The sequence below is a fragment of the Klebsiella sp. HMSC16A12 genome, assembly GCF_001808265.1.
GTDB lineage: Bacteria > Pseudomonadota > Gammaproteobacteria > Enterobacterales > Enterobacteriaceae > Klebsiella > Klebsiella pneumoniae.
The window spans coordinates 57,862-101,443 of the sequence record NZ_KV792576.1; the positions used below are offsets into that span (position 1 = coordinate 57,862).

Sequence of the window (43,582 nt, forward strand, 5' to 3'; positions counted from 1 at the left end):
GAACTGGCGGCGGAAGCGCCGCTGCTGATGATCCTGTTTAACACCCTCTCTCAGCGCATCTATCAGCGCTATCCGCAGGCATTGATTCGTTTGCGCAACTGGGACTACGACTCCCTGGACGCCATCATCCGCGGTGAGGTGGATATCGGCTTCTGCGGACGCGAAAGCCATCCGCAGTCGCGTGAGCTGCTGAGCCTGCTGCCGTGGTATATCGATTTTGATGTGCTGTTCACCGACCTGCCGCAGGTCTGGCTGCGCGCCGATCATCCGGCGCTCAGGGAAGAGTGGGATCTGGCGGCATTCTTACGCTATCCGCATATCACTATCTGCTGGGAACAACGCGATACCTGGGCCCTGGACGACGTGCTGCAGGAGCTGGGGTATAAGCGTAACGTGGCGCTGACCGTGCCGGGGTTTGAGCAATCACTTTTTATGGCCGCTCAGCCGCAGCACACCATGCTGGCCACCGCGCCGCGCTACTGTCAGCACTATAATCAGCAGCACCAGCTGCCGCTCGTCTCCCGGCCGCTCCCCCTGGAGGCGCAGCATCTGGAAAAGCTGCGCGTTCCCTTCACCCTGCTATGGCATAAGCGCAACAGCTACAACCCGAAGCTTGTCTGGCTTAGAGATACGCTGAAAGCGCTCTATTCCGGTACGCTTTAAGCCTTGTTTCGTGCCCATAGCACCTTATTTGCGCAAGAATTTGTAAAATTCAAACAAATTCCCTTTTCAATGGGGGATTTCGGCATTAAAACCTGTTAATACCAGGCGATAATAGCGCCCGCAGTTTTATCCAGACCATTACTCACGGAGCGACGTATGGCAACGCATTTTGCAAGAGGGATACTCAGTACCGGGGAGCCGCTATCGACACGTTTGTCAGCGGCCTGTCATCAATCCGCACGTCTTCTCCCGACATATCGCCAGGCTCGCTTTTGCGCGTCGCGCTCGCTGCTTGCCGAGCTGCTGTTTATGCTTTACGGCATCAGCGAGCTGCCTGAAATCATCAACGAAGCCAATGGCCGACCGGTTTTTAGCGATCGCCAACTGCCCCGCTTTTCGATCGCTTATACTGGCAATATCGTTGGTGTTGCCCTCACCACCGAGGGGGATTGTGGCCTCGACATGGAACTGCAGCGCACTGTCCGCAGCCACGACGCCGACCGGCACAATTTCAGCAACAATGAGAATCTGTGGATTAACATACAGCATGATCCGGACGAAGCGCGCAGCCAGCTGGTAGCGCTGCGCCGCAGCGTGCTAAAGCTGACCGGCGAAGCATCAACGCAGCTGCAGCTGCTGCCCGGCTCTGGCCGCCTGCGCACCGCCGGCAGTCAGCCAATCGAAGCGGTATGTGACGCCGAATCGCTGCTGGTATGGTCCATTGCCGCTACCCCGAACATCGGCTCGCTGAAGGTCTGGGAATATGATGCTAAGGGAGGTGACTGGCGCAGCCTGGCTGATGCGCAGCAGCGCGCACGCGAACCGTCAGCCCGCCTGATGCGCTTTACCAGCTTACCCATGGAAAAAACCTTATCCCTCAATTGACCGGTCTTGCCGGCATCATGATCCAAAGGAGCAATCATGTCAGATACCTTGAAAGTGGTTACGTTACTCGGCAGCCTGCGTAAAGGGTCGTTTAATGGAATGGTCGCGCGCACCCTGCCCGGCATCGCGCCAGCGGGCATGGATATCTCCGCGCTGCCGTCGATCGGTGATATCCCGCTGTACGATGCTGATATGCAGGAGGAAGAAGGTTTTCCGCAGCGCGTGCAGGAGATTGCGCAACAGATCCGCGAGGCGGATGGGGTAGTGATAGTCACTCCAGAATATAACTATTCCGTGCCTGGCGGCCTGAAAAACGCCATCGACTGGCTCTCACGTCTGCCGGAACAGCCGCTGGCCGGCAAACCGGTACTGATCCAGACCAGCTCCATGGGCGCTATCGGCGGGGCTCGCTGCCAGTATCATCTGCGGCAGATTCTGGTCTTCCTCGATGCGATGGTCATGAACAAGCCGGAGTTTATGGGCGGCGTCATCCAGAACAAAGTCGATCCACAGGCGGGTGAAGTGGTCGATCAGAGCACGCTGGACCATCTGCGCGGCCAGCTGACCGCCTTTGGCGACTATATTCGGCGGGTTAAAGCATAAAAAAAGCCCGGCAGCGATGCCGGGCTTTTTCATCATGCGTGCGGATTAATGTGCATCGATAAAGACAATTTTCAGCACGAACAGCAGCGAAACGATAATCACACACGGGCTGAGCTCGCGCAGCCGGCCGGTACCGATCTTCATCACGCAGTAAGAGATAAAGCCCAGGGCGATACCTTCGGTGATCGAGAAGCTAAACGGCATCATCACTGCGGTGATGAACGCAGGCACCGCCTCGGTCAGGTCGCTCCACTTCACGCGCGCGAGGCTGGAGGTCATCAGCACGCCAACGTATATCAGCGCGCCCGCGGCGGCATAGCCAGGAACCATCCCCGCCAGCGGAGAGAGGAAAATAACCAGCAGGAACAGGATACCAACGACAACGGCGGTCAGGCCGGTACGCCCGCCCACGGAAACGCCGGAAGAAGATTCGATATAGGCCGTCACCGACGAGGTACCGATGAAGGAGCCCGCCACCGACGAGACGCTATCGACAAACAGCGCTTGCTTCATGCGCGGGAATTTACCGTTGGCATCCGCGAGACCCGCTTTATCCGTCACGCCAATCAGCGTCCCGGAGGAGTCAAACAGGTTGACCAGCATAAAGGAGAAGATCACGCCGGCCAGGCCCAGGTTCAGGGAGCCCGCCAGATCGACCTGACCAATCACCGAAGCCACGCTCGGCGGCGCCGAGACGATCCCGGTGTAATGCACGTCGCCCAGCATCCAGCCCAGCAGGGTGGTCACAACGATAGAGACCAGTACCGCGGCGTGAATGTTGCGCGACGCCAGAATCGCGATGATAAAGAAGCCCAGCACGCCCAGCAGTACGCTGTGGGAAGTCAAATGACCAATGCTGACCAGCGTTTCCGGATTGGCGACAATCACCCCGGCGTTTTTCAGGCCCATCATGCCGATAAACAGGCCGATACCGCTGGTGATACCTACACGCAGGCTAAGCGGAATATTGGCGATCATCCAGTAACGTACGCGGAAGATGGTCAGCAGCAGCAGGCCCACGGCGCCCCAGAAGATGGCGCCCATGCCCACCTGCCACGGCAGCCCCATCGCCTGCACCACCACAAAGGCGAAAAAGGCGTTCAGGCCCATCGCCGGCGCCAGGGCGACCGGCAGGTTCGCGAACAGACCCATTAGGATACTGCCGAAAGCGGCAATCAGACAGGTGGTCACAAACACGGCGCTGGTATCCATGCCCGCTACGCCAAGAATTTGTGGGTTAACAAAAACGATATACACCATCGTCAGGAACGTGGTGAAACCGGCGATGGCTTCGGTGCGCACCGTGGTGCCGTGCTCGCGCAGCTTAAATACGCGCTCCAGCAGACCCTGGCCAGAAGACTGGCTGGTTTGTTGTTGACTCATTATCGGTTTCCGAACGTAAGGAGGGAAAATTCGAGGCTATCCTATACCAAATTACGGCACCAGGCGCGGTTGTATGGTAATTTTTTTTCATTTATTTTGCTTATACGGCAACGATTGCGTCGCGGCATTGAGCATTACGAAAACGTTAAACTTGTTAATATGGAAAGGCTATGACTCAACCAGAAGCAGTATTTTTTGACTGTGACGGCACGCTGGTCGACAGCGAGGTGATTTGCTCCCGCGCCTACGTTCACATGTTTCAGGAATTCGGCATTACGCTGGACCTCGCCGAGATTTTTAAGCGCTTCAAAGGTGTGAAGCTGTACGAAATTATCGACACCATCAACGCTGAGTATGGCGTTAATCTGCAAAAGGCCACCCTGGAGCCGATTTACCGGGCGGAGGTCGCTCGCCTGTTCGATAGCGAGCTGGAGGTGATTCCCGGAGCCCAGGCGCTGCTGGATGCGGTAAGCGTCCCGATGTGCGTGGTTTCCAATGGCCCGGTCAGTAAGATGCAGCACTCGCTCGGACGCACCGGCCTGCTGCGCCATTTCACTGACCGCTTGTACAGCGGCTACGATATTCAGCGCTGGAAGCCCGACCCGGCGCTGATGTTTCATGCGGCAGAGGCCATGCAGGTAAAAGCCGAAAACTGTATTCTGGTGGATGACTCCAGCGCCGGCGCTCAGTCGGGGATTGCCGCCGGCATGGAAGTGTTTTATTTCTGCGCCGATCCGCACAACCAGCCGATCGATCATCCCAAAGTGACGACCTTTACCGATCTGGCAGAGCTGCCGGCATTGTGGCAGGCGCGCGGCTGGGATATCACGCGTTAAGGGCCTGGTGAGCGGCACGTTGGCATCGATGCCCCCCCGCTATGCATCTGCGTAAGCGGGGAATAGAACTAGCGGCTTTTTATTGCTGCAATTCTGCCGCCGCCGCTTTATCGGCAATAATCACCAGTGAAGGGTGCAATTTGAGCACTGAAGCCGGCACCTGCACGCTGACCGGACCTTCCACCACTTGCTTTAACGCGTGCGCTTTTGCCGCACCGCTGACAATTAGCAATAAATTTTTCGCCGCCATCACGCTTCTCGGCCCCATGGTGACATAGCTGTTTGGTACTGCCGAGATATCCCCGCCCATCTCGCTGTTAGCGATAAGAGCAATCATTTCCCCATGAATCGGCACTTCGACCGTCTGATCATGAAAGCGGGTGGTATTCGGCAGGTTGCCGCAAAAATGGCCGTCGGCCCCCAGCCCCAGCACCATCAGATCCAGACCGCCAGCCTCTTCCAGCTGGCGATCGTGCTGAGCGGCGTTGTCCAGCGTCAGCTTGTGAATGTTCTCTTCTTTGATCTGCGCCGGGGTAAAAAACAGCTGGCGCAAATTAGATATCGTGACGCCTTCTCGCGACTGGTCGCGAAAAGGGATCTCATCGAAGTTGTAATAGTGCACCCGATCATAGAATGCTTTGCCTTTCACGGCGGCGGTCAAATGCTCATACATCCGCTTTGGCGTGCTCCCCGCCGTCACCGCCAGATTCACCCGCCGCGGCACCGTGATATAGCCCAGAACATGATGGCTGGCGACCAGGCTCATCTCTTCATAATCTTCGGTCACAATCATTTTCATCTTGTCGTCCTTCACAAGCACAAAACGGGGGCTGAAGGCCCCCTAAAGGTTATTTAAACAGTTTTTGCACAAACTCGGCGTAGGCCGGGCGCCAGACGTCCATTTCATGGTTCAGGCCGGGATACTGGTGGTAATCAAATTTAATCTGCTGTTTTTCCAGCTCGCTTTTCAGACCAGCAATGTCTTTACCGGTCACAGAATCTTTTTCCCCGACGACCACGGTAAAGTTACGCAGCTGCTTATTGATCGCGTCAGGCTGCTTCAGCTGCGCTTCCACGCCGGCATTCGGCACCGTGGTAGTCGTAACGCCGCTAAAGGTGGCGAGCCAGCCAAAGCTCTCCAGATGATTCATTCCGGAAACCAGCGCCTGATAACCGCCCTGCGAGAGGCCCGCCAGCGCCCGACCGTCGGCATCTTTACGCACGTTAAATCGGGCATCTATCAGCGGAATAATATCCTGCATGAGCTCTTTATCCGCCGCCTGCGCATTAAGTGGATAGAAGGTTTTGCGCCGCTCCTGCGGAGGGAAGTTTTCCGCGACCGCTTCCGGGATATCGGTTTCGGTATCCGGGACCACCACCAGCATCGGCTTAATCTTGCCCTCCGCCAGCAGGTTATCCATGATTTGCGGGATCCGCCCCTGATCGATGGCCGACAGGCCGCTGTCGCCAAAGCCATGATAGAAATAGAGCACCGGCAGCGGATCGCCGGTTCCGCTATAGCCCGGCGGCGTCCAGACATAGAGACGACGTTCGGCGTTCAGAGCCTTCGAGTGATAGGTGAGGGTGCGCAGATCGCCATGCGCAACCTCCCGATCGTCAAGAATACTGCCCGGCACCAGAATCAGACTGGTGTTCACCTGGCGCTGCGGCTTCTGATAGCGGCTGCCGGTATCTACCGAGCGGAAGCCATCCACATCGAAATAGTATTCATAGAGATTGGGCTTCATCGGCTCGCTTTTCCATGTCCAGACTCCGTCCGCTGCCTTGGTCATGTCGTGCGAGACAAAGGAGTCCGGCGTGGCGCCAGTCACTATCGAGACCCGCCGGGCATCAGGGGCAAACAAGCGGTAGGTGAGACTCTTATCCGCGTTAACCTGGGTGATAAAGTGGCTCACCGGCAGGCTTGGGTCCGGCATCGCGGGTAATGGCGCCGCCTGGAGGGTAAACGCCGCGCCCGCCAGCGCCAGGGCGAAATAAATTGCATGTCGTTTCATCGTTGTTCCTCTTTCGTTGTGTCCGTTCAGTTATCGTCTCACCACCAGATTTCCGCCTGCGCCCCCACGGCAAACTGATCGTTCTTCCCGTCTTCAAAAATGCTGGTGGTATTATTCGCGGCCTTATCCAGGTCAATATCCTTCGCTTTAATATAGGTGGCATAGAAACGAATTTCCGGGCGCGAGGTCAGCATACTGGTATTGACTTTGAAGGTATGGAACAGCGTGGTCTTGTAGCCGGACTCGTTATATTTCTTGCCGGTAACATCTTTGTTTTGCTGTTTGAAGTACCCCAGCTCGACGCCGGTCTGGTTATATTTATCCCAGATATAAGCCGGTCGCAGAACCGTACGGATAGATTCAAAATCGGAGTGGGCTCCGGTTTCGTAGCTATAGACGTCGTTACCAAAAGAGTAGACGATGGCATTCGCCATAATAACGTCATCGCGTAAATAGGTTTCCCCCTGCGAGGTTAAGCGCACGGCGGTGCCATTGGTATGATCGCCATAATAGCGGCCATTAAAGGTGGTATAGGGGCTGGATCCGGCATAGCGTGAGAAGCTGCTGGCAATAGAGTTATTGGCCAGTAAGAAAGAGAATTCGTTAAAGCCGCCGTTAGCAAATTTCTGCGTTAACGAGGTACCAGCCATCCAGGTATCTTTCCACGGATAATAACCTTCATTGCCCTCTTTATATTTCTCAGAGGAACTTTGGTTGGCGGCGACATAGCGTCCGCTAACCATCAGGCTGGCTTTATCCCACAGCGGAATCTCTTTGTAACGAACGTCCAGGGTGTTGGTGTTAATTTGCTGCTTATTGCTTAAAGAACGGTCATAATCATCGACATCTTCGCGAATCAACGCGATATCGAATTTCCCGGCGCCCACCTGCCAGTTTTCCAGCCCTACGCCGGCCGCCGCATCGGTTCTCTGCGTTTTCCAGTCCAGCATCTGGATTTCAATTTTTGGCGCCCCGTGTTTGCCGACCCAGAAATCGGCTTCCGGCGCAAACGGCAGGAACCCTTTGGTGTTAACATACATATCCGAGAATTGAATGTAGTTTTCGCCGCCGGCATTGTCACCAAACCAGCCAGTGGAATACTGCTGGCCGACGTTCCCGTCGAGCATCACGATGGCGTCGACGCGTTTATCGCCTTCCTGAAACACCCGCTGCTTCAGCTGCAGATCGAACCAGCCGGAATATTCATTGCCCAGGCGGCCAAGCGAACCGATCGCCCATGATTTTGGCGAGCCGTGCGAGGCGGTCCCCCAGCCGGAACGGAAGTAGCCGTTATAGCTAAAGCCAATTTCATCTTTCACGAACTTGCTAAAGTCTTTCAGCGTCATCGCGCTGTAGGCTGGCGCGCCATCGGTGACAGGTTGTTGATTTTTAACCAGCACCGCATCCGGTTTAACCGCCGTTTTCGGCCCGGCGGTCGCCCCCCCGGTCTTGCGCTTCTGACCTTCCGCAGGAGGAGACCATGAGGCCCAAATCTGGTCTCTTTTTCTTTCCTGGTCCTGATATTTTTTGAGCTCTTTTTGCGTGTCTTTGAGCGCTTTTTCCAGCAGCTCAAGCCGTTGTTCCACCGTCAACTGGCTCGCTAGCAGATTAGTTGAATAACAAAGTGGCGCCAGCAAGACTATCGCCGAAGCGATCCTGTTTTTTCTCATCATAATATTCCCTTATATAATCATTGGCGTAAATAAAACACGACAACAACCCTATTCCGTGCCGGTGCTAATAGCCGTATCCATACCGTTTGACGTCGCGGCGGCTGTTATTTTTGCGGTTAGACAAAAACAAAAAAACCTGAAGAAGACCATCTGCCTTGGCAGATAATCCTCTTCAGGTTTTGCCCGCGCATCGCGGTAGCAACCCTCATTCAGCCATTATTGGCCCGCATAAAACAAAAAACCTGATATCGCCCCCAGGAGCAATATCAGGTTTTGCCTGCTGTCGCAGTCACAATCCGTTTAAACCATCCTGAGCGTTAAAACTCAGTGAGTGGCAGCTGATTGTTACGCGATAAAATGAATAACTCAAACGGGCAGATTGTTAATTGTGACGATAATCTCAGCAATCTCGCTGCCGCGGGGTAAAACATATCTAATTCTGATAAATCCATTTACCAGAATTAGACAGAATGATTATTACTCTTTCGGATCTTTGCCAGCGAGCAGTTTATCCAGTTCATCGCCGCCAACGTGACGGAAATCCTGACCTTTGACGAAGTAGAAAATATATTCGCAGATATTCTGGCAGCGGTCGCCGATACGCTCGATGGAGCGCGCGCAGAACAGCGCGGTCAGGACGCTGGGGATAGTGCGCGAGTCTTCCATCATGTAGGTCATCAGCTGACGCACGATGCCTTCATACTCCTGGTCGACTTTCTTATCTTCGCGATAGATACGTACCGCTTCGTCGAGATCCATACGCGCAAACGCATCCAGTACGTCATGCAGCATCTGCACCGTGTGGCGGCCCAGCGATTCGAGGCTCACCAGCAGCGGCTGGTGCTGCTGGGAAAACTTCTCCAGCGCGGTGCGGCAGATTTTATCCGCCACGTCGCCAATGCGTTCCAGCTCAGCGATAGTCTTGATGATCGCCATCACCAGGCGCAGGTCGCTGGCGGTCGGCTGGCGCTTGGCGATGATGCGCACGCACGCTTCATCGATAGCCACTTCCATCATGTTGACCTGCTTGTCGCCGTCGATGACGCGTTTCGCCAGATCGCTGTCCTGGTTATGCATGGCGGTGATGGCATCAGAGAGCTGCTGTTCCACCAGCCCACCCATGGTCATCACCTGGGTGCGGATATACTCCAGTTCAGCGTTGAACTGGCCGGAAATATGTTTGTTAAGATTTAGGTTGTCCATGGTGTCTCCTGATTGCCCAACTGGTGAGAGCCTGAAAGCACAAGGGCAAATCAACCGTAGCGGCCAGTAATATAATCTTCAGTTTGTTTCTTCGCGGGCTTAGTGAACAGGTCATCCGTGTTGCTGAACTCAATCAGCTCGCCAAGATACATAAATGCCGTATGGTCGGAGCAACGCGCAGCCTGCTGCATGTTGTGAGTCACGATAACGACGGTGTAGTCCTGTTTCAGCTCGGTGATCAGCTCTTCGATACGCCCGGTGGAGATCGGGTCCAGCGCGGAGCACGGCTCATCAAGCAGCAGCACTTCCGGGCGGATCGCGATACCGCGGGCAATGCACAGACGCTGCTGCTGACCACCGGAGAGAGAATACCCGCTCTGGTGCAGTTTATCTTTGGTTTCGTTCCATAATGCGGCTTTGGTCAGCGCCCACTGCACGCGCTCGTCCATATCGGCACGGGACAGCTTTTCAAACAGGCGCACGCCGAAGGCGATATTGTCGTATATGGACATCGGGAACGGCGTTGGTTTCTGGAACACCATGCCAACCTTAGCGCGCAGCAGGGCGATATCCTGGGTGTTAGTCAGAATGTTGTCGCCATCCAGCAGGATCTCACCTTCCGCGCGCTGCTCCGGATACAGTTCAAACATCTTGTTGAACGTGCGCAGCAGGGTGGATTTACCACAGCCTGACGGACCGATAAACGCCGTCACCTGGTTTTTGGTGATATCCAGGTTGATGTTCTTCAGGGCATGGAATTTGCCGTAGTAGAAGTTCAGGTTACGAACTGAAATCTTACCCGGAGCTGTATTCACCATACTCATCTCAATCTCTTCCTCATTCAGCGCAGCAGTTGCTGCGCTGCAAAAAATTAACCGTGTTTCTTCTTGGCGAAGATAACGCGCGCCAGGATGTTCAGCAGCAAGACGCACAGGGTGATAATCAACACCCCGGCCCATGCCAGTTGCTGCCACTCCGCAAACGGACTCATGGCAAATTTGAAAATGGTCACCGGCAGGTTAGCAATCGGCTGCATCATGTCGGTGCTCCAGAACTGGTTGGACAGCGCGGTGAACAGCAGCGGCGCCGTTTCCCCGGCGATACGGGCGATAGCCAGCAGGATCCCGGTCATAATCCCTGAGACGGAGGCTTTCAGGGTGATCGCCGAGATCATCTTCCACTTCGGCGTCCCCAGCGCATAGGCCGCTTCACGCAGGCTATCCGGCACCAGCTTCAGCATGTTTTCGGTGGTACGAATAACGATAGGCACCTGCAGCAGCGCCAGCGCGATAACGCCCGCCCAGCCCGAGAAGTGCTGCATCTGCGCCACCACAATGGTGTAGACGAACAGACCCACCACGATAGACGGCGCGGAAAGCAGAATGTCGTTGATAAAGCGGATGATTTCCGCCAGCACCGACTTGCGGCCATACTCCGCCAGATAAATTCCGGCGAGGATACCCAGCGGCGTACCAAATACGGTTGCCCACAGGATCAGCAGGCCGCTGCCGGCGAGGGCGTTAGCCAGTCCACCGCCCGCCGTATTCGGCGGCGGCGTCATTTCGGTGAACAGCGCCAGACTCATGCCGTCGAAACCGCGGGTTATCGTCGCCATCAGGATCCAGATAAGCCAGAACAAACCAAACGCCATGGTCGCCATCGACAGCGCCAGAGCGATACGGTTCTTCATGCGGCGTTTGGCCTGCATCTTGCGACGGGACTCCGCCAGTTCGGCGGTAGTTTGCAATTCAATGGTCGCCATTAGCGTGCCCCCTCATTCTTCGCGAGGCGCATAATCATAAACTTCGACGCGGCCAGAACGATAAAGGTGATAACGAACAGGATCAGGCCCAGCTCCATCAGCGCCGCCACGTGCAGGCCGGTTTCCGCTTCGGCGAACTCATTAGCCAGCGCGGAGGTAATACTGTTCCCCGGCATATACAACGAGATGCTGTCGAGCTGGTAGGTGTTGCCGATGATAAAGGTGACCGCCATGGTTTCACCCAGCGCGCGGCCCAGACCGAGCATCACCCCGCCGATCACCCCATTCTTGGTGAACGGTAAGACAATGCGCCAGATCACCTCCCAGGTGGTGCAGCCGATGCCATAGGCCGACTCTTTCATCATCACCGGGGTCTGTTCGAAAACATCGCGCATGACCGCGGCGATGTAAGGGATGATCATGATGGCCAGAATGACGCCAGCGGCGAGAATACCGATACCAAACGCCGGGCCGGCAAACAGCGCACCGACGAACGGGATGGTCGACAGAACGTTGCCGACCGGCTCCTGGAAGTAAGTCGCAAACAGCGGGGCGAAAATAAACAGGCCCCACATGCCGTACACGATGCTCGGGATTGCCGCCAGCAGCTCAATCGCAATGCCCAGCGGACGCTTGAGCCAGGCGGGGGACAATTCTGTCAGAAACAGCGCGATGCCGAAGCTCACCGGAACGGCGATCAGCAGCGCGATAAAAGAGGTGACCAGGGTTCCGTAAATCGGGACCAGCGCGCCGAAGATCTCGTTAGGCGCATCCCACTCTTTGGTCCACAAAAAGGCAAAGCCAAACTTTTGAATGCTCGGCCAGGAAGAGATGATCAGGGAAACGATGATGCCGCCCAGCATCAATAGCACAATCAGCGCAGCCAGTTTTACCAGCGCACTGAAAATCATGTCACCCTTTTTCCCCGGAGGGGTAAATGCAGGCTTGGTTGCAGCCATAGATTACTCTTTACGTATTAAAACTTGTTCGAATAAATGCCCGGTGGCGTTGGCTCCCGGGCCTACAGTCTGAACCGTAGGGCGGGCAGCGCCTGAACGCCCCCGCCATCTTCGTCAAAAATCTACTGTTAGTACAGCGCTTTACCGCTGCTGTCTTTGACGTTGGTTTTCCATGCCGCGCGAACCTGCTCTACCACGCTTTCCGGCAGCGTCGCGTAATCCAGCGCATTCGCTTCTTTCCCGCCGTTTTTATACGCCCAGTCGAAGAACTTCAGCACTTCAGCGGTCTGTTCCGGCTTGTTGGTCGCCTTATGCACCAGGATGAAGGTGGTTGAGGTGATCGGCCATGCATTTTCGCCTTTCTGGTTGGTCAGGTCCTGAGCGAAAGACTTGCTCCAGTCAACGCCTTTTGCGGCGTTAGCGAAGTTGTCTTCAGTCGGGCTAACCGGCTTGCCGTCGGCAGAGACCAGTTTGGTGTAGGCCAGGTTGTTTTGCTTAGCGTAAGCGTATTCGACGTAACCAATCGAGCCCGGCAGACGCTGAACAAAGGCGGCGATACCATCGTTGCCTTTACCGCCCAGACCGGTTGGCCAGTTTACGGTAGAGCCGGCGCCGATTTTCGATTTCCACTCTTCATTCACTTTGGACAGGTAGCTGGTGAAAACGAATGAGGTGCCTGAACCATCGGCGCGGCGGACCACGGCGATGTTCTGCGACGGCAGCTTCAGGCCCGGGTTGAGCTTAGCGATCGCTTCGTCATCCCATTTTTTAATTTTACCCAGGTAGATATCACCGAGGGTTTTGCCATCCAGCACCAGCTCGCCGGATTTCACGCCAGGCAGGTTAACCGCCAGTACCACGCCGCCAATCACAGTGGGGAACTGGAACAGACCTTCCTGGGTCAGTTTGTCATCAGCCAGCGGAGCATCAGAAGCACCGAAATCAACGGTGTTGGCAATAATCTGCTTAACGCCACCAGAGGAACCAATACCCTGGTAGTTCACTTTATTGCCGGTTTCTTTCTGATAGGTATCAGCCCATTTGGCATACACCGGCGCAGGGAAAGTTGCGCCTGCGCCAGTCAGGCTTGCTGCTGCAAAGGCAGAGAAAGCGCTCATCGATAAGGTCGCGGCGACAACTGTTGCGACGGTGGTACGCATAACGTTCATAATGTCTCCTGCTGGGATTCGTAAATCATTGTTTCGAGGCTATGGTGAGCAAAATAGGTCAAAGAGGTGACAGTAAAATGTACGAATTATGACAGTTTTATGACAGGTCGGGAGAGTGGATTTTACGCCAAATAATACGCTTATAACTCAGATGGTTATCTTTAATCATGACCGTGCAATGTCAAAATAATTTTCTTTTTATGACGGCGAAATCGGACCGTAAAACGATCGTTTGTCATCTACCGCCAGCCAAAATATTGCGCACGTAATCGATGGAAAACAGCAGGTGCAAATAAAAAGGGCCGCCGTCGGCAGCCCTTTGCAGGATAGGATGCTTTACTCAACCGTTACCGATTTCGCCAGGTTACGCGGCTGGTCAACGTCAGTGCCTTTGATCAGCGCGACGTGATAAGCCAACAGCTGCAGCGGAACCGTATAGAAGATAGGGGCGATGGTCTCTTCCACATGCGGCATCTCAATGATGTGCATGTTATCGCTACCGTTGAAGCCGGCTTCACCGTCGGCGAAGACGTATAGTTCACCGCCGCGGGCACGAACCTCTTCGATGTTGGATTTCAGTTTTTCCAGCAGTTCGTTGTTCGGCGCCACCACAATCACCGGCATTTCCGCATCAATCAGCGCCAGTGGGCCGTGCTTAAGCTCGCCCGCCGCATAGGCTTCCGCGTGAATGTAGGAGATCTCTTTCAGCTTCAGCGCCCCTTCCATAGCGATCGGATACTGATCGCCACGGCCAAGGAACAGCGCATGGTGCTTATCAGAGAAGCGCTCTGCCAGCTGCTCAATACGCTTGTCCTGGGAGAGCATCTGCTCGATACGGTTCGGCAGAGCCTGAAGGCCGTGCACGATATCATGCTCGATAGACGCATCCTGACCTTTCAGTCGCGCCAGTTTCGCCACCAGCATCAACAGCACGGTTAGCTGAGTGGTAAAGGCTTTGGTCGAGGCCACGCCGATTTCCGTTCCGGCTTTGGTCATCAGCGCCAGATCGGACTCGCGCACCAGCGACGAGCCCGGCACGTTGCAGATGGCCAGCGAGCCGAGATAGCCCAGCTCTTTCGACAGACGCAGCGCCGCCAGGGTATCGGCGGTTTCACCGGACTGGGAGAGGGTGATCATCAGGCTATTGCGACGCACTGCGGACTTGCGATAGCGGAATTCGGAGGCGATTTCCACATCGCACGGGACGCCGGCTAACGCTTCGAACCAGTAGCGGGAGACCATCCCGGAGTTATAGGAAGTCCCGCAGGCAACTATCTGAATATGTTCAACCTGAGCCAGCATTTCATTGGCGTTCGGCCCCAGTTCGCTGAGATCCACTTCGCCATGGCTGATGCGCCCGGTCAGGGTGTTCTTAATCGCGTTCGGCTGCTCGAAAATCTCTTTCTGCATATAGTGGCGGTAGATACCTTTATCGCCAGCGTCATACTGCAGATTGGATTCGATCTCCTGGCGCTTCACTTGCGCAGCGGACTTATCAAAAATCACCACCGAGCGGCGAGTCACTTCCGCAATATCGCCCTCTTCGAGGAAGATAAAGCGGCGGGTAACCGGCAGCAATGCCAGCTGGTCGGAGGCGATAAAGTTTTCACCCATCCCCAGGCCAATCACCAGCGGGCTACCGGAGCGGGCCGCCAGCAGAGTTCCCGGGTCACGGGTATCCATGATCACCGTACCGTAAGCGCCGCGCAGCTGCGGGATAGCGCGCAGGACGGCTTCACGCAAGGTACCGCCTTGTTCCAGCTCCCAGTGCACCAGATGGGCAATAACTTCGGTATCGGTCTCGGTGACGAAGACATAGCCGCGAGACTGCAGCAGGGCGCGCAGCGGCTCATGGTTTTCGATGATCCCGTTATGGACCACCACAATGTGTTCAGAAACATGCGGATGCGCATTGCTCTCAGACGGTTCGCCGTGCGTCGCCCAACGAGTATGGGCGATCCCGGTACCACCGTGTAACGGTTGCTCTTCTACCGCCTGAGCCAGCATCTGAACTTTACCCAGGCGACGCACGCGGGTCATATGACCTTCGCTGTCGACCACTGCCAGACCGGCAGAGTCATAGCCACGGTATTCCAGACGACGTAAACCTTCGAGAAGGATTTCAGCAATATCACGCTGCGCGACTGCGCCAACAATTCCACACATAGTTAAATTTCCTGATAATGGCGATATGCCATGCGTTGTCGCTGACCTGTATTTGCCCGTTTTCCGGGCGCCCCGAGCCTTGTAGAGAGTGGGGTTATTGTTATGGTACTGCCTGCGGACGGGGATCTATGTTGACCCTCTCATCCTGGTTCGCCGGGAAAATTTCCCCGGCGATAATCCAAATTATTTCTTCTTCACCGGACGCTGCCAGCCCTGTTTGTGGACCTGCGGTACGCGGCTCAACACCAGCTCATTATCGGCGATATTGCGTGTGACGGTGGTGCCGGCGGCGATCGTGACGCCGTTGCCTACCGTGACCGGGGCCACCAGCTGGGTATCCGAGCCGACAAAGACATCATCGCCAATAATCGTTTTATGCTTGTTCGCACCATCGTAGTTGCAGGTGATGGTGCCCGCGCCGATATTGACGTTATCGCCAATCTCCGCATCGCCCAGATAGGTCAGATGACCCGCCTTGGAGCCTTTCCCGAGACGCGCTTTTTTCATTTCCACGAAGTTACCAACGTGGGCGCCTGCCAGCAGTTCGGCGCCCGGGCGCAGACGGGCAAATGGACCGATGGTGCAGGCCGCCTGCAGCTGGGCATCTTCCACCACGCTGTAGGGGCTAATTTCGCAGTCATCGCCGATGGTGCTGTTTTTGATCACGCAGCCGGCGCCGATTTTCACTCGATCGCCCAGCACCACGTTGCCTTCCAGAATAACGTTAGTATCGATCTCTACATCGCGCCCGTGCTGCAGCGTACCGCGCAGATCGAAACGCGCCGGATCGCGCAGCATCACGCCCGCCAGCAGCAGCTTTTCCGCCTGCTCCGCCTGGTAGACGCGCTCCAGGCGCGCAAGCTGCAGGCGGTTGTTGACGCCTTCGACTTCGCTCAGGCGCTGCGGATGCACTGCGACGATCTGGTGTCCTTCCTGGTGCGCCATGGCGATGATATCGGTGATGTAGTATTCGCCCTGAGCGTTGTTATTGGTGAGTTTCGCCAGCCAGCGCTTTAGATCCGCTCCACCGGCGATCAGGATCCCGGTGTTGATTTCCTGGATCTGGCGCTGGGCCTCGCTGGCATCTTTGTGCTCAACGATGCCCGTCACCTGGCCATTTTCACGGGTAATGCGGCCATAGCCGGTTGGGTCATCCAGCTTCACCGTTAACAGACCAATCCCACCCTGTGGTTTCGCGGCGCGCAGGCGCTGTAGCGTCTCAACGGAGATCAGCGGCACGTCGCCATAGAGCATCAGGATGTCTTCATCATCATTGAAGAATGGCGCCGCCTGCTGCATAGCGTGCCCGGTTCCGAGCTGCTCGGCCTGCAGCACCCAGTTCAGGTTGTCTTCATGCAGAGTCTGACGCAGCAGATCGCCGCCGTGGCCGTATACCAGGTGTACCGCACATGCGCCTAAATCGTTAGCGGCATCAATGACATGCTGCACCATTGGCTTCCCGGCCAGGGTATGCAGCACCTTAGGAAGATCGGAATACATGCGGGTCCCTTTGCCTGCAGCAAGGATAACCACGCTCATCGCACTATTTGACATACTCATCCTGACGGTAGTTAGAACGAAAAGTAAAAGCCTTTCACGTTGAAATTTCTACATATTTTTCATCATAAAACGAGACGTGGAGAAAACGTCCTGGCTCACTGTTTTACCCCATTTTATGACGCTATTTTTAACCACTGCAAATCAGTTTAACGCTGAAAAAGGAGGGCGGGGTGGAGAATCATTAACTATCTCACTGCTTTTGCTGTTTTTTCGCCACCTGAATAAAGCCGCAGCGGCAGGCGTTTATCAGCACCCACAGCGGGAAGAACCAGGATAAATATTCGCCAGTCGCTGGCGGGGGAGGACGGTAAAGTGATGGATGCTATCCATAAAAAACGAAAGGCCACCTATCAGGTGACCTTCTTTTCCCGGTTTCACATCGCCAGTGTTGTCGTTTTGATGGGCGATACGTCGTGTCAGCGGGCGAGATAGCGCGGAGCTTAGAAGCTCAGGACGCTAAATTTAGCGATGATTTTATGGAACAGTTTCATGATGATTTCCTGACGCAGGTGCAGTTTATAACGCTCTTTTTTGTGACATACATCACATAAAAAGAGTTTACGCCTCATCATTTAACTAATCAATAACAATTAAGGGTGAATGCTGTTTTCACTTCATCCGCTCGTCAGCAGCGGGCAATAAAAAAAGCCAGCCTGGAACCCAGACTGGCTTTTTACGTTCAAGCCGGTGTTACATCGCTTTTTTGGTCAACTCGATAACGCGCAGTTTAGCGATCGCTTTGGCCAGTTCCGCAGACGCCTGAGCGTAATCCACATCGCCGTGAGAGCTCTTAATGTGCTCTTCCGCTTTGCGTTTCGCTTCCAGCGCTCGCGCTTCGTCGAGGTCCTGACCGCGAATTGCGGTATCCGCCAGGACGGTCACGCTGCCAGGCTGCACTTCAAGAATGCCGCCGGACAGATAGATAAACTCTTCATGACCGTGCTGTTTAACGATGCGAATCATACCAGGCTTAATGGCGGTGAGCAGCGGCGCGTGGCCCGGGTAAATACCCAGTTCACCTTCGCTACCCGTTACCTGGATTTTTTCGACCAGACCAGAGAACATTTGTTGCTCTGCGCTGACGACGTCCAGGTGGTAAGTCATTGCCATATCACCCTCCGATTAAGGCGTTAAAGTTTTTTGGCTTTTTCCACGGCTTCGTCGATGGAACCGACCATGTAGAACGCCTGCTCTGGCAGGTGATCGTATTCGCCTTCCATGATGCCTTTAAAGCCACGGATGGTGTCTTTCAGCGCCACGTATTTGCCCGGAGAACCGGTAAAGACTTCTGCCACGAAGAACGGCTGGGACAGGAAGCGCTGGATCTTACGCGCGCGAGCTACCACCAGTTTGTCTTCTTCAGACAGTTCGTCCATACCGAGGATGGCGATAATGTCTTTCAGTTCCTGATAACGCTGCAGGATGGACTGAACGCCACGCGCGGTGTCGTAGTGTTCCTGACCAACAACCAGCGGATCCAGCTGACGGCTGGTGGAATCCAGCGGGTCAACGGCCGGGTAGATACCCAGGGATGCGATCTGACGGCTCAGTACTACGGTTGCATCTAAGTGAGCAAAGGTAGTGGCTGGGGATGGGTCAGTTAAGTCATCCGCCGGTACGTATACCGCCTGTACGGAGGTGATAGAACCGGTTTTGGTGGAGGTGATACGTTCCTGCAGAACGCCCATCTCTTCCGCCAGGGTCGGCTGATAACCTACCGCTGAAGGCATACGACCCAGCAGCGCGGATACTTCAGTACCGGCCAGGGTGTAACGATAGATGTTATCGACGAACAGCAGTACGTCACGACCTTCGTCACGGAATTTCTCAGCCATGGTCAGGCCGGTCAGCGCAACGCGCAGACGGTTTCCCGGCGGCTCGTTCATCTGGCCGTACACCAGGGATACTTTATCGATAACGTTGGAGTCGGTCATTTCGTGGTAGAAGTCGTTACCCTCACGAGTACGCTCACCTACGCCCGCAAACACAGAGTAACCGGAGTGCTCGATCGCGATGTTACGGATCAGCTCCATCATGTTTACAGTTTTACCTACACCCGCACCGCCGAACAGACCAACTTTACCGCCCTTGGCGAACGGACACATCAGGTCGATAACTTTGATGCCGGTTTCCAGCAGTTCCTGAGAGCTGGACAGCTCTTCATAGGACGGTGCCGCGCGGTGGATAGCCCAACGCTCTTCTTCGCCGATGTCGCCTTTCATATCAACCGGTTGACCCAGTACGTTCATGATACGACCCAGCGTTGCTTTACCTACCGGGACTTCGATCGGGTGCTCGAGGTCTTTTACATCCAGACCGCGGCGCAGACCATCAGAAGAACCCATGGCGATGGTACGTACGATACCGCCGCCCAGCTGCTGCTGAACTTCCAGCACCAGAACTTCATTACCATTCTGTACCTCAAGGGCTTCGTACACGCGTGGTACGGCATCCTGAGGGAACTCGACGTCGACCACGGCGCCGATTACCTGGACAATCTTTCCAGTAGCCATCTTAAATCCTCTACGAAATAACCTGGTTAAACCGCGGCGGCCCCCGAGACGATCTCGGTGAGTTCCTGAGTAATGCTGGCCTGACGAGCTTTGTTGTATACCAACTGCAGCTCTTTAATCAGGCTGCCGCCATTATCGGTCGCGGCTTTCATCGCCACCATACGGGCGGCCTGCTCGCTGGCCAGGTTTTCAACCACGCCCTGATAAACCTGAGATTCGACGTAGCGGCGCAGGAGGGTATCCAGCAGCGCTTTCGGATCGGGCTCATACAGGTAATCCCAGGATTTACGTTTCAGATCAGCATCTTCTGATGCCGGTAACGGCAGCAGCTGAGTGATCGTCGGAACCTGAGACATGGTGTTAATAAATTTGTTGCTGACAACGTACAGCTTGTCCAGACGGCCTTCATCATAGGCCTGCAACATCACTTTTACCGGGCCGATCAGTTCGGACAGGGATGGGTTATCCCCCATACCGGTCACCTGTGCAACCACGTTGCCGCCCACGGAGTTAAAGAAAGAAACGCCCTTAGAGCCGATCATTGCGAGGTCGCACTGAACGCCTTTATCGGACCATGCTTTCATTTCCGCCAGCAGTTTCTTGAACAGGTTAATGTTCAAGCCGCCGCACAGACCACGGTCGGTCGACACCACCAGGTAGCCCACGCGCTTAACGTCGCGTTCTTCCAGGTAAGGGTGCTTATATTCCAGATTACCGTTCGCAAGGTGACCAATCACTTTGCGCATAGTATCTGCGTAAGGACGGCTGGCCGCCATGCGCTCCTGCGATTTACGCATTTTGGAAGCGGCGACCATCTCCATCGCTTTAGTGATCTTTTGCGTGTTCTGGACGCTTGCGATCTTACTACGTATCTCTTTTGCGCCGGCCATGAGCTTCTCCTCAATGCCTTGCGGCCTGCCCTAAGACAGACCGCCAGACGTTACCAGGACTGGGTTGCTTTGAAGGAATCGAGGATGCCTTTCAGCTTGCCTTCGATTTCGTCGTTATAGCCACCGGACTGGTTAATCTCTTGCATCAGCGGAGCGTGATCACGGTCGACGTAAGCCAGCAGAGCGGCTTCGAAGCTACCGATTTTCGCCAGTTCTACATCAGCCAGGTAACCACGTTCTGCTGCGAACAGAACCAGAGACTGCTGCGCGACGGACATAGGCGCATACTGTTTCTGTTTCAGCAGCTCGGTCACTTTCTGACCGTGGTCCAGCTGTTTGCGGGTTGCATCGTCAAGGTCGGATGCAAACTGGGAGAACGCCGCCAGTTCACGATACTGCGCCAGCGCGGTACGGATACCACCGGACAGTTTCTTCATGATCTTGGTCTGCGCTGCACCACCAACACGGGATACGGAGATACCCGGGTTAACCGCAGGACGAATACCGGCGTTAAACAGGTTGGTTTCCAGGAAGATCTGACCATCGGTAATAGAGATTACGTTGGTCGGAACGAATGCGGAAACGTCACCCGCCTGCGTTTCGATAATCGGCAGCGCGGTCAGAGAACCGGTTTTCCCTTTCACTTCACCTTTGGTGAAGGCTTCAACGTATTCGGCGTTAACACGCGCAGCACGCTCCAGCAGACGAGAGTGGAGGTAGAATACGTCGCCCGGGAACGCTTCACGTCCAGGCGGACGACGGAGCAGCAGGGAGATCTGGCGATAAGCAACAGCCTGTTTAGACAGATCATCGTAAACGATCAGCGCATCTTCACCGCGGTCGCGGAAGTATTCGCCCATTGCGCAACCAGCGTATGGCGCCAGGTATTGCAGTGCAGCAGATTCAGATGCAGTCGCTACCACTACGATGGTGTTAGCCAGCGCGCCGTGCTCTTCCAGTTTACGCACCACGTTAGAGATGGTGGACGCTTTCTGACCGATAGCGACATAGACGCACTTGATGCCGGAATCACGCTGGTTGATGATGGCATCGATAGCCAGCGCAGTTTTACCGGTCTGACGGTCGCCGATGATCAGTTCACGCTGACCACGACCGATTGGGATCATGGCGTCAACGGATTTGTAACCGGTCTGTACCGGCTGATCGACGGACTGACGTTCGATTACGCCCGGCGCGATCGCTTCAACGGCGGAGAAACCGTCGTTTTCCAGCGGACCTTTACCATCAATTGGCGCGCCCAGGGTGTTAACCACGCGGCCCAGCAGGCCACGGCCTACCGGAACTTCCAGGATACGGCCAGTACATTTCACCTTCATGCCTTCGGCGAGGTCAGCGTACGGACCCATTACCACCGCACCTACGGAGTCGCGCTCCAGGTTCAGTGCGATAGCGTAACGGTTACCCGGCAGGGAGATCATCTCGCCCTGCATACATTCGGCAAGGCCGTGGATGCGGATAACACCGTCACTTACAGAAACAATAGTACCTTCGTTATGAGCTTCGCTCACAACATTGAACTGAGCAATGCGCTGCTTGATCAGTTCGCTGATTTCGGTGGAATTCAGTTGCATGCTCCAGTCCCCTTAAGACTGCAAGACGTCTGCAAGGCGCTCAAGACGGCCGCGTACGCTGCCATCAATGACCATATCACCCGCACGGATGATAATACCTGCCATAACAGACTTATCGATTTTGCAATTCAGCTTAACTTTGCGTGACAGACGTTTTTCCATCGCGCTGACGATCCTGGCAAGCTGTTCATCACTCAGTTGGTTGGCAGATATTACTTCTACCTCTGCGATGGCCTCACTGGCCGCGCGCAGGTGAATGAATTGCTCAAGAACGTCCGGGAGCACCTTCAGACGATTATTTTCCGCCATCACCTTAATCAGGTTCTGGCCATTTTCGTCGAGTTGCTCGCCGCAGATAGCGATAAACGCTTCTGAGAGCGTTTCCGGCGCCAAAGCACCGGAGAGAAGCTCTGCCATTTGGTCGTTTTTGGTCACTTCGGCGGCAAACGCCAGCATATCCTGCCAGCGTTCAACACTGTTGTGTTCGACGGCAAAGTCAAAAGCTGCTTTGGCGTAGGGGCGAGCTACCGTTACAAATTCAGACATCAGCCCCTCCCTCCTTACAGTTCAGCGACAAGTTTATCCACGATGTCGCTGTTAGCAGCTTCATCCACGGAACGTTCGATGATCTTCTCGGCGCCAGCAACAGCCAGGATAGCGACCTGCTTACGCAGCTCCTCGCGTGCACGTTTACGCTCAGCATCAATTTCAGCCTGCGCTTGTGCAACGATTTTGGTGCGTTCCTGTTCTGCTTCAGCTTTAGCTTCGTCCAGAATCTGAGAGCGGCGCTTGTTCGCCTGCTCAATGATTACCTGGGCTTCCGCTTTCGCTTTTTTCAGCTGGTCGGTCGCGTTGGCCTGTGCAAGGTCCAAATCTTTCTTAGCGCGTTCTGCAGAAGCTAAACCGTCAGAAATCTCTTTCTGGCGTTTTTCGATGGCAGCCATTAAAGGCGGCCATACGTATTTCATGCAGAACCATACGAAGATAACAAACGCGATGGCCTGGCCGAGGATTGTTGCGTTCATGTTCACAGCACAATACCTCTTTAATTAACTCTGTGGCTTAGGTTTCTAACAACTTACTACGCGACGGCGAACATCACGTACAGACCCAGACCTACAGCGATCATCGGGATAGCATCCACCAGACCCATAACGATAAAGAACTGAGTACGCAGCAGAGGGATCAGATCCGGCTGACGCGCTGCGCCTTCCAGGAATTTACCTCCGAGGATGCCGATACCGATCGCAGCACCGATTGCCGCCAGACCCATCATCACAGCGGCAGCCATGTACAGCAGATCCATATTCAGGTTTTCCATGACAGTCTCCAGTTTGTTTCAGTTAAAACGTAGTAGTGTTGGTAAAAAATCAATGCTCTTCAGATGCCATCGACAGATAGACAATCGTCAGAACCATGAAGATGAAGGCTTGCAGCGTAATAATCAGGATGTGGAAAATGGCCCAAGGCACATTCAGAACCCACTGTGACCACCACGGCAACAGACCAGCAATCAGAATGAAAATCAGCTCACCGGCATACATGTTGCCGAACAGTCGCAGACCGAGAGAGACCGGTTTGGACAGCAGGCTTACCCCTTCAAGGATTAAGTTGACAGGAATGAACGCCCAGTGATTGAACGGCTGCATGGTCAGTTCTTTAACGAACCCACCAACGCCTTTCATTTTGATGCTGTAGAAAATAATCAGGATGAACACGCCAAGCGCCATCGACAGGGTGATGTTCACGTCGGCAGACGGAACCACGCGCAGTGCAGGCAGGCCGAGTATGTGCTCACCGATCCAAGGTAAGAAATCGATAGGCAAGAGGTCCATCAGGTTCATCAGGAAGACCCAGACGAACACGGTCAGCGCCAGCGGCGCGATAACCTTGCTCTTGCCATGGTACATGTCTTTGACGCTGCCATGGACGAAGCCGATGATCATTTCGATGAAGGTTTGGAATTTCCCTGGTACGCCGCTGGTCGCTTTCTTAGCAACGCTACGGAACATGGCAAGGAACAGCAGACCGAGAACCACCGAGAAGAACATGGAGTCAATGTTGAGCGTCCAGAAGGTGGCTGTGTGGTTGTGCGGATCCACCAGCGAGAATGTACGCAGGTCCAACTGAAGGTTGTTCAGATGGTGTCCTATGTAATCCTGCGGCGTCATATTTTCTGAAGCCATGATGCCTTTACCCTTTGTTGTTAATTACAGCTGGCGCCAGAACTTGTACCACCAGCACCAAAACCCACGTCACGATCAGTGGCAAAAATACCACTTTTAAAACGGCCAGCGCCACCGCCAGAAGGGCGAAGGTCAGCAACACCTTGAAGGCTTCACCGAAGGCGAAGGTCCAGGCCACACGGCCTTTTGCTGGTGTATGCGCCTGATGACGCCAGGCAAAAATTATAAACATCAGATTTGGCAAGACCACTGCCAAACCGCCGCATACAGCGGAAATGCCCCAGAAGGGGTCTTTGAGGCTGAACAGCAGTCCACTTGCCATTACTGCCAGTAACTGAATAAACAGAAGCTTGCGAGCAACGTTTCGACTCAAGAGCGACACTGACATCACGTTTTTACTCCTGCTCCCTTTGAGGTATGTCGCGTGTCGTATAAAACGTCCTTTAAGACGAAGAGTCAAGCATCAAAAAGCGGACAAATTATACGGTGACGCCCCGTGATTTCAAACAATAAGTAGCAAAATAGTGAATAAATGTTTAATTATTTTCCAACGGACAACTTTCCGTGCATTTCAGCGTTCTGTGAGCGGTCATACAAAACTGCAAATAACGAGGAAACACGGCAATTAAAGCGTGCATCAGATCACATAATAAACATTTCAAGCGCCCTTTAATGAATCAAGGACATAAAACACTATTTTTCATGCTTTTGATATTCAAGATAAAAAGTGAGGACATTATCTAAAACAACCTCACATACAATAAAAACCTTTTATTGACATTTATAATAAAAATTTAACATCACTATGCTGTTCATCATTGTCGATTTTTAGCACCCTGATATTTTCAAAGTTGACTATTTTGTCAGTGAATCACTTACACTAAGTTAACTGCAAGAAAAGCCTTAGTAAAAACAAGGTTAAATGCAGCCCGTTAATATCGGGGGACGTCCTTTATTTTTGTAACATGCGCGGGCCACATTTTTTCCACATTTTTTGATAAAAATTAACTCGATTTTGGCTTAATCACCACCAGGTGCCGCTCCCCTTCCAACCGAGGAACATGCAGCTCAATCACCTCGACAATGTCATACCCTTCCGGCAGACTTTCCATTTCTTCTTTTTGCGCTAACCCTTTGAGCGCATAGAAGTGACCATTCGCTGCCGGCAGATGATGGCACCAGCTCACCATATCATTAAGCGATGCGAAAGCGCGGCTTATCACGCCATCAAACGGCGGCTCGGCCGGGAAGGCTTCCACGCGGCTCTGCACCGGGGTGACGTTATCCAGCTTCAGCTCGTGCTGCACCTGACGCAGGAAGCGCACGCGCTTGCCAAGGCTGTCCAGCAGGGTGAAATGTGACTCCGGACATACGATGGCCAACGGGATCCCCGGCAACCCCGGGCCCGTACCAACATCGATAAAGCGCGAGCCCTGCAGATAAGGCGCCACGATGATGCTGTCGAGAATATGACGCACCAGCATCTCATTCGGATCGCGAACGGAGGTCAGGTTATAGGCTTTGTTCCACTTATCGAGCAGTCCGACGTAAGCCACCAGCTGATTTTTCTGGTGATCGGTGAGCGAAATACCCGCTTCATCCAGCAGACGAGAAAGTTTGTTGAGCACGGTAAGTACCTTCAAAAAATAATGAGCCCGGAGGCGCTAACGCTTACCGGGCTATGAATGATAAAGGCGAACGCTGATTATGCAACTGGGAAATCAGCGCGGCAGGCAGCCGCAATCAGGCGCTGCGGCGCAGCATCCCCTGCTTTTTCAGCCAAACCAGCAAAATAGAGATCGCCGCCGGGGTGATCCCGGAGATACGTGACGCCTGCCCTATCGACGACGGTTTATGGTCGTTCAGTTTGGCAATCACCTCGTTAGACAGCCCAGTGACCTGGCGGTAGTCGAGGGTCGCTGGCAGCAAGGTATTCTCATTGCGCTGTTGTTTCTCAATCTCATCCTGCTGGCGCGCGATATAGCCCTCATACTTCACCTGGATCTCTACCTGTTCAGCCGCCTGACGATCTTCCAGTCCCGGGGTGAATGGCGAGAGTTGAACCAGCTGTTCGTAGGTCATTTCCGGACGACGCAGCAGATCTTCGCCGCTGGCTTCACGCGACAACGGCGCGGTCAGGTGAGCGTTCACTTCGTTGGCGCTCTCTGCCTGCGGATTCACCCAGGTGGATTTCAGACGCTGGCGTTCACGTTCGATGCTTTCCAGCTTCTCGTTGTAACGTGCCCAGCGTTCGTCATCCACCAGACCCAGCTCGCGCCCCTGTTCGGTCAAACGCAAATCGGCGTTGTCTTCGCGCAGCATCAGACGATATTCAGCGCGGGAAGTAAACATGCGGTACGGTTCTTTGGTACCCAGGGTGCAGAGGTCATCTACCAGCACGCCGAGGTAAGCCTGATCGCGACGCGGCGCCCAGCCCTCTTTTTCCGCAGAGAAGCGGGCGGCGTTAAGTCCGGCCAGCAGCCCCTGAGCCGCCGCCTCTTCATAACCGGTGGTACCATTGATTTGGCCGGCGAAGAACAGACCCTGAATAAATTTGCTCTCAAGCGTTGGCTTCAGATCGCGCGGGTCGAAGAAATCGTACTCAATAGCGTAGCCTGGACGGACGATCCGCGCATTCTCCATCCCCTGCATCGAGCGGACGATTTGCATTTGCACATCAAACGGTAGGCTGGTGGATATACCGTTCGGATAAATTTCGTTTGAGGTCAGTCCTTCCGGCTCGAGGAAGATCTGATGCTGGTTGCGATCGGCAAAGCGCATGACTTTGTCTTCGATCGACGGGCAATAGCGAGGTCCGATCCCTTCGATCACTCCGGCGTACATAGGACTGCGATCGAGGTTATTGCGGATCACATCGTGGGTTTTCTCGTTAGTGTGGGTGATATAGCACGGTACCTGGCGCGGATGCTGATCCGCGGATCCCATGAACGAGAAGACCGGCATCGGGTTATCGCCATGCTGCTGCGCCAGCACGCTGAAATCGATGGTGCGCGCGTCAATACGCGGCGGAGTACCGGTTTTCAGACGACTTACGCGCAGAGGCAATTCACGCAGACGACGAGACAGCGGGATAGACGGCGGATCGCCGGCGCGGCCGCCGCTGTAGTTGTCCAGACCAATATGGATTTTGCCGTCAAGGAAGGTCCCGACGGTCAGCACTACCGCTTTAGCGCGGAATTTGAGGCCCATCTGGGTGACGGCGCCCACGACGCGATCGTTTTCGACAATCAGATCTTCAACCGCCTGCTGGAAGATCATCAGGTTCGGCTGGTTCTCCAGTGCGGTACGTACTGCCTGACGATAAAGCACGCGGTCAGCCTGGGCGCGGGTGGCGCGTACTGCCGGTCCTTTGCTGGCGTTTAGTATCCTAAACTGAATACCCGCCTGATCGATCGCTTTGGCCATCAAACCGCCGAGCGCATCCACTTCTTTTACCAGGTGTCCTTTCCCAATGCCGCCAATCGCCGGGTTGCAACTCATTTGCCCCAGCGTGTCGATATTGTGTGTCAAAAGCAGGGTTTGTTGACCCATACGCGCTGCGGCCATTGCGGCCTCAGTGCCTGCATGACCCCCGCCAATGATAATGACGTCAAAAGGATCCTGATAAAACATGGTGGTCTGCCTCGCATAAAGCGGTATGAAAATGGATTGAAGCCCGGGCCGTGGATTCTACTCAACTTTCGTCTTTCGAGAAAGACTCCGGGATCCTGAGTATTAAAAAGAAGATCTTTATATAGAGATCTGTTCTATTGTGATCTCTTATTAGGATCGACTTTCTTTGTGGATAAGTCGGATCCGCGAAGTAAGATCAAAAGCTTAAGAAGGATCACTATCTGTGAATGATCGGTGATCCTGGTCCGTATAAGCTGGGATCAGAATGAAGGGTTATGCACAGCTCAAAAACCATACTACGGTTATTCTTTGGATAACTACCGGTTGATCCAAGCTTTTAAGCATGGTTATCCACAGAAGATCGGACGATCTTTACAATTCTCAGAGCAAATTTTTCCAGGATCCCAGCCAGATTTCCGCTGGATCCTCCGGAATTTCGTGTTCAAGGACGTTGATCTTCAGCGTCTCACCGATCTGTTTTGCCCCGCAGGCCTTCAGCGCCGCTTCTAATTTATCGATCGCGCCGCAAAAGGTGTCGTATTCGCGGCTGCCGATCCCTATAGCGCCAAAGCGCACGGCGGAAAGATCGGCCTGCTTCTCCTGCAGCGCGTCATAGAAGGGAACCAGGTTGTCGGGAATGTCGCCGGCGCCATGGGTGGAAGAGATAATTAACCAGATCCCTTGCGCCTGCAGATCGTCCACCAGCGGACCGTGCTGGATTTCAGTGCTATAGCCGGCTTCTTCCAGCTTTTCCGCCAGATGCTCTGCTACATATTCCGCACTGCCCAGGGTGCTGCCGCTGATAAGTGTAATGTCTGCCATAGATCGCCGATCGCCCGCTCAACTGTTCAAAGTGGCGTATTGTACGCTGTGAGCGAGCTGGGATCTACCTGTGGAAAAATGTGGGATTAAAAAAAGCGATCAGGGCTTGATGGTGCGCATGATCGGGTTCTGCAGCACGATCAGAGTTTCAGTGGACTGAATTTCATCGATTGTTTGGATCTTGTTGATAAGTACCTGCTGCAGAGCATCGATGGATTTACACATCACCTTAATAAAGATGCTGTAGTGGCCGGTGGTGTAGTAAGCCTCGGTGACCTCCTCCAGACTTTCCAGGCGGGCGAGGGCGGAGGGATAGTCTTTGGCGCTTTTTAAAATAATGCCGATGAAGCAACCGACGTCGTAGCCCAGCTGCTTGGGGCTGACGTCAATGCGCGCGCCGGTAATGATACCCGCCTGCTTCATCTTTTCGACGCGCACGTGAATGGTGCCCGGGCTGACGCTGAACTGTTTGGCCAGTTCGGCATAGGCGGTACGGGCGTTGGCCATCAGCGCATCAAGAATGCCGCGGTCCAGATTGTCGATCTGATAATTTTCCATATCTTTTTCTTATGAAGTTTGAGGGTTCTTACTATTTTAGCGCTATATTTTAATGAATTAAAAGTTGATGCGCCTTTTTATTGATTGATTATTGTATTGCCGCCCTGTTTTGTTGCTTAATCAATGGCAACAGGACGCAGGAGTCATAAAAATGAAAACCGCATATATCGCAAAACAACGCCAGATCAGTTTCGTTAAATCTCACTTTTCCCGTCAGCTGGAAGAGAAGCTTGGCCTGATTGAAGTCCAGGCGCCAATCTTAAGCCGCGTGGGCGATGGGACGCAGGATAACTTGTCCGGCTGCGAGAAAGCGGTTCAGGTAAAAGTGAAAACACTGCCCGACGCCCAGTTCGAAGTGGTTCATTCGCTGGCGAAGTGGAAGCGTCAAACCCTGGGACAACACGACTTCAGCGCGGGCGAAGGGCTGTACACGCACATGAAAGCCCTTCGCCCCGATGAAGACCGTCTGACGCCTATCCATTCCGTCTATGTTGACCAGTGGGACTGGGAGCGCGTGATGGGGGATGAAGAGCGTCACGTCGGCACCCTGAAGGCAACCGTCGAGGCGATCTACGCCGGGATCAAAGCCACCGAGCTGGCGGTCAGCCAGGAGTTTGGCCTGACGCCATTCCTGCCGGAACAGATCCATTTTGTTCACAGCCAGGAGCTGCTGAGCCGCTATCCGGAGCTTGATGCCAAAGGTCGTGAGCGGGCTATTGCCAAAGAGCTGGGCGCCGTCTTCTTAATTGGTATCGGCGGCAAACTAGCTGATGGCAAGCGCCACGACGTGCGTGCGCCGGATTATGATGACTGGAGTACTGAGGTTTCTGAAGGTTTTGCCGGCCTGAACGGCGATATCCTGGTGTGGAACCCGGTGCTGGAGGATGCGTTCGAGATCTCCTCGATGGGGATCCGCGTTGACGCCGAGGCGCTAAAGCGCCAGCTGGCGCTGACCGGCGATGAAGATCGCCTGAAACTGGAGTGGCACCAGGCGCTGCTGCGCGGCGAGATGCCGCAGACTATCGGCGGCGGCATTGGCCAGTCTCGTTTGACGATGCTGTTGCTGCAGCTTGACCATATTGGTCAGGTGCAGTGCGGCGTATGGCCAGCGCAGGTTCGCGAAAGCGTTTCCGCGCTGCTGTAACGATTAGCGCCGCCAGCGTCGCAGCAGGCGGCTACGCAGCCCGGTGTCAAAGCGCCAGATATGATCGAAGATGCGCATGATGCCGGGTTTGCCGTGAACCGACATCGCCACCGCGTGAAAACGGTGCTGATGCTTACGCTGTAACTCCCCCACTTGAGCAATCACCTCATCCGGCAACCGTTGGGCAATAAAGTCGGAGATCACCACGGCATCCGCATCCACCCACTGCGGGTTTTGCAAACGTTCAATAATGGCGCGAAAACAGCTGGCCAGATCGGTGCCGCCGCGAAAACGCTGGCTCAGGAAACGGATCGCCTGCTCCAGTCCGCTCTCGCTGGTCAACTCGTAATGCACCACTTCGCTGGAGAACAGCATAATGAAGCAGCGACGGTTATCGGCCAGCGCGATGCGCATCAGGGCCAGACAAAAGGCCTTAGCGCACTGTTCGTTAAAACCGCCCATCGATCCTGACGTATCGACGCAGACAATGAACGGCCCGCGCGGTTGCTCATCAAAATCCTGCCGCGTTACCGGGCGTTCGGTAATTTTCTCGCGCCAGGCATCGCCGTGTAGCCGGTAGGTGAGCAGCTGTTTCTCCACCAGCTTGCGATAAAATTCAAACTCCAGCTCCGTGATGCCAAGCGTCGCCAGCTCCGGCGGCAGCAGGCGTAGAATGTCGTCGCTCTGCTGGAGGCCGTCGACCTGTTCAGGCACCGTTGCCGGCTCGCGTACCAGGCTGCGGAAGGTTTCCATCGGCGCATCTTTCTTCGGCACGGATTTCGCTTCCCTTGAACGCCCCAGCTGTTCCGCCAGTTGCAGTAGCTCCGGTTGCTGGTTAAGAAAATCGCCATAGCGCACGATCAGCTGGTAGTCGCCTCGTTTTAGTTCGCCGGCGCTCATATCCCACAGGCGTCCGGCGGCGGTATCATTTTCCGCCAGCACCGGATCGAGCTGACCGCTGAGCGTCATTCGTTCCTGGACCTCACTGAGCAACTGGTCGCGCTCCTCGTCCAGCAGCTGCTGGTTAAGGCTGGTGGCTTGCACCACCAGGCTCAGGCGCCAGCGCTGTAAAAACAGCGTATGCAGCGCCGGGGTAAAGGTGGCATTGTCATCCACCAGCTTCTGCGCCTGGGCGGAAAAAGGGGACTGGAGCTGGTGCAGTTTGCCGAGAATTTGCGGGAGCTGGACGATAAACTGCGAGGTAGAGAGCAGCTGAGCCTGCTGATAGGTTTGCACTTCGGCGTCCAGATCCGGCGGGATGTTAACTTCTTTTAAGCGGGCGCGAACGGCTTCCCGCCAGCGCGGAATATCCGCCGCGATGATGTTTTTCAGGCGGGGAAATTTTTCAAAGAACACCGCCAGCTGAGGAGAGGCCAACAGCGCCAGCAGCATCTCCTCGATCATTCCCTCTTCGCTGACTGCCAGCATGACATTCAGCATATCGAGCGTCATGGCTGCTTCGCCTGTTTAATCTGCGCGCCGACGTCCTGCAGGCTGGCTTCGATTCTTCCCAGCCATTCGACCGGGATAAACAGGCACTTTTGCTGCTCGCTGAAGCGGTTGTGTTGCTGGTGCCACTCATCATCCAGCGCTTCCAGCTGCTGGCGAATTTCCGCCGGCATATTCTCCTGCGCTGCGCTGCCGGGCAGCGCGAGGCGTGAGCCCTGCAGGCTCACATCGCGGACGACCAGATGCTGGCTGGTGTCGACATCCATATTGAGTAGTTGGGCAAAGCCGATCCCGTTGAGCTTACCGCGGATCTCGCCGCCCTTTTCCAGCCAGTTGGCTAACGCCTCGCGTTCAAAAGTAATGTGGATCACTTCCATATCGTGAAGTTTGAGCGGCTGCTGCAGCAGCAGCGTCAGGGTGGTCCCCTGGATCTCAGCCGGCAGTTCATAGTGCGGTTTGCGGCTAAACATCCCGCCAAGGCGGGTGACCTTCAGCGCCGTTTTGTCGCTTTGCTGTTGTTGGATCTGAATGCGTCGCTGCACAATCGCCCCCAACCGCGTCAGCATCGCCTGCTGTTGCCAGGCGTGACAGGTCATGAGCGTTTCCAGCTGCTGCGACATCAGGTTCATACTTTCGACATTGTGCCACAGACAATCTTTCAGCAGGATAAGGTCAATCGGCGCGATGCTGTCGCGGCCGCTGAAGAAGGCGCTGGCCTGCAGCAGGCGAATAGCCTTTTTCCAGCGGCGATCCGAGACGTAGGGGGCATTTGGCAGGGCGTCCAGCTGCTGGCGGAGCTGGAATATCAGCTCAAACACCGCGTCCGGCAGTTTAATATTGCCGATCTGCTGCTGCCATTGGGTAAATTCCTCGTCGCTCACCTGCAGCGCGCTGGGCACTGGATTGCTGTTTTCATCCTGCTGGCTGACCAGCATCGAACGGAAATTACCTTTATCCTGCACTTTATCAAGCCATAGACGGATCAGCATTCGGTCATACAGCGCTTCCAGGCTGCTGTCGGCTTCCGGGAGTTCGTTCGACGCGGCCACCAGCAGGCGCATTGGGATTTTCTCTTCATGCGCGCCATTGCGGAAGTGACGTTCGTTAATCGCCGTCAGTAGGGTGTTGAGGATAGCCGGACCTGCTTTCCATATTTCATCGAGAAACACGATTTCCGCTTCCGGCAGGTAGCCGGCGGTTAAACGTTCGTAACGGCCTTCATCTTTCAGCGCCTGAATGGACAGTGGCCCAAAAACCTCTTCCGGGGTGGAGAAGCGGGTCATCAGGTATTCAAAAGCGCGCGCCTGCTGGAAGGCGAATTTGAGGCGGCGGGCAATCAGGCTTTTGGCGATCCCCGGTGGACCAAGCAAAAAAACGCTCTCGCCGCTGAGCGCCGCCAGCAGGCAGAGGCGTATCGCGTGGCTGCGTTCAAAGAGTCCTTTTTCGAGTGCCGCGCTGAGCCGGGAAATTCTTTCAGCCAGTAAATGTGTTTGAGCCATAATTGAGTTGCGTGCTTTGTCATGTATCGTTATTGGGACGAGTATAGATGTTAGAGCCGGGGCGGTAATAGCCTGAAGAATCGATTTATTTTTTTTGAGCCAGGTTAATATGGTGTCTGTTAGGGGTACGATTTCACAAATAATCGTGCATACTGTGCGCTTTTTGTGGGCCAAGGGACTAGGCACACATTTGTTTTATAAACGAAAAGACTAGTCTATGAGCACTGATAATAAACAATCGTTGCCGGCGTTAACGCTGGCGGCCATCGGCGTGGTGTACGGCGATATCGGTACCAGTCCACTGTATACCCTGCGCGAATGCCTGTCAGGTCAGTTTGGCTTTGGCGTAGAGCGCGATGCCGTTTTTGGCTTTTTGTCGCTGATTTTCTGGCTGTTAATCTTTACCGTATCGATTAAATACATCACCTTCGTGATGCGGGCGGATAACGCCGGGGAAGGCGGGATCTTAACGCTGATGTCGCTGGCCGGACGTAATACTTCGGCCAGAATGACCTCCGTGCTGGTGATCCTCGGCCTTATCGGCGGCAGTTTCTTCTATGGCGAAGTGGTGATTACCCCGGCGATTTCGGTAATGTCGGCGATAGAGGGGTTAGAAATTATCGCCCCGCAGCTCGATACCTGGATTGTCCCTATCTCCATTATCGTGCTCACCCTGCTGTTTGTGATCCAGAAGCACGGGACTGGCATGGTCGGCAAGCTGTTTGCGCCGATTATGCTGATCTGGTTCCTGTTGCTGGCGGTGCTGGGCGCGCGAAGCATTTACGCTAATCCGGAAGTTCTGCAGGCGCTGAACCCCTACTGGGCTGTGCAATTCTTCCTGCAATACAAGACCGTTTCCTTTATTGCGCTTGGCGCGGTGGTGCTGTCGATTACCGGGGTGGAAGCGCTGTACGCCGATATGGGCCACTTCGGCAAACTGCCGATCCGCGTTGCCTGGTTCTCCGTCGTGCTGCCCTCGTTGGTGCTGAACTATTTTGGCCAGGGCGCGCTGCTGCTGAAGCACCCGGAAGCGATTAAAAACCCGTTCTTCCTGCTGGCGCCTGAGTGGGCGCTGATCCCGATGCTGATTATCGCCACGCTGGCGACGGTTATCGCCTCCCAGGCAGTGATTTCCGGGGTCTTCTCCCTGACCCGTCAGGCAGTGCGTCTGGGCTATCTGTCGCCGATGCGCATTATCCATACCTCGGAAATGGAGTCCGGGCAGATTTACATTCCGTTCATTAACTGGCTGCTGTACGTTTCTGTGGTCATCGTTATCGTCAGCTTTGAGCATTCGTCTAACCTGGCGGCGGCGTATGGTATCGCCGTAACGGGCACCATGGTGCTGACCTCCATTCTGTCGGCGACCGTGGCGCGCAAAAACTGGCACTGGAACAAGCTGTTTGTCGGTCTGATGCTGGTGGCCTTCCTGTGCATTGATATTCCGCTGTTCTCGGCGAACCTCGATAAGATTGTCTCCGGCGGCTGGCTACCGTTGTCCCTGGGGATGGTCATGTTTACGGTGATGACGACCTGGAAGAGCGAGCGTTTCCGCCTGCTGCGCCGGATGCACGAACATGGCAACTCGCTGGAAGCGATGATCTCTTCGCTGGAGAAGTCACCGCCAGTGCGTGTGCCGGGTACTGCGGTGTATATGTCCCGCGCCCTGAACGTGATCCCGTTTGCCCTGCTGCATAACCTGAAGCACAACAAGGTGCTGCATGAGCGAGTGATCCTCCTGACCCTGCGTACCGAAGATGCGCCTTACGTGCATAACGTTCGCCGGGTGCAGATTGAGCAGCTGTCACCGTCCTTCTGGCGGGTGGTGGCCAGCTACGGCTGGCGGGAAACGCCTAACGTTGAAGAGGTGTTCCACCGCTGTGGCCTGGAAGGACTCAGCTGCCGGATGATGGAGACCTCGTTCTTTATGTCGCATGAGTCGCTGATTATCGGCAAACGGCCATGGTATCTGCGCCTGCGCGGCAAGCTTTATCTGCTGCTGCAGCGTAACGCCCTGCGGGCGCCGGATCAGTTTGAGATCCCGCCAAACCGGGTTATCGAGCTCGGTACCCAGGTCGAAATCTGATGTCAAAAAAGCCCTTCCATTGCGAAGGGCTTTTTGTTTCTCACTCCGGTTGTTATGTCCTGTCGCTGCCTCGCGAAACGTTTCGATGGCGATCACATTTCTCTCTTCTGGTGATGGTTTTCTGCTCACGCATTGATAATAATTATTTTAGCGAAACGTTTCGCTAGTGGAGCAAAAGAGAAAAAATGAAAAAAGGCACCGTACTTAACGCTGATATTTCCGCGGTCATTTCCCGCCTGGGCCACACCGATACGCTGGTGGTCTGCGATGCCGGATTACCGGTTCCCCGCAGCAGCACGCGCATTGATATGGCGCTGACTCAGGGCGTACCTTCATTTATGCAGGTGCTGGAAGTGGTGACGACGGAAATGCAGGTTGAAGCGGCTGTCATCGCGGAAGAGATTAAAACCCATAATCCGCAGCTCCACGCGACGTTGCTCACTCACCTCGAGCAGCTGCAGCAGCACCAGGGAAATACCATTGAAATTCGTTACACCAGCCATGAGCAGTTCAAAAAACAAACCGCAGACAGTCAGGCGGTAATTCGCAGCGGGGAGTGTTCCCCGTTTGCGAATATCATTCTCTGTGCCGGCGTCACGTTCTGAGGTCGCCGTCATGGAAGCCTTATTGCAACTGAAAGGGATCGACAAAGCGTTCCCTGGCGTCAAGGCGCTCTCCGGCGCGGCGTTGAATGTCTATGCCGGCCGGGTGATGGCGCTGGTAGGGGAAAATGGCGCCGGCAAGTCCACTATGATGAAGGTGTTGACCGGGATCTACACCCGTGATGCCGGCTCTTTGCTGTGGTTAGGCAAAGAGACGACCTTTAACGGCCCAAAATCCTCCCAGGAAGCTGGGATCGGCATTATCCATCAGGAACTGAACCTGATCCCTCAGTTGACGATCGCCGAGAACATCTTCCTTGGCCGCGAGTTCGTTAACCGTTTTGGCAAAATCGACTGGAAGCAGATGTATGCCGAAGCCGACAAGCTGTTGGCAAAGCTGAATCTCCGCTTTACCAGCCAGAAACTGGTGGGCGATCTATCGATTGGCGATCAGCAAATGGTGGAGATCGCCAAAGTGCTGAGCTTCGAATCGAAAGTCATCATTATGGATGAACCGACCGATGCGCTGACCGATACCGAAACCGAATCGCTGTTCCGCGTCATCCGCGAACTGAAGTCGCAGGGGCGCGGTATCGTCTATATCTCCCACCGTATGAAAGAGATCTTCGAGATTTGCGACGACGTGACGGTCTTTCGTGACGGGCAGTTTATCGCCGAGCGCGAGGTCTCGTCGCTGGATGAGGACCGACTTATCGAGATGATGGTCGGCCGTAAGCTGGAAGACCAATATCCACACCTCGATAAGGCGCCCGGCGCGGTGCGCCTGAAGGTCGACAACCTCTGCGGCCCGGGGGTGGATAACGTGACCTTTACCCTGCGCCAGGGGGAGATCCTCGGCGTTGCCGGGCTGATGGGCGCCGGGCGGACCGAACTGATGAAAGTGCTGTACGGCGCGCTGCCGCGCAGCAGCGGTTCCGTGACGCTCGATGGCCGCGAAGTGGTGACCCGTTCGCCGCAGGATGGTCTGGCGAACGGCATTGTCTATATCTCCGAAGACCGTAAGCGCGATGGTCTGGTTCTCGGGATGTCGGTAAAAGAAAACATGTCCCTGACGGCGCTGCGCTATTTCAGCCGGGCGGGCGGTAGTCTTAAGCATAAAGATGAACAGCAGGCGGTGAGTGATTTCATCCGCCTGTTTAACGTGAAAACGCCGTCCATGGAGCAGGCGATCGGCCTGCTCTCCGGCGGCAACCAGCAAAAGGTCGCCATCGCCCGCGGGCTGATGACCCGGCCGAAGGTGCTGATCCTCGATGAACCGACCCGCGGCGTCGACGTCGGGGCGAAGAAAGAGATCTACCAGCTCATCAACCAGTTCAAAGCCGACGGCCTGAGCATCATTCTGGTCTCCTCCGAGATGCCGGAAGTGTTGGGCATGAGCGATCGCATCATAGTGATGCACGAAGGGCATCTCGGCGGTGAATTCACACGCGAGCAGGCCACCCAGGAAGTATTGATGGCTGCCGCTGTGGGCAAGCTTAACCGTGTGAATCAGGAGTAAGAAAGATGACAACCCAGGCTGTTTCTGGTCGCCGCTATTTCACAAAAGCGTGGCTGATGGAGCAAAAATCGCTGATTGCCCTGCTGGTGCTGATCGCGGTGGTATCGACCATGAGCCCCAACTTTTTTACCGTCAATAACCTGTTCAATATTCTGCAGCAAACCTCCGTTAACGCCATTATGGCGGTAGGGATGACGCTGGTCATACTGACCTCGGGGATCGATCTGTCCGTCGGCTCCCTGCTGGCGCTCACCGGTGCGGTGGCAGCGTCGATCGTTGGCATTGAGGTTAATGCGCTGGTGGCGGTCGCGGCTGCCCTCGCATTAGGTGCGGCGATCGGCGCAGTCACCGGGGTGATTGTAGCGAGAGGCCGCGTGCAGGCCTTCATCGCCACCCTGGTGATGATGCTGCTGCTGCGCGGCGTAACCATGGTGTACACCAACGGCAGCCCGATCAATACCGGCTTTAGCGATAATGCCGATCTGTTTGGCTGGTTTGGCATCGGGCGTCCGCTGGGGATCCCGACGCCGGTATGGATCATGGCGATTGTCTTCCTGGCGGCCTGGTACATGCTGCACCATACTCGCCTGGGCCGTTATATTTATGCCCTGGGCGGTAATGAAGCGGCGACGCGTCTGTCCGGGATTAGCGTCAATAAAGTTAAAATTATCGTTTACGCCTTGTGCGGAATGCTGGCTTCGCTGGCCGGGATCATCGAAGTGGCGCGTCTCTCCTCCGCGCAGCCGACAGCGGGGACGGGCTATGAGCTGGACGCCATTGCGGCGGTGGTGCTCGGCGGCACCAGCCTGGCTGGTGGCAAAGGACGCATTGTCGGCACGCTGATTGGTGCGCTGATCCTTGGCTTCCTGAATAATGGTCTTAATCTTTTAGGCGTTTCTTCCTATTACCAGATGATCGTTAAAGCGGTGGTGATTTTGCTGGCGGTACTGGTAGATAACAAAAAGCAGTAACTGAGAACTCTACAGGACATCTTAACTATGAATATGAAAAAACTGGCGACCCTGGTCTCTGCTGTTGCGCTAAGTGCGACCGTTAGCGCGAACGCGATGGCCAAAGACACCATCGCTCTGGTTATCTCTACCCTCAACAACCCGTTCTTCGTGTCGCTGAAAGACGGCGCGCAAAAAGAAGCTGACAAGCTGGGCTACAACCTGGTGGTGCTGGATTCCCAGAACAACCCGGCGAAAGAGCTGGCGAACGTCCAGGATTTAACGGTGCGCGGCACCAAGCTGCTGCTGATCAACCCCACCGACTCTGATGCCGTCGGCAACGCCGTGAAGATGGCGAACCAGGCGAAAATCCCGGTCATCACTCTCGACCGTCAGGCGACAAAAGGCGATGTTGTGAGCCATATCGCCTCTGACAACGTGCAGGGTGGGAAAATGGCTGGCGATTACATCGCGAAAAAAGTGGGTGAAAGTGCAAAAGTCATTGAGCTGCAGGGCATTGCCGGAACTTCTGCGGCTCGCGAGCGTGGCGAAGGCTTTAAACAGGCCGTGGCGGCGCACAAATTCAACGTCCTGGCCAGCCAGCCGGCCGATTTCGACCGCACCAAAGGCCTGAACGTGATGCAGAACCTGCTGACCGCACATCCTGACGTCCAGGCAGTGTTCGCGCAAAATGATGAAATGGCGCTGGGCGCCCTGCGCGCGCTGCAGACCGCAGGCAAGTCCGATGTGATGGTGGTTGGATTTGACGGCACTCCGGATGGCGAAAAAGCAGTAAACAGTGGCAAACTGGCGGCGACCGTCGCACAGTTGCCGGAGCAGATCGGCGCGAAAGGCGTTGAGACTGCTGATAAGGTACTGAAGGGCGAAAAAGTGGAGGCTAACTACCCGGTTGAGCTGAAGCTGGTCGTTAAGCAGTAATATGCGATTCGGACTGGCAACGGTCCGAGGGACAATATAAAAAAAGAAAAGCAGGGCATGCGCCACCGGATCCCGGTGGCGCGCTTTCCCGGGAACAGAAATGATGAAAACTGCAGGCAAACTTGTCGTCCTTGGCAGTATCAATGCCGATCACATTCTTAACCTTGACGCTTTCCCGACGCCGGGCGAAACCGTCACCGGCCACCATTATCAGGTGGCGTTCGGTGGAAAAGGGGCCAACCAGGCGGTGGCCGCCGGGCGCAGCGGAGCGGATATCGCGTTTATCGCCTGCACCGGCGATGACGATATCGGTGAACGCATCCGTCGTCAGCTGGCGAGCGATAAAATCGACGTGGCGCCCGTGCGCGCGGTTGCCGGGGAAGCGACCGGGGTGGCGTTAATTTTCGTTAACGCCGAAGGTGAGAATGTCATCGGTATTCATGCCGGCGCCAATGCGGCGCTTTCCGTCTCCCAGGTTGAGGCGGAAAAAGAGCGTATCGCCAGCGCACAGGCGTTGTTGATGCAGCTGGAGTCGCCGCTGGAGAGCGTCATAGCGGCGGCGAAAATCGCCCATCACCATCACACCACCGTGGTGCTGAACCCCGCGCCAGCGCGTGAACTACCGGATGAACTGCTGGCGCTGGTGGATATTATTACCCCTAACGAAACCGAAGCGGAAAAGCTGACCGGTATTCGCGTTGAGAGTGACGAAGATGCGGCAAAAGCCGCCAACGTGCTGCATGCCAAAGGCATTGGTACGGTGATGATCACCCTCGGCAGCCGCGGCGTCTGGCTCAGTGCCGAAGGCGAAAGCCGCCGGATCCCAGGGTTTCGCGTACAGGCCATTGATACTATCGCGGCCGGTGATACCTTTAACGGCGCGCTGGTGACCGCGCTGCTGGAAGGGACCGCCCTGCCGGAGGCGATTCGCTTTGCGCATGCCGCAGCGGCGATCGCCGTAACCCGCAAAGGCGCTCAGCCGTCCGTGCCTTGGCGCACAGAGATCGATGAATTTTTAGCGCAACAGGGGTAATGCTTGGCTACGATGAAAGATGTGGCCCGCATCGCGGGCGTTTCCACATCGACGGTGTCACACGTCATCAATAAGGACCGCTTTGTCAGCGAGGCGATTACCGCCAAAGTTGACGCTGCGATCAAAAGCCTCAACTACGCCCCCTCTGCGCTGGCGCGTAGCCTCAAGCTCAATCAAACCCGTACCATCGGCATGCTGATCACCGCCAGTACCAATCCGTTTTATTCGGAGCTGGTGCGGGGCGTGGAGCGTAGCTGCTTTGAGCGGGGTTATAGCCTCGTGCTCTGCAATACCGAAGGTGATGAGCAGCGAATGAATCGTAATCTGGAGACGCTAATGCAAAAACGCGTCGATGGATTACTCCTGCTGTGCACGGAGACTCATCAGCCCTCCCCGGAAATCATGCAGCGCTATCCGTCGGTACCGACGGTTATGATGGACTGGGCCCCCTTTGATGGCGATAGCGATCTGATTCAGGATAACTCGCTGCTCGGCGGCGATATGGCGACCCAGTATCTGATTGACCAGGGGCATTCACGCATTGCCTGTATTGCCGGCCCGCTGGATAAAACCCCGGCGCGCCTGCGTCTTGAAGGCTATCATGCCGCGATGGCGCGCTGCGGCCTGCCGGTTGCCGAAGGATACGTGGTGACCAGTGATTTTGAGTTTGGCGGCGGGTTTAGTGCGATGCAGCAGCTGCTGGCGTTGCCGCAGCGTCCGCAGGCGGTGTTTGTCGGTAACGATGCGATGGCGGTTGGCGCTTATCAGGCGTTATACCAGGCCGGGCTGCAGATTCCGCAGGATATGGCGTTGGTGGGCTACGATGATATTGAGCTGGCACGTTATATGACGCCGCCATTGACCACCATTCACCAGCCAAAGGATGAGCTGGGGGAACTGGCCATCGACGTACTGATCCATCGCATGGCCGATCCGCAGCAAAAACAGCAGCGCGTTCAGTTAACGCCGGAGCTGGTGGTTCGCGGTTCCGCTTAGCGTTTATGCCGCTCGCTAATCAGGTTGCGGCCATCCTTCGCTCTTAACAGCATAAACATCAGCGCCGATATAATGGTTATCACGCCCATGGTTATAAAGGTGTAGTGAAACTGCTGTACCGTGCTTGCATTATCAAAACCTTCATAGAAGCGTAGCACCGCAGCGCTGATGGCCACCCCGAGACTAATTGAAAGCTGCTGGGTGACGGCCAGCAGGCTGTTGCCGCTGCTGGCATTATCATCGGTCAGATCGGCCAGGGTAATGGTATTCATGGCGGTAAACTGCGTGGACATCGCCATCCCCAGCACGAACAGCGGCAGAAGAAGCATCCACAGCGGCATCTCTGGCGACTGCAGCGAGAACTGGGCGATCATAAGGCCAATAAACACGGTGATCCCCACCAGGGTCTTACGATAGCCAAACCAGCGCAGCACCTGGGTAACGGTGGATTTCGCAATAATCGAGCCGATAGCGGTGGGGGCGATCATACAGCCGGCGATAATGGCCGGATAGCCGAAACCAACCTGTAGCATCAGCGGCATCAGAAACGGTACGCAGCCGGTACCCAACCGCGTGGCGAGGTTGCCGGCAATGCCGACCGAGAACGTATGGGTCTTAAATAAAGAGAGCGAGATAAGCGGCGTCGGATGGCGACGCGCGTGACGCACATAGGCCACGAGCAGTAACAGACTGACGGCAATCACGGCCAGCGCCTGCCATGTCGCCACGATTTTTTCCCCAAACAGTTCAATACCGCTGGAAAATAACACCAGACTTAAGCCAAATAACAGAAAACCGCCTATATCGAAGCGTCGGCGCGGCGTTGTGAAATTTGGCATGTATTTACGGGCGTACAGAATGCCAATTACGCCGATCGGAATGTTTATCAGGAAAATCCAATGCCAGCTGGCCCAGGTAACAAATACCCCGCCGAGTACCGGGCCCAGAATCGGCCCCACCAATCCCGGCATGGTGACAAAGTTCAGGACCGGCAACAGTTCGCTGCGGGGGTAGGCACGCAGCAGGGCCAGCCTCGCCACCGGCATCATCATCGCCCCACCGATCCCCTGAATTACGCGAAAAATGACCAGTTCCGTTAAGGAACTGGAGAGGGCGCAGGCGAGGGAACCGAGGGTGAACAGGCTAACGGCGATGATAAAGACCCGGCGCGTGCCGAAGCGATCGGCCAGCCAGCCGCTGACCGGGATCAGCATCGCCACCGTCAGCGTATAGCTGATAATGGCCGACTGCATCGCTAAGGGAGAACGATTAAGACTGTGGGCGATAGCCGGGAGGGCGGTGTTAAGAATGGTGGCATCCAGCGCCTGCATAAAGAAGGCCATCGCCGCGATCCACGGCAGGCCAGCCATGCTGCGCCCTTTTTTTCCGCTCATGCCAAATCCTTGTTATTGATTTACGTGGTGTGGGGCGTTCAACAATGCCTGGCAGGCGAGCAACGCCCCCGGCGCATCACTGTTAAGAATGGCATCGACAATCGCCTGGTGGAGATCGAGCTTCACCACTTCATTTTGCGTAATCGACGTGAAGTAGGTGTGGTAGACCGAATGAAACAGCGAGGCGAAAGAGCTGAGGAAAGGATTACCGCTCATTTCATAGATATGTTCATGCCAGGCCATATCGACTTCTATCCAGCGTTCGCGCTGAAAATGGCGTTTCAGAGCAATCATCTCTTCCATTAATGTATTGAGCTGCGCTTTTTGCCCGGCGGTGCCGTTGGCGGCGGCGAGAAAGCAGGCCTGTGGCTCCAGGCTGCTGCGCATGACGAGAAAGTGGCTTACCACCTCTTCGAAGTTATCTTCTGTTAGCCACCAGGAGAGCAGTTCCTTATCAAGGAAATTCCAGCTGCTGCGCGGCATCACCCGGGTGCCAATGCGAGGGCGGGGCAGCAGCATGCCTTTTGCAGTAAGCGTCTTCACCGCTTCGCGGACGGCGGTACGGCTGACGCCGAACTGCTCCCCCAACTCCATTTCGCCGGGAAGAATGCTTTCCGGCTGATATTCGCCAGTCAGTATTTTTTGGGCGAGCTTTTCGGCCAGTACCCAGGAAATGTTCTTTTGTGCCGCCAGTTGCTGTGCGCTTAAAGACATAAATGCCGTTCCTTTCTTTCCTCTACTCTAACAGTATGCCACCAGGCGCCCCGTTTCGTCGGTTAAAACGGCAAAACGGCGGTTTTTTGCGACATTCCTCGCCGCATTGTTGAAAAAAGAGACGGTTGAAAACTTTTTTTGCATTTCCCCTTGCCACCTCAGAATTACTCCCTATAATGCGCCTCC

Annotated in this window: 40 protein-coding genes (1 of these 40 cut by a window edge); 12 read left to right on the top strand and 28 right to left on the bottom strand. The window is 55.1% G+C overall.

Annotated features, from left to right (window positions below; all coding sequences use genetic code 11):
* The 3 genes from yidZ to HMPREF3140_RS09120 all read left to right on the top strand — a co-directional run.
* Nucleotides 1-663: the 3' portion of an HTH-type transcriptional regulator YidZ gene (gene yidZ, locus HMPREF3140_RS09110; RefSeq protein ID WP_004211197.1), read on the top strand. The gene continues 297 nt to the left of window position 1, outside the view; 663 of the gene's 960 nt are visible here — the last part of the coding sequence; the start codon falls outside the window, past its left edge; the stop codon is at nt 661-663.
* Between the two features lie 309 nt (nt 664-972).
* Nucleotides 973-1,548, top strand: coding sequence for a 4'-phosphopantetheinyl transferase family protein (locus HMPREF3140_RS09115; protein ID WP_004145098.1), 576 nt, complete (start codon nt 973-975; stop codon nt 1,546-1,548).
* 36 nt (nt 1,549-1,584) lie between these two features.
* Complete coding sequence (locus HMPREF3140_RS09120) at nt 1,585-2,151, top strand: NADPH-dependent FMN reductase (protein ID WP_021313050.1); 567 nt, start codon at nt 1,585-1,587, stop codon at nt 2,149-2,151.
* A 45-nt stretch (nt 2,152-2,196) separates the two neighbouring features.
* Here the strand turns inward: HMPREF3140_RS09120 and HMPREF3140_RS09125 are convergent, their stop codons facing one another.
* A complete protein-coding gene (locus tag HMPREF3140_RS09125) occupies nt 2,197-3,534 on the bottom strand; it encodes an NCS2 family permease (RefSeq protein WP_004145100.1) in 1,338 nt (445 codons plus the stop codon).
* A 170-nt stretch (nt 3,535-3,704) separates the two neighbouring features.
* Here HMPREF3140_RS09125 and yieH point away from each other — a divergent pair, with 170 nt between their 5' ends.
* Nucleotides 3,705-4,370: a 6-phosphogluconate phosphatase gene (gene yieH, locus HMPREF3140_RS09135; RefSeq protein WP_004145102.1), complete on the top strand. Its 666-nt coding sequence runs from the start codon at nt 3,705-3,707 to the stop codon at nt 4,368-4,370.
* A 79-nt stretch (nt 4,371-4,449) separates the two neighbouring features.
* Here yieH and HMPREF3140_RS09140 read toward each other — a convergent pair whose 3' ends face one another.
* From HMPREF3140_RS09140 to asnC, 23 genes are all read right to left on the bottom strand, one after another.
* Nucleotides 4,450-5,169, bottom strand: coding sequence for a glucosamine-6-phosphate deaminase (locus tag HMPREF3140_RS09140; protein WP_032412649.1), 720 nt, complete (start codon nt 5,167-5,169; stop codon nt 4,450-4,452).
* Nucleotides 5,170-5,218: 49 nt separating this feature from the next.
* On the bottom strand, nt 5,219-6,385 hold the full coding sequence (locus tag HMPREF3140_RS09145; protein ID WP_070552943.1) for an alpha/beta hydrolase-fold protein: 1,167 nt from the start codon (nt 6,383-6,385) through the stop codon (nt 5,219-5,221).
* Nucleotides 6,386-6,423: 38 nt separating this feature from the next.
* Nucleotides 6,424-8,058 (bottom strand): carbohydrate porin, encoded by a 1,635-nt coding sequence (locus HMPREF3140_RS09150; protein WP_004150305.1) that lies wholly within the window; start codon nt 8,056-8,058, stop codon nt 6,424-6,426.
* A 477-nt stretch (nt 8,059-8,535) separates the two neighbouring features.
* Complete coding sequence (gene phoU / locus HMPREF3140_RS09160; protein WP_004145007.1) at nt 8,536-9,261, bottom strand: phosphate signaling complex protein PhoU; 726 nt, start codon at nt 9,259-9,261, stop codon at nt 8,536-8,538.
* Nucleotides 9,262-9,311: 50 nt separating this feature from the next.
* Entirely contained in the window at nt 9,312-10,085 is a 774-nt protein-coding gene (gene pstB / locus HMPREF3140_RS09165; protein ID WP_004145006.1) for a phosphate ABC transporter ATP-binding protein PstB, read from the bottom strand.
* A gap of 47 nt (nt 10,086-10,132) precedes the next feature.
* Complete coding sequence (gene pstA, locus HMPREF3140_RS09170) at nt 10,133-11,023, bottom strand: phosphate ABC transporter permease PstA (RefSeq protein WP_004151547.1); 891 nt, start codon at nt 11,021-11,023, stop codon at nt 10,133-10,135.
* A complete protein-coding gene (gene pstC / locus HMPREF3140_RS09175) occupies nt 11,023-11,982 on the bottom strand; it encodes a phosphate ABC transporter permease PstC (RefSeq protein WP_004145004.1) in 960 nt (319 codons plus the stop codon). The genes pstA and pstC overlap by 1 nt, the downstream gene beginning before the upstream one ends.
* 128 nt (nt 11,983-12,110) lie before the next feature.
* Entirely contained in the window at nt 12,111-13,151 is a 1,041-nt protein-coding gene (gene pstS, locus HMPREF3140_RS09180; protein WP_004150308.1) for a phosphate ABC transporter substrate-binding protein PstS, read from the bottom strand.
* 336 nt (nt 13,152-13,487) lie between these two features.
* Nucleotides 13,488-15,317, bottom strand: coding sequence for a glutamine--fructose-6-phosphate transaminase (isomerizing) (gene glmS / locus HMPREF3140_RS09185; RefSeq protein WP_004150309.1), 1,830 nt, complete (start codon nt 15,315-15,317; stop codon nt 13,488-13,490).
* Between the two features lie 183 nt (nt 15,318-15,500).
* Nucleotides 15,501-16,871 carry a bifunctional UDP-N-acetylglucosamine diphosphorylase/glucosamine-1-phosphate N-acetyltransferase GlmU gene (gene glmU, locus HMPREF3140_RS09190; protein ID WP_004151550.1) on the bottom strand — a complete coding sequence of 457 codons (1,371 nt, stop codon included), beginning with the start codon at nt 16,869-16,871 and terminating at the stop codon, nt 15,501-15,503.
* A 696-nt stretch (nt 16,872-17,567) separates the two neighbouring features.
* Nucleotides 17,568-17,987 (bottom strand): F0F1 ATP synthase subunit epsilon, encoded by a 420-nt coding sequence (locus tag HMPREF3140_RS09210; RefSeq protein WP_001251971.1) that lies wholly within the window; start codon nt 17,985-17,987, stop codon nt 17,568-17,570.
* 20 nt (nt 17,988-18,007) lie between these two features.
* A complete protein-coding gene (gene atpD / locus HMPREF3140_RS09215; RefSeq protein ID WP_004144997.1) occupies nt 18,008-19,390 on the bottom strand; it encodes a F0F1 ATP synthase subunit beta in 1,383 nt (460 codons plus the stop codon).
* Nucleotides 19,391-19,416: 26 nt separating this feature from the next.
* Complete coding sequence (gene atpG / locus HMPREF3140_RS09220) at nt 19,417-20,280, bottom strand: F0F1 ATP synthase subunit gamma (RefSeq protein WP_004144996.1); 864 nt, start codon at nt 20,278-20,280, stop codon at nt 19,417-19,419.
* A 50-nt stretch (nt 20,281-20,330) separates the two neighbouring features.
* A complete protein-coding gene (atpA, locus tag HMPREF3140_RS09225) occupies nt 20,331-21,872 on the bottom strand; it encodes a F0F1 ATP synthase subunit alpha (RefSeq protein WP_004144995.1) in 1,542 nt (513 codons plus the stop codon).
* Nucleotides 21,873-21,884: 12 nt separating this feature from the next.
* On the bottom strand, nt 21,885-22,418 hold the full coding sequence (gene atpH, locus HMPREF3140_RS09230; protein ID WP_004144994.1) for a F0F1 ATP synthase subunit delta: 534 nt from the start codon (nt 22,416-22,418) through the stop codon (nt 21,885-21,887).
* A gap of 14 nt (nt 22,419-22,432) precedes the next feature.
* Nucleotides 22,433-22,903 (bottom strand): F0F1 ATP synthase subunit B, encoded by a 471-nt coding sequence (gene atpF / locus HMPREF3140_RS09235; RefSeq protein ID WP_004107293.1) that lies wholly within the window; start codon nt 22,901-22,903, stop codon nt 22,433-22,435.
* Between the two features lie 50 nt (nt 22,904-22,953).
* Complete coding sequence (atpE, locus tag HMPREF3140_RS09240; protein ID WP_000429386.1) at nt 22,954-23,193, bottom strand: F0F1 ATP synthase subunit C; 240 nt, start codon at nt 23,191-23,193, stop codon at nt 22,954-22,956.
* Nucleotides 23,194-23,242: 49 nt separating this feature from the next.
* Nucleotides 23,243-24,058, bottom strand: a complete 816-nt coding sequence (atpB, locus tag HMPREF3140_RS09245) for a F0F1 ATP synthase subunit A (protein ID WP_004173838.1) — start codon at nt 24,056-24,058, stop codon at nt 23,243-23,245.
* 7 nt (nt 24,059-24,065) lie between these two features.
* Entirely contained in the window at nt 24,066-24,446 is a 381-nt protein-coding gene (gene atpI / locus HMPREF3140_RS09250) for a F0F1 ATP synthase subunit I (RefSeq protein WP_004144991.1), read from the bottom strand.
* 616 nt (nt 24,447-25,062) lie between these two features.
* Nucleotides 25,063-25,686, bottom strand: a complete 624-nt coding sequence (gene rsmG / locus HMPREF3140_RS09255) for a 16S rRNA (guanine(527)-N(7))-methyltransferase RsmG (protein WP_004151554.1) — start codon at nt 25,684-25,686, stop codon at nt 25,063-25,065.
* A 115-nt stretch (nt 25,687-25,801) separates the two neighbouring features.
* Nucleotides 25,802-27,691: a tRNA uridine-5-carboxymethylaminomethyl(34) synthesis enzyme MnmG gene (gene mnmG / locus HMPREF3140_RS09260; protein WP_004144989.1), complete on the bottom strand. Its 1,890-nt coding sequence runs from the start codon at nt 27,689-27,691 to the stop codon at nt 25,802-25,804.
* Nucleotides 27,692-28,072: 381 nt separating this feature from the next.
* Nucleotides 28,073-28,513 (bottom strand): FMN-binding protein MioC, encoded by a 441-nt coding sequence (mioC, locus tag HMPREF3140_RS09265; protein ID WP_004144988.1) that lies wholly within the window; start codon nt 28,511-28,513, stop codon nt 28,073-28,075.
* Between the two features lie 99 nt (nt 28,514-28,612).
* Nucleotides 28,613-29,071: a transcriptional regulator AsnC gene (asnC, locus tag HMPREF3140_RS09270; protein ID WP_002882510.1), complete on the bottom strand. Its 459-nt coding sequence runs from the start codon at nt 29,069-29,071 to the stop codon at nt 28,613-28,615.
* 151 nt (nt 29,072-29,222) lie between these two features.
* On the opposite strand from asnC, the gene asnA reads away from it, so the two are divergent.
* A complete protein-coding gene (gene asnA / locus HMPREF3140_RS09275; RefSeq protein WP_002882514.1) occupies nt 29,223-30,215 on the top strand; it encodes an aspartate--ammonia ligase in 993 nt (330 codons plus the stop codon).
* Between the two features lie 3 nt (nt 30,216-30,218).
* Here the strand turns inward: asnA and viaA are convergent, their stop codons facing one another.
* A complete protein-coding gene (viaA, locus tag HMPREF3140_RS09280) occupies nt 30,219-31,667 on the bottom strand; it encodes an ATPase RavA stimulator ViaA (RefSeq protein WP_009308848.1) in 1,449 nt (482 codons plus the stop codon).
* Complete coding sequence (ravA, locus tag HMPREF3140_RS09285; RefSeq protein WP_004151555.1) at nt 31,664-33,163, bottom strand: ATPase RavA; 1,500 nt, start codon at nt 33,161-33,163, stop codon at nt 31,664-31,666. Before ravA ends, viaA begins: the two co-directional genes overlap by 4 nt.
* Nucleotides 33,164-33,380: 217 nt before the next feature.
* Between ravA and kup the strand changes: the two genes are divergently transcribed.
* The 7 genes from kup to rbsR all read left to right on the top strand — a co-directional run bounded on the left by kup (nt 33,381) and on the right by rbsR (nt 41,288).
* Entirely contained in the window at nt 33,381-35,249 is a 1,869-nt protein-coding gene (gene kup, locus HMPREF3140_RS09290; protein WP_032412653.1) for a low affinity potassium transporter Kup, read from the top strand.
* Between the two features lie 185 nt (nt 35,250-35,434).
* The gene (gene rbsD / locus HMPREF3140_RS09295) at nt 35,435-35,854 is read left to right on the top strand and encodes a D-ribose pyranase (RefSeq protein ID WP_002882527.1); all 420 of its coding nucleotides are present in this window, start codon (nt 35,435-35,437) and stop codon (nt 35,852-35,854) included.
* 10 nt (nt 35,855-35,864) lie between these two features.
* Nucleotides 35,865-37,370 carry a ribose ABC transporter ATP-binding protein RbsA gene (gene rbsA / locus HMPREF3140_RS09300; RefSeq protein WP_002882529.1) on the top strand — a complete coding sequence of 502 codons (1,506 nt, stop codon included), beginning with the start codon at nt 35,865-35,867 and terminating at the stop codon, nt 37,368-37,370.
* A gap of 5 nt (nt 37,371-37,375) precedes the next feature.
* Complete coding sequence (gene rbsC / locus HMPREF3140_RS09305) at nt 37,376-38,341, top strand: ribose ABC transporter permease (RefSeq protein ID WP_002882531.1); 966 nt, start codon at nt 37,376-37,378, stop codon at nt 38,339-38,341.
* 27 nt (nt 38,342-38,368) lie between these two features.
* On the top strand, nt 38,369-39,259 hold the full coding sequence (rbsB, locus tag HMPREF3140_RS09310) for a ribose ABC transporter substrate-binding protein RbsB (RefSeq protein WP_002882536.1): 891 nt from the start codon (nt 38,369-38,371) through the stop codon (nt 39,257-39,259).
* 100 nt (nt 39,260-39,359) lie between these two features.
* Nucleotides 39,360-40,292, top strand: a complete 933-nt coding sequence (gene rbsK / locus HMPREF3140_RS09315; RefSeq protein WP_004173836.1) for a ribokinase — start codon at nt 39,360-39,362, stop codon at nt 40,290-40,292.
* A 3-nt stretch (nt 40,293-40,295) separates the two neighbouring features.
* The gene (gene rbsR, locus HMPREF3140_RS09320) at nt 40,296-41,288 is read left to right on the top strand and encodes a ribose operon transcriptional repressor RbsR (RefSeq protein WP_004187944.1); all 993 of its coding nucleotides are present in this window, start codon (nt 40,296-40,298) and stop codon (nt 41,286-41,288) included.
* Here rbsR and mdtD read toward each other — a convergent pair.
* Together mdtD and HMPREF3140_RS09330 are read right to left on the bottom strand one after the other, a co-directional pair.
* Nucleotides 41,285-42,682: a multidrug transporter subunit MdtD gene (gene mdtD / locus HMPREF3140_RS09325; protein ID WP_002882539.1), complete on the bottom strand. Its 1,398-nt coding sequence runs from the start codon at nt 42,680-42,682 to the stop codon at nt 41,285-41,287. The two genes, rbsR and mdtD, sit on opposite strands and share 4 nt — an antisense overlap.
* A 12-nt stretch (nt 42,683-42,694) precedes the next feature.
* A complete protein-coding gene (locus HMPREF3140_RS09330) occupies nt 42,695-43,396 on the bottom strand; it encodes a FadR/GntR family transcriptional regulator (protein ID WP_002882540.1) in 702 nt (233 codons plus the stop codon).
* Nucleotides 43,397-43,582: the final 186 nt, after the last annotated feature.

Bases quoted from the DNA above. Each gene is read 5' to 3' on its own strand.
- rbsC (WP_002882531.1), top strand. From the start codon at position 37,376: ATGACAACCCAGGCTGTTTCTGGTCGCCGCTATTTCACAAAAGCGTGG.
- HMPREF3140_RS09145 (WP_070552943.1), bottom strand. From the start codon at position 6,385: ATGAAACGACATGCAATTTATTTCGCCCTGGCGCTGGCGGGCGCGGCG.
- HMPREF3140_RS09120 (WP_021313050.1), top strand. From the start codon at position 1,585: ATGTCAGATACCTTGAAAGTGGTTACGTTACTCGGCAGCCTGCGTAAA.
- viaA (WP_009308848.1), bottom strand. From the start codon at position 31,667: ATGACGCTCGATATGCTGAATGTCATGCTGGCAGTCAGCGAAGAGGGA.
- HMPREF3140_RS09125 (WP_004145100.1), bottom strand. From the start codon at position 3,534: ATGAGTCAACAACAAACCAGCCAGTCTTCTGGCCAGGGTCTGCTGGAG.
- rbsK (WP_004173836.1), top strand. From the start codon at position 39,360: ATGATGAAAACTGCAGGCAAACTTGTCGTCCTTGGCAGTATCAATGCC.
- pstB (WP_004145006.1), bottom strand. From the start codon at position 10,085: ATGAGTATGGTGAATACAGCTCCGGGTAAGATTTCAGTTCGTAACCTG.
- pstS (WP_004150308.1), bottom strand. From the start codon at position 13,151: ATGAACGTTATGCGTACCACCGTCGCAACAGTTGTCGCCGCGACCTTA.
- glmU (WP_004151550.1), bottom strand. From the start codon at position 16,871: ATGTCAAATAGTGCGATGAGCGTGGTTATCCTTGCTGCAGGCAAAGGG.
- atpB (WP_004173838.1), bottom strand. From the start codon at position 24,058: ATGGCTTCAGAAAATATGACGCCGCAGGATTACATAGGACACCATCTG.
- atpD (WP_004144997.1), bottom strand. From the start codon at position 19,390: ATGGCTACTGGAAAGATTGTCCAGGTAATCGGCGCCGTGGTCGACGTC.
- kup (WP_032412653.1), top strand. From the start codon at position 33,381: ATGAGCACTGATAATAAACAATCGTTGCCGGCGTTAACGCTGGCGGCC.
- pstA (WP_004151547.1), bottom strand. From the start codon at position 11,023: ATGGCGACCATTGAATTGCAAACTACCGCCGAACTGGCGGAGTCCCGT.
- atpE (WP_000429386.1), bottom strand. From the start codon at position 23,193: ATGGAAAACCTGAATATGGATCTGCTGTACATGGCTGCCGCTGTGATG.
- HMPREF3140_RS09115 (WP_004145098.1), top strand. From the start codon at position 973: ATGCTTTACGGCATCAGCGAGCTGCCTGAAATCATCAACGAAGCCAAT.
- mnmG (WP_004144989.1), bottom strand. From the start codon at position 27,691: ATGTTTTATCAGGATCCTTTTGACGTCATTATCATTGGCGGGGGTCAT.
- pstC (WP_004145004.1), bottom strand. From the start codon at position 11,982: ATGGCTGCAACCAAGCCTGCATTTACCCCTCCGGGGAAAAAGGGTGAC.
- atpA (WP_004144995.1), bottom strand. From the start codon at position 21,872: ATGCAACTGAATTCCACCGAAATCAGCGAACTGATCAAGCAGCGCATT.
- atpH (WP_004144994.1), bottom strand. From the start codon at position 22,418: ATGTCTGAATTTGTAACGGTAGCTCGCCCCTACGCCAAAGCAGCTTTT.
- HMPREF3140_RS09150 (WP_004150305.1), bottom strand. From the start codon at position 8,058: ATGATGAGAAAAAACAGGATCGCTTCGGCGATAGTCTTGCTGGCGCCA.
- phoU (WP_004145007.1), bottom strand. From the start codon at position 9,261: ATGGACAACCTAAATCTTAACAAACATATTTCCGGCCAGTTCAACGCT.
- asnA (WP_002882514.1), top strand. From the start codon at position 29,223: ATGAAAACCGCATATATCGCAAAACAACGCCAGATCAGTTTCGTTAAA.
- HMPREF3140_RS09330 (WP_002882540.1), bottom strand. From the start codon at position 43,396: ATGTCTTTAAGCGCACAGCAACTGGCGGCACAAAAGAACATTTCCTGG.
- mdtD (WP_002882539.1), bottom strand. From the start codon at position 42,682: ATGAGCGGAAAAAAAGGGCGCAGCATGGCTGGCCTGCCGTGGATCGCG.
- rbsA (WP_002882529.1), top strand. From the start codon at position 35,865: ATGGAAGCCTTATTGCAACTGAAAGGGATCGACAAAGCGTTCCCTGGC.
- mioC (WP_004144988.1), bottom strand. From the start codon at position 28,513: ATGGCAGACATTACACTTATCAGCGGCAGCACCCTGGGCAGTGCGGAA.
- HMPREF3140_RS09140 (WP_032412649.1), bottom strand. From the start codon at position 5,169: ATGAAAATGATTGTGACCGAAGATTATGAAGAGATGAGCCTGGTCGCC.
- yieH (WP_004145102.1), top strand. From the start codon at position 3,705: ATGACTCAACCAGAAGCAGTATTTTTTGACTGTGACGGCACGCTGGTC.
- HMPREF3140_RS09210 (WP_001251971.1), bottom strand. From the start codon at position 17,987: ATGGCAATGACTTACCACCTGGACGTCGTCAGCGCAGAGCAACAAATG.
- atpI (WP_004144991.1), bottom strand. From the start codon at position 24,446: ATGTCAGTGTCGCTCTTGAGTCGAAACGTTGCTCGCAAGCTTCTGTTT.
- asnC (WP_002882510.1), bottom strand. From the start codon at position 29,071: ATGGAAAATTATCAGATCGACAATCTGGACCGCGGCATTCTTGATGCG.
- rbsD (WP_002882527.1), top strand. From the start codon at position 35,435: ATGAAAAAAGGCACCGTACTTAACGCTGATATTTCCGCGGTCATTTCC.
- ravA (WP_004151555.1), bottom strand. From the start codon at position 33,163: ATGGCTCAAACACATTTACTGGCTGAAAGAATTTCCCGGCTCAGCGCG.
- rbsB (WP_002882536.1), top strand. From the start codon at position 38,369: ATGAATATGAAAAAACTGGCGACCCTGGTCTCTGCTGTTGCGCTAAGT.
- glmS (WP_004150309.1), bottom strand. From the start codon at position 15,317: ATGTGTGGAATTGTTGGCGCAGTCGCGCAGCGTGATATTGCTGAAATC.
- atpG (WP_004144996.1), bottom strand. From the start codon at position 20,280: ATGGCCGGCGCAAAAGAGATACGTAGTAAGATCGCAAGCGTCCAGAAC.